At 43.2% G+C, this 46,436-nt stretch carries 41 protein-coding genes and 2 pseudogenes (1 of these 43 only partly in view); 25 read left to right on the top strand and 18 right to left on the bottom strand.

Going from position 1 to position 46,436, the window contains the following annotated elements; translation table 11 throughout:
• A pseudogene (locus tag AZH43_RS07060) lies at window positions 1–275 on the top strand (hypothetical protein); the annotation flags it as partial.
• An 85-nt stretch (window positions 276–360) separates the two neighbouring features.
• On the opposite strand, the gene AZH43_RS07055 reads toward AZH43_RS07060, so the two are convergent.
• On the bottom strand, window positions 361–528 hold the full coding sequence (locus tag AZH43_RS07055) for a hypothetical protein (RefSeq protein ID WP_162492932.1): 168 nt from the start codon (window positions 526–528) through the stop codon (window positions 361–363).
• 380 nt (window positions 529–908) lie between these two features.
• Here AZH43_RS07055 and AZH43_RS07050 point away from each other — a divergent pair, with 380 nt between their 5' ends.
• Window positions 909–1,916 carry an LLM class flavin-dependent oxidoreductase gene (locus tag AZH43_RS07050; protein WP_067668105.1) on the top strand — a complete coding sequence of 336 codons (1,008 nt, stop codon included), beginning with the start codon at window positions 909–911 and terminating at the stop codon, window positions 1,914–1,916.
• 710 nt (window positions 1,917–2,626) lie between these two features.
• A complete protein-coding gene (locus AZH43_RS07045) occupies window positions 2,627–3,193 on the top strand; it encodes an NAD(P)/FAD-dependent oxidoreductase (RefSeq protein ID WP_067668102.1) in 567 nt (188 codons plus the stop codon).
• Window positions 3,194–3,460: 267 nt separating this feature from the next.
• Here AZH43_RS07045 and ppsR read toward each other — a convergent pair whose 3' ends face one another.
• Window positions 3,461–4,297 carry a posphoenolpyruvate synthetase regulatory kinase/phosphorylase PpsR gene (gene ppsR / locus AZH43_RS07040; RefSeq protein ID WP_067668099.1) on the bottom strand — a complete coding sequence of 279 codons (837 nt, stop codon included), beginning with the start codon at window positions 4,295–4,297 and terminating at the stop codon, window positions 3,461–3,463.
• A gap of 153 nt (window positions 4,298–4,450) precedes the next feature.
• Here ppsR and ppsA point away from each other — a divergent pair, with 153 nt between their 5' ends.
• From ppsA to alr, 12 genes are all read left to right on the top strand, one after another.
• The gene (gene ppsA, locus AZH43_RS07035; RefSeq protein WP_067668096.1) at window positions 4,451–6,829 is read left to right on the top strand and encodes a phosphoenolpyruvate synthase; all 2,379 of its coding nucleotides are present in this window, start codon (window positions 4,451–4,453) and stop codon (window positions 6,827–6,829) included.
• Between the two features lie 81 nt (window positions 6,830–6,910).
• On the top strand, window positions 6,911–7,723 hold the full coding sequence (locus tag AZH43_RS07030) for an RDD family protein (RefSeq protein WP_067668093.1): 813 nt from the start codon (window positions 6,911–6,913) through the stop codon (window positions 7,721–7,723).
• A 304-nt stretch (window positions 7,724–8,027) separates the two neighbouring features.
• Complete coding sequence (cyoA, locus tag AZH43_RS07025) at window positions 8,028–9,107, top strand: ubiquinol oxidase subunit II (protein ID WP_067668090.1); 1,080 nt, start codon at window positions 8,028–8,030, stop codon at window positions 9,105–9,107.
• Between the two features lie 3 nt (window positions 9,108–9,110).
• A complete protein-coding gene (gene cyoB / locus AZH43_RS07020; RefSeq protein WP_067668087.1) occupies window positions 9,111–11,099 on the top strand; it encodes a cytochrome o ubiquinol oxidase subunit I in 1,989 nt (662 codons plus the stop codon).
• A gap of 4 nt (window positions 11,100–11,103) precedes the next feature.
• The gene (gene cyoC / locus AZH43_RS07015) at window positions 11,104–11,724 is read left to right on the top strand and encodes a cytochrome o ubiquinol oxidase subunit III (RefSeq protein WP_067668084.1); all 621 of its coding nucleotides are present in this window, start codon (window positions 11,104–11,106) and stop codon (window positions 11,722–11,724) included.
• Window positions 11,721–12,050: a cytochrome o ubiquinol oxidase subunit IV gene (cyoD, locus tag AZH43_RS07010; protein WP_026253413.1), complete on the top strand. Its 330-nt coding sequence runs from the start codon at window positions 11,721–11,723 to the stop codon at window positions 12,048–12,050. Before cyoC ends, cyoD begins: the two co-directional genes overlap by 4 nt.
• Before the next feature lie 10 nt (window positions 12,051–12,060).
• Entirely contained in the window at window positions 12,061–12,939 is an 879-nt protein-coding gene (gene cyoE / locus AZH43_RS07005; protein WP_067668082.1) for a heme o synthase, read from the top strand.
• A gap of 724 nt (window positions 12,940–13,663) precedes the next feature.
• On the top strand, window positions 13,664–14,050 hold the full coding sequence (gene rpsF / locus AZH43_RS07000) for a 30S ribosomal protein S6 (RefSeq protein ID WP_067668080.1): 387 nt from the start codon (window positions 13,664–13,666) through the stop codon (window positions 14,048–14,050).
• A gap of 12 nt (window positions 14,051–14,062) precedes the next feature.
• On the top strand, window positions 14,063–14,290 hold the full coding sequence (gene rpsR / locus AZH43_RS06995; protein ID WP_004278792.1) for a 30S ribosomal protein S18: 228 nt from the start codon (window positions 14,063–14,065) through the stop codon (window positions 14,288–14,290).
• Between the two features lie 9 nt (window positions 14,291–14,299).
• Window positions 14,300–14,746, top strand: coding sequence for a 50S ribosomal protein L9 (gene rplI, locus AZH43_RS06990; RefSeq protein WP_067668078.1), 447 nt, complete (start codon window positions 14,300–14,302; stop codon window positions 14,744–14,746).
• A 246-nt stretch (window positions 14,747–14,992) separates the two neighbouring features.
• On the top strand, window positions 14,993–16,423 hold the full coding sequence (gene dnaB / locus AZH43_RS06985) for a replicative DNA helicase (RefSeq protein WP_067668076.1): 1,431 nt from the start codon (window positions 14,993–14,995) through the stop codon (window positions 16,421–16,423).
• Window positions 16,424–16,473: 50 nt separating this feature from the next.
• The gene (gene alr, locus AZH43_RS06980) at window positions 16,474–17,547 is read left to right on the top strand and encodes an alanine racemase (RefSeq protein ID WP_067668072.1); all 1,074 of its coding nucleotides are present in this window, start codon (window positions 16,474–16,476) and stop codon (window positions 17,545–17,547) included.
• A gap of 69 nt (window positions 17,548–17,616) precedes the next feature.
• Here the strand turns inward: alr and AZH43_RS06975 are convergent, their stop codons facing one another.
• The 4 genes from AZH43_RS06975 to AZH43_RS06960 all read right to left on the bottom strand — a co-directional run bounded on the left by AZH43_RS06975 (window position 17,617) and on the right by AZH43_RS06960 (window position 21,392).
• Entirely contained in the window at window positions 17,617–18,351 is a 735-nt protein-coding gene (locus AZH43_RS06975) for a proteasome-type protease (RefSeq protein WP_067668134.1), read from the bottom strand.
• Window positions 18,352–18,368: 17 nt separating this feature from the next.
• Window positions 18,369–19,148: a transglutaminase family protein gene (locus AZH43_RS06970; RefSeq protein ID WP_067668069.1), complete on the bottom strand. Its 780-nt coding sequence runs from the start codon at window positions 19,146–19,148 to the stop codon at window positions 18,369–18,371.
• Window positions 19,145–19,747, bottom strand: a complete 603-nt coding sequence (locus AZH43_RS06965) for an alpha-E domain-containing protein (RefSeq protein ID WP_067668066.1) — start codon at window positions 19,745–19,747, stop codon at window positions 19,145–19,147. The genes AZH43_RS06970 and AZH43_RS06965 overlap by 4 nt, the downstream gene beginning before the upstream one ends.
• An 82-nt stretch (window positions 19,748–19,829) precedes the next feature.
• The gene (locus tag AZH43_RS06960; protein ID WP_067668063.1) at window positions 19,830–21,392 is read right to left on the bottom strand and encodes a circularly permuted type 2 ATP-grasp protein; all 1,563 of its coding nucleotides are present in this window, start codon (window positions 21,390–21,392) and stop codon (window positions 19,830–19,832) included.
• 237 nt (window positions 21,393–21,629) lie between these two features.
• On the opposite strand from AZH43_RS06960, the gene AZH43_RS06955 reads away from it, so the two are divergent.
• A complete protein-coding gene (locus AZH43_RS06955) occupies window positions 21,630–22,631 on the top strand; it encodes a helix-turn-helix transcriptional regulator (RefSeq protein WP_067668060.1) in 1,002 nt (333 codons plus the stop codon).
• Window positions 22,632–23,196: 565 nt separating this feature from the next.
• Complete coding sequence (locus AZH43_RS06950; RefSeq protein WP_067668057.1) at window positions 23,197–24,867, top strand: FMN-binding glutamate synthase family protein; 1,671 nt, start codon at window positions 23,197–23,199, stop codon at window positions 24,865–24,867.
• Between the two features lie 73 nt (window positions 24,868–24,940).
• On the opposite strand, the gene AZH43_RS06945 is transcribed toward AZH43_RS06950, so the two are convergent.
• The 4 genes from AZH43_RS06945 to AZH43_RS06930 are packed head-to-tail and all read right to left on the bottom strand — an operon-like array spanning window position 24,941 to window position 28,703.
• Window positions 24,941–25,981 (bottom strand): alpha/beta hydrolase, encoded by a 1,041-nt coding sequence (locus tag AZH43_RS06945; RefSeq protein WP_067668054.1) that lies wholly within the window; start codon window positions 25,979–25,981, stop codon window positions 24,941–24,943.
• On the bottom strand, window positions 25,981–27,111 hold the full coding sequence (locus AZH43_RS06940; RefSeq protein ID WP_067668131.1) for a YdcF family protein: 1,131 nt from the start codon (window positions 27,109–27,111) through the stop codon (window positions 25,981–25,983). The genes AZH43_RS06945 and AZH43_RS06940 overlap by 1 nt, the downstream gene beginning before the upstream one ends.
• A gap of 19 nt (window positions 27,112–27,130) precedes the next feature.
• Window positions 27,131–28,159 (bottom strand): UDP-N-acetylmuramate dehydrogenase, encoded by a 1,029-nt coding sequence (murB, locus tag AZH43_RS06935; RefSeq protein WP_067668051.1) that lies wholly within the window; start codon window positions 28,157–28,159, stop codon window positions 27,131–27,133.
• A gap of 10 nt (window positions 28,160–28,169) precedes the next feature.
• A complete protein-coding gene (locus AZH43_RS06930; RefSeq protein WP_067668048.1) occupies window positions 28,170–28,703 on the bottom strand; it encodes a low molecular weight protein-tyrosine-phosphatase in 534 nt (177 codons plus the stop codon).
• A gap of 117 nt (window positions 28,704–28,820) precedes the next feature.
• On the opposite strand from AZH43_RS06930, the gene AZH43_RS06925 reads away from it, so the two are divergent.
• From AZH43_RS06925 to AZH43_RS06915, 3 genes are all read left to right on the top strand, one after another.
• Window positions 28,821–29,981 (top strand): iron-containing alcohol dehydrogenase, encoded by a 1,161-nt coding sequence (locus AZH43_RS06925; RefSeq protein WP_067668045.1) that lies wholly within the window; start codon window positions 28,821–28,823, stop codon window positions 29,979–29,981.
• A gap of 313 nt (window positions 29,982–30,294) precedes the next feature.
• Entirely contained in the window at window positions 30,295–31,122 is an 828-nt protein-coding gene (locus AZH43_RS06920) for an OmpW/AlkL family protein (RefSeq protein WP_067668042.1), read from the top strand.
• 146 nt (window positions 31,123–31,268) lie between these two features.
• Entirely contained in the window at window positions 31,269–31,718 is a 450-nt protein-coding gene (locus AZH43_RS06915) for an acyl-CoA thioesterase (protein ID WP_067668039.1), read from the top strand.
• Here AZH43_RS06915 and dnaX read toward each other — a convergent pair.
• From dnaX to AZH43_RS06885, 6 genes are all read right to left on the bottom strand, one after another.
• Window positions 31,711–33,906 carry a DNA polymerase III subunit gamma/tau gene (dnaX, locus tag AZH43_RS06910; RefSeq protein WP_067668036.1) on the bottom strand — a complete coding sequence of 732 codons (2,196 nt, stop codon included), beginning with the start codon at window positions 33,904–33,906 and terminating at the stop codon, window positions 31,711–31,713. The genes AZH43_RS06915 and dnaX overlap by 8 nt on opposite strands.
• 60 nt (window positions 33,907–33,966) lie before the next feature.
• Window positions 33,967–34,737: a hypothetical protein gene (locus AZH43_RS06905; protein WP_227509793.1), complete on the bottom strand. Its 771-nt coding sequence runs from the start codon at window positions 34,735–34,737 to the stop codon at window positions 33,967–33,969.
• A 58-nt stretch (window positions 34,738–34,795) separates the two neighbouring features.
• Complete coding sequence (locus AZH43_RS06900; RefSeq protein ID WP_067668033.1) at window positions 34,796–35,248, bottom strand: copper resistance protein NlpE N-terminal domain-containing protein; 453 nt, start codon at window positions 35,246–35,248, stop codon at window positions 34,796–34,798.
• Window positions 35,249–35,328: 80 nt separating this feature from the next.
• Window positions 35,329–36,612, bottom strand: a complete 1,284-nt coding sequence (locus tag AZH43_RS06895) for a serine hydrolase domain-containing protein (RefSeq protein WP_067668030.1) — start codon at window positions 36,610–36,612, stop codon at window positions 35,329–35,331.
• A gap of 82 nt (window positions 36,613–36,694) precedes the next feature.
• Complete coding sequence (locus tag AZH43_RS06890) at window positions 36,695–37,549, bottom strand: MaoC family dehydratase (RefSeq protein ID WP_067668027.1); 855 nt, start codon at window positions 37,547–37,549, stop codon at window positions 36,695–36,697.
• 169 nt (window positions 37,550–37,718) lie between these two features.
• Window positions 37,719–39,110 (bottom strand): 3-oxoacyl-ACP reductase, encoded by a 1,392-nt coding sequence (locus AZH43_RS06885; protein ID WP_067668025.1) that lies wholly within the window; start codon window positions 39,108–39,110, stop codon window positions 37,719–37,721.
• Between the two features lie 240 nt (window positions 39,111–39,350).
• Between AZH43_RS06885 and AZH43_RS06880 the strand changes: the two genes are divergently transcribed.
• Entirely contained in the window at window positions 39,351–40,892 is a 1,542-nt protein-coding gene (locus tag AZH43_RS06880; protein WP_067668022.1) for an acetyl-CoA C-acetyltransferase, read from the top strand.
• A gap of 65 nt (window positions 40,893–40,957) precedes the next feature.
• On the opposite strand, the pseudogene AZH43_RS06875 reads toward AZH43_RS06880, so the two are convergent.
• A pseudogene (locus tag AZH43_RS06875) lies at window positions 40,958–42,001 on the bottom strand (OmpW/AlkL family protein); the annotation flags it as partial.
• Window positions 42,002–42,269: 268 nt separating this feature from the next.
• Window positions 42,270–42,692, bottom strand: a complete 423-nt coding sequence (aceI, locus tag AZH43_RS06870; RefSeq protein WP_067668016.1) for a chlorhexidine efflux PACE transporter AceI — start codon at window positions 42,690–42,692, stop codon at window positions 42,270–42,272.
• A 129-nt stretch (window positions 42,693–42,821) separates the two neighbouring features.
• Between aceI and aceR the strand changes: the two genes are divergently transcribed.
• From aceR to AZH43_RS06850, 4 genes are all read left to right on the top strand, one after another.
• Entirely contained in the window at window positions 42,822–43,712 is an 891-nt protein-coding gene (aceR, locus tag AZH43_RS06865; protein ID WP_067668013.1) for an HTH-type transcriptional regulator AceR, read from the top strand.
• Between the two features lie 89 nt (window positions 43,713–43,801).
• A complete protein-coding gene (tal, locus tag AZH43_RS06860; protein ID WP_067668010.1) occupies window positions 43,802–44,791 on the top strand; it encodes a transaldolase in 990 nt (329 codons plus the stop codon).
• A gap of 73 nt (window positions 44,792–44,864) precedes the next feature.
• A complete protein-coding gene (leuE, locus tag AZH43_RS06855; RefSeq protein ID WP_067668007.1) occupies window positions 44,865–45,515 on the top strand; it encodes a leucine efflux protein LeuE in 651 nt (216 codons plus the stop codon).
• Between the two features lie 137 nt (window positions 45,516–45,652).
• A protein-coding gene (locus AZH43_RS06850; protein WP_067668004.1) for a benzoate/H(+) symporter BenE family transporter crosses the window boundary here: on the top strand, window positions 45,653–46,436 show its 5' portion. 383 nt of this gene lie beyond the right edge of the window; 784 of the gene's 1,167 nt are visible here — the first part of the coding sequence; its start codon is at window positions 45,653–45,655; the stop codon falls past the right edge of the window.

The following is a 46,436-nucleotide window of genomic DNA, read 5'->3' as shown; positions in this document are numbered from 1 at the left end:
GGCGCRGYTTTGGGSGGSGCGGGGGGCAATGGCGTAGGAAAAGCRGGGGCGGCAAAACCGGCGGTTATABCGGCGSGGCGGGGGGTTCTGCGGGSGGTGCGGTATTAGGAAAAAAAGTCAGTGAAGACCGCCGTTATGACGATAACGACCGTTATGATCGCCGCTATAACGACCGCGGCTACCGTTCAAACAACTACCGCTACAATGACCGCGGTTACTACAGCAATGATAATGGCCGCCACTTAGGTCATTATAAAAATAGCAAACGCCGTTAATGGCAAGCAAAAGATTGAATTAAAGCGCCTGCGGGCGCTTTTTTTAGGTCTGGACATTATCGTGCTGAAAGCAAAATACAAGCCTTTATTTTTTAACCTTTCGCTTCCCACCGCCATCCTGCTTGTTGACGGTGGCCCAGCCGATGCGTTCCGCATCCTGTTCTGACAGTCCACGCTCCTTCTCAGACTCTATAATATGCTGCGCCTGCCTCTTCTGCTTTGCCGTATATGCAGACTTATCACCTTGCGGCATTTGAATTCCCTCCATTCACTTGATACGCCATATCTTCTTGCTTAACGAATTTCATCTGTTGGATAGCCAGTTCTGCTAGGCAACACATTAAACATGGCGACTTATTCGCAATCGGATCAGCTGTAAAAAATTAATCTAACAAAATATTCCGTCAGATATGCATGATGTGCTCAATTCATACAGAGTTTTCATGCGCTTTAACATTTCAAAACACACCAGTAAAAAGATCACAAACTGAAATATCCTCTCCAATCAGCTTTCTTCTATTCAGTTTCATACACCGTTCATATCATTCAACATCAGCCATATCGAAATATTCCGATATACATTACACCCCTTATATCGTATTATTTCGATATAAACAGCTTATGGGAACAATTATGCGTTCATTGCACGATACCAAATTCTCTATCTTAGAACTTGCGCCAGTTAGAGAAAACAAAAGCATTCAGTCCTCCCTGCACCATGCATTGGAATTAGCTCAACATGCCGAACGATTAGGCTATGAGCGCATTTGGCTGGCAGAACATCATAATATGGCAGGCATTGCCAGTTCAGCAACATCAGTGCTTTTAGGCTATCTGCTTGCCAACACCTCAAGCATTAAAGTTGGCTCTGGCGGAGTGATGCTGCCGAACCATGCTCCTTTAGTTGTTGCAGAACAATTTGGCACACTGGCAACCCTCTACCCGAACCGTGTGGAATTGGGTCTTGGCCGCGCTCCAGGAACAGACCCAGCAACCATGCGTGCACTGCGCCGCGGGCATCAAGAAACTGAAGATCAATTTCCACGTGACGTTGCCGAAATTTTACAATATTTTAAAGACCCAGCCCCCAACCAACGCATTATTGCCACGCCGGGCCAAAGCACACATGTGCCTGTTTGGCTGCTTGGATCGAGCCTGTTCAGCGCGCAGCTGGCAGCGCAACTAGGCTTGCCTTATTCATTTGCATCGCACTTTGCCCCGCGCATGCTGGCCCAAGCTATTCAGCTCTACCGTGAAAACTTTGTCCCTTCTGAATATTTGGATCGTCCTTATGTTTCTATGGGCGTTCCAATCCTTATTGCGGACAGCGATGAGGAAGCAGAATTCCTTGCCTCAACGCCCTATCAGCGCATCTTAGGCATGATCCGCAGCAACCGGACGACCTTAAAGCCGCCCGTAGAAAATATGAATGAACTTTGGTCACCTGCAGAAAAGCAATATATTGATAACTTCTATGCGGTGGCGCAAATAGGCTCGCCAGAAACAGTAAAAGCCGGGCTAGCGAATTTACTGACTCAATATGATGTTGATGAGTTTATTTTCACATGTGATATTTACGATACAGAAAAACGCTTAGATAACTTTACACGTTTGATGAATCTTAAGAATCCAGCCAGTTAATTCATTCACGCAACTTTAATTGCAACGCTATAAATTCCGTCACAGAAGCACTGCATCTTGCAGTGCTTTTAATTTTTAATGGCTTAAGTTATTCACTTGCTTTTTATTCAATCAATTTTTAAATCTTTTTGAGTAGACTATTATCTCAATGTTCAAGCTTTAGAAATTTAGCAATAAAATTCAATTGAATGACATCTGCTGTATGTTTTTTCCAAAAAATGCTGACAATCGGTACATTAAAACAGCATTTCGTCCCTAAGCTGTTCAGCCTAGTTAAACAAAATCACAAAAATCAGCGGCATTGCAAATAGAATCAGCACATGCATCAGCATATTCCCCAGCTTTTATAGCGGCCAGCTCAGTCGCTCTTTTAGCGGCGGCGCGGCCTGCTGTATTTGTTTATGCAACCAAGTAAAAAGGCGATTATTTAATCCTGATGTTATATGGATTATCTGTGGCAACTACCTTCAAAATCATCCGCGATAAACAACCAGACATCTACGTCATTCAAATGCCCAATACGCACAGCACAAAGATGATTAACAAATCTCATTTTTTTACAAAAATGAAAGTTTAGAACAGCTTCAGGCAACACTTTGCAAGGATGACTGTTCAGACGCAATTCTTTACTTTACCTGATGCAGGTTCTTGGCTAAAAATACATCTGCAAATAACACGAATGAAATAAAACGAAAATAGCGGATAATTTTATGGACACATTTAAAATGGATGCCCCTTGCCCAGTCTTCAAAAATGCAGCCGAAGACTATGCCGAATTTCTAGGCGATTTGATTCCATCAGCGGAAATCAAGCAAATCGACTTTAGCGCTAAAAATGTCGCAATTATCAATATTGATCAGCATTCTGCAAACTTACTTTCTGAAATATGCGACCAAGCTAAACAGGTTGCTGTATTTCAAATTCATCCGCATTTTGTATTGCCAAAAACTGAACGCTTTACCCAAAAACTGATACAGCATCCCTTGTTTGCTAAAAACAGGCGCCTATTTAATAACCGCATTAAAAGCCTGCTGGCGTTACGCTTTTTAGAAGACCAAGTCAAAGACACATGGCTAAAGCATCTATTAATGCCCAATACCGCACTTCAAAATAAAGTCTTTTTAAAAGCAGATCACTATTACGCATCTCTGCAGCGGGCAAACTGCACCTTGGTCACTTGGCCAATCGTAAAAATTCACAGCCAAGGCATTCAAGCCGTGAACGGCCACATTTATGCATGTGACTGCATTATTTACAATCACGATGAAAAACTGTAATGACAATAAGATTACAGGCATCAGTTTTAAGCTGGATGGCATAAAATGATTACGCAGAATTAAGCGATACATCACTTAATTTAGAAATATAAATGAATGATGGAGATCAAATCTTCGAAAGGTGCTCAGAAAAAGTAGTATTTAGATATAAAATGAATGTTATATGAGTATTTTTCTAAAACATACTGATACTATTTATATATCAATAGATAGGATATTTTTATAATAAATGAGCCACACAAAGTGGCTCATTATCATTCTTCAGCATCAGCCAATGCGGCGTTTCAAGCCTGTCATCTGCAAAACACGTGTCGAAATTTCTTCAATTGACATCTCAGAAACATTTAAATATTTGATGCCTTCTGAAATATAAATGCCTTCAATGGCGCGCAGCTCCATCTGGCACTGGCTAAAACTGGCATAACGGCTATTCGCTTTGCGCTCGCTTCGGATTGCAACCAAACGCTCAGCATCAATCATCAAGCCAAAAAGCTTATTTTTATGAGGACGAAGCACTGCCGGCAAGCGGTTATCATCCAAATCCTCTTCAGTCAGCGGATAGTTTGCAACACGTATGCCAAATTGTAATGACAAATAAATTGAAGTCGGTGTTTTACCTGAACGGGACACCCCAATCAAAATCAAATCGGCTTTGTCATAATGCCGGGTTCGCGCGCCGTCATCGTTGTCCAAAGCAAAATGAACCGCATCAATCCGCGCCTTATAAGACTCAGAATCGGTCACTGCATGGGTTTGTCCGACTAAAGTAGTAGGAGATGTGCCTAACTCATCGGATAATTTACTAATAAGTCCTTCAAATACATCAAGATTTATTGCATCAGCAGTGTTAATAATATCGCGCACATACTGGTCAACCAATGTATCAAAAACCAATGGCTTTTGACCGTCTTTTTGTGACCGCTGATTGATCTCGACAACCACGTTCATCGCCGCTTCTTCGGTCGTAATATAAGGGATAATATGAATGTCAAAATCAACATGCGGAAACTGCGCCAGCAGCGAGTGTCCGAGGGTTTCAGCGGTAATTGCAGTCCCATCCGAAATGAAAAATACACTGCGCTGAATTTGTTTACCTTCTGACATTAAAATTCTCCTCAATTATTTGTCTAACTGCTATATAATCTTTATAGTAAACCATCTTACATGACTATCTCTTAGTTAGATCAAAAAGCTAAGTTTTTTGTTATAATTTCATGCCAAGATAGTGATTAATACTGCAAAAGTGGAGTAACAACTTTGGAAGCGCGCGTAATTGGTCTAGAAAAATTAGGAAAACACGACGTGGAACTCGTGGGTGGCAAGAATTCATCTCTCGGTGAGATGATCAGCCATTTAGCAAATGCCGGTGTTTCTGTACCGGGCGGCTTTGCTACTACAGCAGAAGCTTACCGTGAATTCCTCGAGAAAAGCGGCCTAAACGCTAAAATCAATGCAGAGCTTGCAGCGCTTAACGTTGATGACGTCAATGCCCTTGCTGAAACCGGCGCTAAAATCCGTCAATGGATCGTAGACTCTCCTCTTACGCCAGAATTGGAAAATGAAGTTCGTGAAGCTTTTGCAGAACTTTCTAACGGCAACCCTGAAATCGCGGTTGCCGTTCGTTCATCTGCAACAGCTGAAGATTTGCCTGACGCATCTTTTGCTGGTCAGCAAGAAACCTTCTTGAACATTCGCGGCATCGACAACGTTCTGATCGCAATCAAAGAAGTTTTCGCTTCACTTTATAATGACCGCGCAATCTCTTACCGTGTACACCAAAACTTTGCTCACGATGTAGTGGCTTTATCTGCCGGCATTCAGCGCATGGTTCGTTCAGAAACTGGTGCAGCGGGTGTTATGTTCACCTTAGATACAGAATCAGGCTTCCGTGATGCTGTGTTTATTACAGCATCATACGGTTTGGGCGAAATGGTTGTTCAGGGCGCAGTAAACCCTGACGAATTCTATATTTCTAAACCGCTTCTTAAAAACGGCAAACACTCGATTTTGCGTCGCAATTTAGGCTCTAAGCACCAAAAAATGATTTACGGTGAAGAAGGCGCTGCTGGCAAATCTGTTGTTGTTGTCGACGTTGAAAAAGCTGACCGTCAGCAATTTGCACTGAATGATCACGAACTTCAAGAACTTGCTAAACAGGCATTGATTATTGAAGAACACTATCAAGCGCCAATGGATATCGAATGGGCGAAAGACGGTGATGACGGTCAAATCTATATCGTTCAAGCACGTCCAGAAACTGTAAAAAGCCGTGAAAATGTCGGCACTATGGAACGCTACCTGCTGAAACAGAAAGGCACTGTTCTATGTGAAGGCCGCTCAATCGGTCAACGTATCGGTTCAGGCCGCGTCCGCATCGTTACATCAATTAAAGAAATGGACAAAGTTCAAGACGGCGATGTGCTTGTATCTGACATGACTGACCCGGACTGGGAACCAGTAATGAAACGCGCAGCGGCTATTGTAACCAACCGCGGCGGCCGTACTTGCCATGCAGCAATTATTGCACGTGAACTTGGTGTTCCAGCTATCGTTGGCTGCGGCAACGCAACTGAAGTACTTGTAGACGGCCAAGAAGTGACTGTTTCATGTGCTGAAGGCGACACTGGCTTTATTTATGAAGGCTCTTTGGATTTTGAAATTCAAAAGAACTCTATCGAATCTATGCCTAAGCTTCCGTTCAAAATTATGATGAACGTCGGCAACCCTGACCGTGCATTTGACTTCGCTCAAATTCCGAACGAAGGTATCGGCCTTGCGCGTTTAGAATTCATCATCAACCGCATGATTGGCGTACATCCTAAAGCGCTTCTTAACATTGACAGCCTTCCGCGTGAAACTCGCGCAGCTGTTATGGCGCGTACTGCTGGCTACTCTTCTCCAATTGAATTCTATGTTGAAAAATTGGTTGAAGGCATTTCTACACTTGCAGCTGCTTTTGCTGACAAACCGGTGATTGTGCGTATGTCTGACTTCAAGTCAAACGAATATGCAAACCTGATTGGCGGCAAGCTTTATGAGCCTGAAGAAGAAAACCCAATGCTGGGCTTCCGTGGCGCTAGCCGCTATGTGTCTGACAACTTCCGTGACTGTTTTGAGCTCGAATGCCGTGCATTGAAAAAAGCGCGTGACGAAATGGGCTTAACCAACATTCAAATCATGATTCCTTTCGTACGTACTGTAAGCGAAGCGAAGCGTGTTATTGAACTATTGGCATTGAACGGCCTTAAGCGCGGTGAAAACGGCCTTAAAGTCATCATGATGTGCGAATTGCCGACTAACGCATTGTTAGCTGAACAGTTCCTTGAGCACTTTGACGGCTTCTCTATCGGCTCTAACGACTTGACTCAGCTGACACTTGGTCTTGACCGTGACTCTGGCATTGTTTCTCACCTATTTGATGAGCGTGATGCTGCGGTAAAAGCGCTTCTTTCAATGGCGATTCACGCATGCCGTAAAGCTGGCAAATATGTCGGCATTTGCGGTCAAGGCCCTTCAGACCATCCTGACCTTGCAAAATGGCTCATGGAGCAAGGTATTGAATCTGTTTCCTTGAACCCAGACTCAGTTTTAGAAACTTGGTTCTTCCTATCAGAAGAAAAAGCTCAACAAGCTTAAGAATCTGTGTTAAAAAAAGACCCACAAGCGGGTCTTTTTTTTCATCTATACTTTACCTATACGTTTTGAGATTTTAGTTTTATGCAAATTTACTTGGCGAGAAATAATCAACAAGCCGGACCATACAGCCTAGAGCAAGTCAATCAAATGCTTGCCGACCAACAAGTGCTGCTGACAGATCTTGCCTGGCACCAAGGCATGGCTGAATGGAAAGCTTTAGGTGAGCTCACCCAGGGAAAACCGACATATCAGCCAGAAGGTTTCAGCGTTTCAGCCAACGCACAGCCTCTCAATACTCAAAGCCCATTGAATCAAGGCGCTGCAAGCCAAAACCCGGCAATTCAGAATTCATCTGCGCAGAACACTGCCAAAACAAGCCAGCAAACTTTAGCCTCCATCCCCAGCCGCGTGCTGGCTAAAATTGCTGACCTGCTGCTTTGGGTGCCTGCCACTTACATTTTAACTGGCTTTTTTTCCAAAGAAGAAGCGCAGCAGTTTAATACCTTAAACATCCAGTTTATGGACGCGGTGTTCGGCACTACCGCAAATCCGGTATTAGCTCAAGAACTGCAGACCAAAATGATTGAAATGTTTTCACAGCAGGCATGGTTCGCCATGGGCGCTTACCTCTTTATTATGCTGGCTGTACAGGCATTTCTGATTGCCAAAACAGGGCAATCTATTGGCAAAAAACTGACTAAAATTAAAATCGTTGATGCTGAAACAGGTGAGAAAACATCATTAATGCGTGCATTCACACTGCGCAGCGTACTGTTTATTTTTTTAAATTTTGTATTTTTATTCATCGCAATCATTGATCTGGCTTTTGGATTTGGCGCGAAACGTCAAACTTTGCACGACAAAATCGCCAAAACCAAGGTCATAAAACAATAATTTAATGAAATTTAAAAAGGGATGATTTTTCATCCCTTTTTTTCCAGCATATTGAAATTAAAATAAAATTCCTACAATAAATCCGCAATTCCGACCAGTAAAATCGGTTTTTATAACAGTGATTTAAAGCATGTTTATGTATAGCTTAGTTGAATGATATGAGGCATAATGCCCTACAACGTAGCGGTGTCTCATGATTGAGAAGGATTTTTCATGTCTAAAAGAAAAGTTCTTAATCATGCGACACTATAATCGCTATCCCATAATTTAATTAGGGAATGGGACTCTTCACCGAGGTTGTAAAATGAGACAAACAATTTTAGCTGTATTGTCTTTATCTGCGATGGCTGCACTCTTAACTGGGTGTGGCGGTGATATGGTACTTCTAAACTCAAAAGGTCCAGTCGCACAAGGTCAATCTGACCTCATGATGACTGCGATCTATTTAATGCTTCTAGTGGTGATTCCATCAGCACTTATGGCAGTTTGGTTTGGCTGGAAATATCGCGCATCGAATAAAGATGCAGACTATAAACCTACATGGGCACACTCTACTGCAATTGAAGTTGTAGTATGGGGCATCCCAGTAATTATTATTGGTATTTTAGCTTGGTTAACTTGGTGGGGTTCCCACAAGTATGACCCATACCGTCCTCTTGAGTCAGACAAGGCTCCTTTAACTGTACAAGTCATTGCTGAACAGTTTAAATGGATCTTCATCTACCCAGAGCAAGGCATTGCGACAGTTAATGAATTACGCTTCCCAGAGCAAACTCCGGTTAGCCTTCGTTTAACGTCTAACTTCACAATGAACTCATTCTTCATCCCTGCATTGTCTGGTCAGATTTATGCAATGGCAGGCATGCAGACTCACCTGAACTTCTTAGCAAACGAAACCAGCCCAGCTGAAGGCTACCGCGGTTTCTCTTCTAACTATTCAGGTTATGGCTTCTCACAAATGCGTTTCCGCGCTCACTCTGTGACAGAAGCTCAATTTGCTGAATGGGTAAATGCAGTTAAAGCTGGTAACGGTAATTCAATTAACCCTGAAGCAGTACAAAAAGCTGTTTTAGACCAAGCTGAATTTGCAACCTTACGTGACGGCAACCGTTCTAAGCATCAAATTGAAGCGATGCTTGCACATGCTGAAACTGAAAAGCAAAAAGCAGCAGCAGCTCTAGCTGAAGCAGAAGGTCCATATCCTACTAAGCCGCATCCTGTGACTTATTACTCTTCAGTAGAACCTAAATTGTTCGAATCCGTGATTAACAAATACATGAGCAACTACCATGGCGCTGATCATTCAGCTGCGGGTACACATGAAGCTGCGGCTTCTGAAGCTCATGCAAATGCAGATCATGCGACTGCTTCTGTAGGGGAATAAGACATGAGCTTATTAGGTAAGTTAGGTCCAGATTCAATTCCACACGATCCAATCGTGCTGGTTACTGTTGCGATGATGGTCCTAGGCGGTATCGCTGTTTTTGCAGGTATCACCTACTTCAAAAAATGGAACTACCTGTGGACTGAATGGTTCACATCTGTAGACCATAAAAAAATCGGTATCATGTATATCTTCGTATCTATTGTCATGCTGGTGCGTGGCTTTGCCGATGCGATCATGATGCGTCTTCAGCTGTTCCTTGCAAAAGGCGGCGGCGAAGGCTATTTACACCCTGAACACTATGACCAAATCTTCACTGCCCATGGCGTGATCATGATTTTCTTCGTAGCGATGGGTCTGGTTGTAGGCTTAATGAACGTTGCTGTACCGCTTCAAATCGGTGCGCGTGACGTAGCCTTCCCATTATTGAACTCTTTGAGCTTCTGGCTGTTTGCCGGCGCTGCAGGTTTGATGATGGCTTCTCTTGCAATTGGTGAATTCGCTGCGACTGGCTGGATGGCTTACCCTCCGCTGTCAGGCATTGAATATTCTCCAGGCGTAGGCGTGGACTACTATATTTGGGCGCTTCAGATTTCTGGCCTAGGTACACTTTTAACTGGTGTTAACTTCTTTGTTACCATCATTAAAATGCGTGCGCCTGGCATGAAACTTATGGACATGCCTATTTTCACTTGGACTGCGCTTTGTACTGCGGTACTGATTATTGCTGCATTCCCAGTGTTGACCGCTACTATTGCAATGCTTTCACTTGACCGTTACTTCGGTTTCCACTTCTTCACAAACGACATGGGCGGAAGTCCAATGCTGTATGTGAACTTGATTTGGACTTGGGGCCACCCAGAAGTATACATTCTTGTGTTGCCTGCGTTCGGTATCTACTCAGAAGTTACATCTACATTTGCACGCAAAACTTTGTTTGGCTACAAATCAATGGTGTACGCAACTATCGCAATCACTGTATTGTCATTCGTTGTATGGGTTCACCACTTCTTTACAATGGGTGCTGGCGCCAACGTTAACGCGTTCTTCGGCATCATGACCATGATCATTGCGATCCCTACTGGTGTGAAAATCTTCTCTTGGTTATTCACTATGTATAAGGGCCGCATCACCTTTACAACTCCAATGCTTTGGACACTTGGTTTCCTTGTGACTTTCGGTATTGGCGGTTTAACAGGCGTGTTGATGGCAGTTCCACCAGCGGACTTCTTGGTACATAACTCTTTATTCCTTATCGCTCACTTCCATAACGTAATTATCGGCGGTGTAGTGTTCGCAATGTTTGCGGGCATCATTTTCTACTGGCCTAAAATGTTTGGCTGGAAGCTCAATGAAGCTTGGGGTAAAGCAGCGTTCTGGTTCTGGTTCTTCGGTTTCTATTTTGCATTCATGCCGCTTTATATCCTTGGTTTCATGGGTATGACGCGCCGTCTGAATACATACGACAACCCTGAATGGGATCCGTACTTGGCAATCGCGTTCTTCGGTTCTGTCCTAGTTGCTATCGGTATCTTCTGTTTTGTTATGCAAATCGTTGTGGGCTTCCTTCAACGCAACAACAACATGGATCTTACTGGCGACCCTTGGGATGGCCGTGTACTTGAATGGTCTACTTCGTCTCCTGCTCCGTTCTACAACTTTGCTTATGTTCCTAAGATCAATGGTATTGATACTTTCTGGACTGACAAAGAAAACGGCATCGCATATGCGAAACCAACCAAGTATGAAGACATTCATATGCCAACAAACCGTGCTGCGGGCTTTGTAATTGCAATGTTTATTACAGTTATGGGCTTTGCTTTAATCTGGCACATTTGGTGGTTAGTGGCGATCACTTTCGTAAGCGCAATCATCAGCTTCATTGTTTCTTCTTTCACTAAGAAAGTAGATTACTATGTTCCTGCTGCTGAAGTTGAACGCATCGAAAATGAGCGCTATGCGATCCTTGAAAAACACTTGAAGAAGGATTAAGACGATGGCTGAAGTACTTCATCACGACAACCACGGACACGATGATCATCACCACCATGATGATACAGACATCACTGTCTTTGGTTTCTGGACTTACTTGATGAGTGACTTGATCCTATTCGGTACACTCTTCATCGCGTTCGCTGTATTAAGCAGCCACGTTCCGATGGGAACTCCAAGTGCAAAAGAATTGTTTGGCGAATCTTTAAGCTTCGTTTTGACTGAAACTTTTGCCCTGTTGATCTCTTCTGTAACGTTCGGCTTTGCTGTTCTAGCTGCATACAAGAAAAACACTAGCCAAGTATTAACTTGGCTGGCAATTACTTGGGTATTCGGTGCTGCCTTCATCGGCATGGAACTTTATGAGTTCAATCACCTTGTACACGAAGGTTATGGTCCAAGCACAAGCGCGTTCCTATCATCGTTCTTTACTCTTGTAGGTACGCATGGTATTCACGTAACTTCTGGTTTGGTCTGGATGCTTGTGTTGATGTTCCAAATCAAGAAAAATGGTTTGACACTTCCAAACACTCGCCGCCTTGCTTGCCTAAGCTTGTTCTGGCACTTCCTTGACATCGTTTGGATCTGTGTATTCAGCGTAGTTTACTTAATGGGAGTTCTATAATGAGTCATGATCATAACTCTGCTGGCGCAGCGCACGGCAACACAAAACAGTACACAATCGGTTTCATCCTGTCAGTTGTTTTAACCATTATCCCTTTCGGTATGGTTATGGCTGGCGGATTCGGCCGCGGTCTGTTAGTGACTGTGATCGCTATTACAGCTGTAGCTCAGATCCTTGTGCAGTTAATTTACTTCCTGCACATGAACTCTTCTTCAGAACAACGCTGGAACGTTATTGCATTCGTGTATACGATTCTAACCGTTGCTATTCTGCTTGTAGGTTCTGTTTGGATTATGAACTACCTGCACTACAACATGATGATCTAAACTGGTCATCATGCTGAAAAAGTATTTATTCCTGACAAAACCAGGAATTCTCTTTGGTAACTTCGTTACCACTCTGGGCGGCTTCTTTTTAGCCGCTCAGGGATCTGTAGATTTCCTCCTTCTTTTTCTCACTCTGCTCGGTACAACATTGGTTGTCGCTTCTGGCTGTGTCGTCAATAACGTCATTGATCAAGATATTGATCAAAAGATGGAACGGACGATGAACCGCGCATTGGTCAAAAAAACCATCAGCCCTTCTATTGCTTTGGCATTTTCAGCCATTCTTGGAATTTTAGGTTTTGCCCTGCTGTGGTTCTTTGTCAATGCCTATGCTTTTGGCTTCGCTGTACTTGGTTTTGTGGTTTATGTAATTTTTTATAGTCTTTGGAGCAAACGTACTTCTATTCACCAAACCGTGATTGGCAGTATTTCCGGCGCAAGCCCTCCAGTGATTGGCTACACTGCTGTTTCAAATGAATTTGACGTTGCCGCTTTGCTGATTTTTTTAGCATATGCACTTTGGCAAATGCCGCATTCATGGGGAATTGCTGTTTACCGTTTCAATGACTACAAAAATGCCGGCATTCCTATCTTGCCAGTGGCGCGCTCAATTTTCCGTACGAAAGTTGAAAGCTTGATTTATGTCCTGCTGTTCGCTGCTGTATTAAATGGTTTGTATTGTTTTGGCTATACCAATATGTTTTTCTTAATCACCTTTAACGCTTTATGCGCATATTGGGTGTATTTGTCTATTATTGGATTTAAAGCTGAAAATGATCAGGTTTGGGCGAAAAACTATTTCTTATATTCAGTCATTTTAATTACTGCATTGAGTTTCAGTTTCAGTTTCAGTTACGTCTCACCTGCACCGCATTTGCCGCTGTTTTAAAAAAGATAGAGTTCTCTCTATCTTTTTTTATTCCGCTCCCTAAATTACTTCTCTCATACACGTAGCTTAATATCACTGCACTGACAATGATAAAGATTCACAGACTAAAATTTCCTTGCTTGTTAAAAACTATCAGCTTCATCTGACTGCCCGCTAATATTCTGCCTCACTAACCCTCCCAATCACCCTATTACTCAATCCAATGCCTACGTACATAAAGCATTCAAATTGCTTTTTGACACCATAAAACTAAAGCCCCTTCTTTTAAGAAAACCCGAACAGCAGTCAGCTGTTAAATATCAATAAAACAAACTCAGTTTAGTCCATTGGGCAATGTTCAAAATGAATGCATTTTTTGACCACCTTTCAAAATAGCAGTGCTGTATTATTTAAGATGAACGGCAATCTTCAATGACAGGCCCTATCCACATAGAATCCCAATGATGAATCTGCTCTATAAAAACAATTACGCGCGGTAAGGAAAGTTGGATTCTCAACAGAATTTCAATAATGATTCAAATCGAAAAATGGTATCTGTTTATCTTCTTCCTTCATTTGCATCATCAATGCTTTAAAAAATGGGGGCTTTTTGAATGAATACCTTGTATTTCACGCCCAAACGCTCTAAAATTCACGCTTCGCAAATATTGCGGCATAGCCTCGGCTGTGACTCCTTGCCCTTAATAATTACGTTATGGGCTGTATAATCCGTAAGGAGCTGACAATGCGTCATTACGAAATCGTACTTTTAGTACACCCAGATCAAAGCGATCAAGTGGTCGGTATGGTAGAACGCTATATCTCTCACATCAAAGATGCTGAAGGTCAAATTCACCGTTTAGAAGATTGGGGCCGCCGTCAATTGGCTTACCCAATTAACAAAATTCATAAAGCGCACTACATTTTAATGAATGTTGAATGTGGTCAAACTACGCTTGATGAGCTTGAAGAATTGTTCCGTTACAACGATGCAATCATTCGCAGCCTTATCATCCGTCGTGAAAACGCTATCACTGAAGAGTCACTATTGGCTAAGAGTGCTGAAGAAAAACGTGCGCGTAAAGCTCAACGTGAAGAAGCACAACAAGCTAACGACTCTGCTGAAGCATAAGGAGAACATTACATGGCACGTTTCTACCGTCGTCGCAAGTTCTGCCGCTTTACAGCTGAGAACGTTACATATATCGACTACAAAGATATCGACACTTTAAAACAGTACATTACTGAAAACGGCAAAATTGTTCCTAGCCGTATTACAGGTACTAAAGCTCGTTACCAACGTCAATTAGCGCTTGCTATTAAACAAGCTCGCTACTTGTCTTTGATCCCTTACACTGACAATCATAAGTGAGGTTGAGCTGTGGATATTATCTTATTACAACGCATTAAAAACCTTGGTAAATTAGGCGATAAAGTTTCAGTTAAAGCTGGTTACGGCCGTAACTTCCTTATCCCTCAAGGTAAAGCAGTTGCTGCTACTGAAGCTAACACTTCTGCTTTTGAAGCTCGCCGCGCAGAACTTGAGAAGCAAGAAGCTGATATTTTAGCTGCTGCTCAAGCACGTGCTGACCAATTGAACGAAGTTAACATCGTAATCACTGCGAAAGCTGGTGACGAAGGTAAACTGTTCGGTTCAATCGGTACTCGTGATATCGCTGACGCGTTAACGAATGCTGGTCTTGTTGTAGACCGTGCAGAAGTTCGATTACCAAATGGTGCGCTTCGCAACACTGGTGAATTCAACATCGCAATCCAATTGCATCATGATGTTGCTGCTGAAGTTCTCGTTACTATCGTAGCTGAGTAATTTTCTGCAAAGAAAAGAGCATGCTTTTGCATGCTCTTTTTTTATCTTTAAAATTTGTATATTTTTTCATTTGAAGCTGTTGAGCTTTATGCTGCGTCTAATCATCTATTTCTGCTTGAGCGAAAATATCTATTCGCATTTGAACCGCAATAGCGGGTATCATTTGCCTTGCAATGATGGTTGAAATTACGTTTCTATACCCCATTTTCATTTAAGCATTGACTGTATTAAAAATCAGGGATTTATATGTCACAGGCGATTGCCAGCACAAAAGCAGAACCCAAAAACAGCGAATCCGGCCAACTGAAAGAATTCCGTACGCCGCCGCACAACCTAGCCATTGAACAAGCTGTTTTAGCCGCTTTAATGACCGTTGCTGAATCATTTGAGCAAGTGGGCGATGTACTGACAGAAAATGACTTCTATGCCACACGCCATAAATATATTTTCCGTGCAATTGATCAGCTTTCTAAAGAAAGCTCTCCTTATGATGCGGTTTTGGTACACGACTGGCTGACCAAGCAAAATCTGCTGGATGCCATTGGCGGTGAGGAATACCTCATGCAGCTGATGTCGGACTCCCCTTCAAGTTTCTATAATTTAGAAACCTATGCCAATAAAATTAAAGAATTTTCTACATTAAGAAGCATGATTAAAATCAGCTCGGAAATTCTGCAAAATGCCTATGACACAAAGGGCCGTACAGTCAGTGAAATTTTAGATCTTGCTGAAACCAATATTTTCTCTATTGCAGAACAGCACAACAATAACGCCAAAGCTCAAGGCCCCAAGCCAATTAACAGCGTTGTCGCTGATGTATTTGATAAATTAAATGAACTGTCTCAAATGGAAGGCAGTATTACTGGCTTAACCACAGGCTTTTTGGAGCTCGATAACAAAACCTCTGGAATGCAAGCTGGCGACCTGATTATTGTAGCTGCCCGCCCATCCATGGGTAAAACCACTTTTGCGATGAACTTGGTCGAAAGCGTGCTGTTTAACAACAATTTGCCTGCACTGGTTTACTCCATGGAAATGCCGGCTGACTCCATTGCCATGCGTTTGATCTCTTCTTTTGGACGGGTACACCAAGGGCATTTACGCGCCGGTAAAATGGATGCAGATGAATGGTCAAAAGTGACCAGCACCATTGTGCATTTGCAGGAAAAAAACCTCTATATTGACGATTCATCCGCCCTGCCGCCTACAGAATTACGTTCACGCGCGCGCCGGATTGCTAAAATGCATGGCGGGAAATTGGGCTGCATCATGGTCGATTATCTTCAGCTGATGAAAGTGCCTGGCATGGGCGATAACCGTGTTGGTGAAATTTCCGAAATTTCTCGAAGCTTAAAAGCCTTGGCGAAGGAAATGCAGTGCCCTGTGATTGCATTGTCTCAGCTTAACCGTGCACTGGAAAACCGTCCAAACAAACGACCGGTTATGTCGGATTTGCGTGAATCCGGCGCTATTGAGCAGGATGCCGATTTGATCATGTTTATTTACCGTGATGAGGTTTATAACAAAGAGTCAAAAGAAGCCGGTACTGCAGAAATTATTATCGGCAAACAGCGTAACGGCCCGATTGGTACCGTACGCCTGGCATTCGAAGGCCAGTACACCAAATTCAGCAACCTTTCACCAGAGTTTTATGCTCAATACGATGATGAAGAATAAGTCTTCTTTTTCACCGCTCTTTCTTTCATGACCCTGCAGGAGTAATTAGGGTGCGCCAAGCAACAGTTTATATTGACAGCAATGCGCTGCAATATAATTTAAACCGTGTCAAACAACTTGCCCCAACCGCTCAAATCGTAAGCATGGTGAAAGCCAATGCTTATGGACATGGAGTTAAAGACTGCTTAGCAGCCTTAGCCGATTCCGACGCCTTTGGTGTCGCCTGCCTTGAAGAAGCCCTTGAAATTCGCGCGTTGGGCTATCAGCAGCCCATCACCTTAATCGAAGGCATTTTTTCCAGTGATGAAATGCAAATCGCTGTCGACAATAAAATTGAAGTGATTGTGCACCAGCAGCAGCAGCTGGATTGGCTGCGTGCGCATAAAGATGCATATCTTGCGAATGACTTAAAAGTTTGGGTGAAGCTGAATAGCGGCATGAACCGTTTAGGCTTTAAAGTTCCTGAGATTATTGATGTAATTAACAGCTTAAAAGCTGAAGGCTTTAGCTGTGTGCTAGCCATGCATTTTGCCAATGCCGATGCTGACAATCATCCATTAAATGACCAGCAGCGTGTACAATTCCTGCAGGTTAAAGAAGCCTGTGCACCGGTTATGGGCTCTTGCTGCAATTCAGCCGCGATTTATAAATGGCCTGAACTGAATTTCGACTTTGTCCGTCCCGGCATTATGCTGTATGGCGCATCACCATTTGCCGATAAAACTGTTCATGATTTAGACTTAAAGCCAGTGATGACATTCACTGCTGAAATCATTGCCTTAAATTCCATTCAGGCAGGCGAATCTGTCGGTTACGGCTCAACCTTTGTAGCTGACAAAGCGATGGATCTCGCCATTGTGTCTACTGGCTATGGTGACGGTTACCCTCGCGCTTTCCCTAAGCAAAACTATGTAGTGGTCAATGGCCAGCCAACCCGCGTAATTGGCCGTGTAGCAATGGATATGATCGCAATTGATGCAACCGGACTAGACTTGAAATTGGGCACTGAGGTAGAACTTTGGGGCCAAAACCGGCTGGTCGATGATGTTGCTGAAGCGAATGGCACGATTGGCTATGAATTGCTTTGCCGCCTGAGTGCACGCCCTTCGCGTAAAACAAAATAATTCATGCGTTCCATAAAAGAAGCCCAATCATTGGGCTTTTTTTATGCTTAAAATTTTATCGCCAATCCATTATTCAAAATAATCAATTGTAGGAACCGGAAGCTCTTGCAAACCACGCTTCAGCAAGGCAGACCATTGCTTACTGATATTTGAAAAATAAGGATCTTCTTCATAAATCCGCTTTCCAATTGGCACTTGCAAACTGTCTTTATGATAAACCAATGCGTCCAACGGCAAGCCAACCGAGACATTGGAACGCAAAGTCGAGTCAAATGAAATCAAAGCGCAGCGCAAGGCTTCATCCATCGGCATATCATAATGAAGCGCCCGGTCTAAAATCGGTTTGCCGTATTTACTTTCACCAATTTGGAAGAAAGGTGTATCTGAGGTTGCCGCAATAAAATTTCCTTGCGGATATACATTATATAACTGCATATCAGCACCTTGAATTTGACCGCCAACCAGTAGACTGCAGTAATAATTGCTCTGTTCCACGGTATCCGACGTGACATCAGCAATCACTTTACGCAAGGTATGCCCAACCAATTCAGCAACCTCAAACATGGTATTTAAACTAAACAGATTCGGTTCCTGTTTAGTTTCCAATTGATTCTGCAAATGTCCGATGACCGCCTGTGTCGTAGCCAAATTGCCTGAAGTCTGAATCACAATCAAACGCTCCCCGTCTATCCCGAAGGTATACAGTTTGCGGAAAACGGAAATATGGTCTACTCCAGCATTGGTTCGGGTGTCACTGATAAACACCATTCCTTCTTTTAAGCGCAATGCACAGCAATAAGTCATTTCCAATCCTTTCATTTCTAACAGCCGAGTACCTGAACAATAGAGTTCATTGACTCAAGGCCTCCTTTTTCACGCACGCCGCGAACTGGCGCGACATCCCAGTAATCCCTTCCTACCGCGACATAAATATGCGAGTTAGGTGTAAAAAGCTGATTACTGACATCAAAACAATACCATGCATCTTCTAAAAATACTTCAGCCCAAGCATGACTTGCCAGATGCATCGTCTGAGGCACAAACAAGTAGCCAGAAACATAACGCGCAGGCAAGCCTAAATACTTGCACATAGCGATAAAAACATGGCTGTGGTCTTGGCAAACCCCTTGCCGGCAATTAAAGGCATCAATCGCTGAAGTGTGAACAGAGGTCTGATGCGGCGTATAAGGAATATAATCCAAAACGGCTTCTGCCAGCCGAATGAGCTGCTCATGGTCTGCCCGCGGCGCATAGGTCAGCGCAAACTGCTTCATTTCTTCGCTGCATACTGTACTTAAAGTCGGCTGCAAAAACAGATTTGGATTCAGCTGATCCATTGCGCCATAACGGCTTTTAGGATTCATCTCTACAACACCTTGCGCCATAATCGTCATTTGACTATAAGGCTCACGCTGAGAACTGGTCAGCCAAATATTGCTGAAGGCATCCTTTTTGGTTTCTTTTTCACCCGGAACGCTGACATCCCAATAATGCACCTGCTGATGAGAATTCGTCGATGGAATCATCTTGATATACTGAATGCTGTTTTGCACAGGCGCACTATAAGAATAGTGCGTTTGATGGTTCACCATTAATTTCATGCATCCGCCTCAAACAATGTTTGAATATGATCACTAAAATGATAAAACTGCATGCTGCAAGGCGCGGATTGCAATTCTTTTAATGCCTCAATCACGCCCTGCCAGCCCAGTGCGCTTAAAGCGGCGGCAATTTGCTCAAGCTGCGCCATGGTCTGCTGATTATCCTGATTCAAACGGAATTGGCGGTCTAAATTTTCTACACACTGCCCCAAACTGAAAAATAAAAATATTGCATCGGATTCCGCTTCAATCACATCCTGACAATCTGCGGCAACATCGCAAATATAGCCTGCATTTTCACTGGCATTGCGGATCAGTTTATTTAATTCTGCATAAGCGCGGGCAGACAGCACACCGCGCAAATCCATAATATTATCCTGCGCATACTGAAATTGTGAAATAAATGAAATTGGGTGCTGTGCATCAAGTGTCAGTTCATTCAGCGAACTGGCATCAAATGCAGGCAGGCAAAAGGCATGCGCATAATCACGGGCCTCATTATCATCCAAAAACGGATAAACACTGCACAGATACTGCGTGCGCATTAAATAGCGCCCTAACCAAAAAATATTTTCAGCATTGCTGTTTAATAAAATCATTACTGCTCCTTATGTGGAGTACTAAATTTATATGGAGTACAAATTTAAAGTACCCTTTTGAAGTACTCAGTCACTTGAAGTACTAGGAATGCAGATTGTCGACAATCCAAGTGTCCTTAATGCCGCCACCTTGAGAGGAGTTCACCACCAGCGAGCCGGGCTGCATAGCCACGCGCGTCAGCCCGCCTGGAACAATTTCAGTGCGGTATGGCGAACTCAGTACAAATGGACGCAAATCAATGTGGCGTTCTGCTGCGCCAAAATGAGTCAATGTCGGACAAACCGATAAATCCAAAGTCGGCTGTGCAATATAAAGGTGCGGCGCCGCCAGTACTTTTTGCTTAAATAACGCAATCTGCTGCGGTGACGCTTGCGGGCCAATCAGCATGCCGTAACCGCCTGAACCCTGTGCCTCTTTCACTACGAGCTGATCCAAATGGGCAATGACATAGTCAAGATCTTGCTGCTCGCGGCATTGATAGGTCGGAACATTCTTTAAAATAGGCTGCTCACCCAAATAAAAGCGGATCATCTTATCTACATAAGGGTAGATAGATTTGTCATCCGCGACACCTGTTCCCGGTGCATTGGCCAGCACAACATTACGGTTTAAATACGCTGACATTAACCCAGCAACGCCTAAGGTGCTGTCTGGCTTAAAGCACAGCGGGTCTAAAAAGGCATCATCTACCCGCCTATAAATTACATCAACCTGCTGCCGTCCTTTGATCGTTTTCACATAAACTTTATCGTTTTCTACAAAAAGGTCACGTGATGTCACCAAGGGCACATCCATCTCCCTTGCTAAAAAAGCGTGTTCATAATATGCACTGTTGTAGCGGCCGGGTGTTAAAACCACAATAAAGGGATGATCACAGTACGCATTTTCAGCCAGCATTTCTTTTAATAATTGAGGGTACTGCTCAATGCCTAAAATATTGCTCTGCCTGCATAAATCCGGCATTAATTTTTGGCTGATTTTGCGGCTTTCCAGCATGTAGGAAACCCCGGACGGCGTTCTTAAATTATCCTCCAGCACATAAAACTCGCCTTTGTTGTCACGAATAATATCAATTCCGCTGATTTGACTGTAAATTTTGCCTTTTAAGGAGTGCTGATACATGTGCGGCTGATAGGCTTCATGGGTCAAGACTTGCAGCTCTGGCACAATGCCTGACTTTAAAATATTTTGCTGATGATAGATATCATGTAAGAACAGATTTAAAGCCTGAACGCGCTGAGCGCTGCCCGAAGCAATGGTGTTCCATTGTTTCTTGGCGATAATACGGGGAATCAAATCATAAGGGATCGTGCGTGCAGTGCCCTGTTCATCTCCGTAAACCGTAAAGGTGATCCCCTCGTATAAAAAATGCTCTTTTGCCCGCTGATTCAATGCATTTAATTCATCAATATTATATTGAGACAGCCACTGCTCTATTCGGCCGCAGGCATCGCCTGAAATCGCCTGATCATCTCGCATCTCATTAAAAAAATTTGATTTTAAGTGTTCAAACAGCGCATAGGATTTCGCCAGCGCCGGCTCTTTCATTAATGCCGCATCCGCACCTGCAGTGCTTGCCGCCACATCGCCTGCATAGCTGTCCAATGCAGGGCTGGAAGTTGTATCTTGATTTTCTTTCAGCATACAAACCTCGTTCATTGTTATCTATTGTAATCAAAACAAAGCAAATAGCATGCCATTCAACGCAATCAGCTATTTTCTTATTTACTCACCAAAACAATCTGTACTTCAAGTGCATTGCTGTACCAACATGTTTCAAAATATAGATGCAAAATTCGGTGAAACACTTGCGCTTGATTTATAGATTTCATATTGTGTATATCGATTATTTTTTAAATTACCCAAGCACTTTCATTGATTATGTCCTCACAAGAAAAAGAAACATCGAATAGCCTCTACCGGCAGTGGCAAATTCTTTCACGGCTCTCCGCTGGCAAGTGGATGGGTACGCGTGAGCTGCAGGAAATTTTAATTCGTGAGGGCATCGACATCAGCCTGCGCACCATTCAGCGTGATTTGAATCAAATCTCGCAGCGCTTTCCGATTGAAAGCAGTAAAACATCCCCTCAAGGCTGGCGCTGGCGTTCTGATGCTCCTATTCAAAGCTTGCCGCATATGACCAGCTCGCAGGCCGTCACGTTCATGATGGTGGAAGAGCATCTGAAACATTTGCTGCCGCCCAGCCTGATTGAAGAAATGAATCCTTGGTTTGATTTAGCCAGACACAGCCTTTCAACCCAAAATAATGTACGCCAATGGATTAACCGTGTACGCATTGTTCCGGCTACACAGCCCTTAATTCCGCCATTGGTTGAGAAACCTGCTCAGCAAGCGATTTACGAAGGCTTGCTGCAGGACAAGCAATTAGAATGCATTTATCAAGGCCGCGGCCCAGCAAGCGAAGAAAAAACCTATATTTTGAACCCGCTAGCACTGGTGCAAAAGGGCGCAATCATTTATCTGGTCTGCACGCGCCATGATAAAACCGATATTCAGACCTTTGCCCTGCACCGCTTTAAATTTGCCTCTGTGCTTAATTCCCGTGCACTGCATCCAGTCAATTTTGATATTGATGCCTATATTGAATCAGGCGCGCTCGGCTTCCGTGTTGACTTCAGCAAGCCAACTGAGAATGTCCATCTCAAACTGCTCATGAAAGATCAGGAAGCTTACTATTTTGAGGAAACACAACTCAGCAAAGACCAAACCATTGAAAAACTGGAAGACGGTTTCAGCCTCGTATCCGCAGATGTACCTTATACTTCGCAGCTGGTCTGGTGGCTCCGCAGCTTTGGCAAGCGCATTGTTAAGATTGAACCTGCCGAAGTTTCCAATGCTGTCAATCAAATAGAGCCTGCATAAAGACAGGCTATATTCAGCCAAATGCCTACAGCAAATTTTGAGATGCATCCATCTATAAAAATCATGCGCTTTAAAACTAAGCATGAATTGCAAAAAGAAAAGTCCCAACAATACGGGACTATAATTTTTTAGAATATTTTTGTGATTTTTTTGCTAGGTGCCCTGTAATATGCAGCATGCAATGCCTGTGCCCGCACTAAATGCTGCATGCCTATCTCAGCCGCCATACTCAGCGCATACATCGGCAAGCCAATTCTGCATGATTATAGCGTATGGATTTTTTAGTCATCATTTAACCCTCTTGCTGTGAATGTCCTTTTAATTTAGGACTTTTCTTTCGAGATGTGAAATCATAAGATTTGCATTCTATATCTCTTATTATTTTTAGCTGATTCTCTCATTTACTTATACAGGTTGAACACAAAATTGGCCGAATCTGCCCTTATTAACAGCCTCAATACTTTGAGAATTGCTGCAATGCGTTAACAAGTGAATGCTTCTGCTTCATTTTTTATCTTGACACATTTATAGTCTGATCATCAGCATTCAGGAAGAACACAGCATAATGCCAGATAACTCACAAGCCATACGCCATAAATTGCTGAATACTTTTTTTTCACGCCATTCTATTTGGTTTGCCTGCATATTTATTGCCTTGCTCATTACCCTTTTTCATATTGGCTATGAACCGCGCTACATTCATTATTTCATCCCTGAAACATTGCTGAACAGCATTTGGCTGATTACGGCACTGCTCAGCCTTTTGGGTTTATATGATTTACTGCAAAACAAACATTCCATCTTAAAAAACTATCCGATCATGGGGCATTTCCGCTTTATCTTTGAAGAATTCCGCCCTGAAATCCGTCAATATTTCATAGAATCCGATCAGGATGCCCTGCCATTTTCACGTATGCAGCGCAGTCTGGTTTATCAGCGTGCAAAGAATGAAAATGCAGATAAGCCTTTTGGTTCTATTATTGATGTGTATCAGGAAGATTACCGCTTCATGACCCATTCAATTACCCCTTGCCCGCCTGCAAATACGGACACATTCCGCATCACCATTGGGAACGCTCAATGCAGTCAGCCATACAGCGCATCTATTTTCAATATTTCCGCAATGAGTTTTGGCAGTTTAAGCGCCAATGCAATCCGCGCTTTAAACAAAGGCGCCAAACTGGGAAATTTTTATCATGATACCGGCGAAGGCAGCATCAGCCCATACCATTTAGAACATGGCGGAGATATTGTTTGGGAATTGGGCAGCGGCTATTTCGGCTGCCGCACCCTCGATGGCCAATTTGACCCTGTACGTTTCGCTGAACAAGCAAAACTGCCGCAGGTTAAAATGATTGAAATTAAAATGTCGCAAGGTGCAAAACCGGGCCATGGCGGCATTTTGCCTAAAAATAAGATTTCTGCAGAAATAGCACAGATCCGCGGTGTCAGCCGTGAACATGACTGTATTTCACCTTCCAGCCATTCCGCTTTCAGCAATCCGATTGAAATGATGCATTTCATTCAGCAGCTGCGCGAACTGTCCTTAGGAAAACCTGTCGGGTTTAAACTTTGCATCGGTCAGCCTTGGCAATTTATGAGCATTGTAAAAGCCATGCTTATCACCAAAATTGTACCTGATTTTATTGTGGTTGACGGATCTGAAGGCGGCACTGGCGCAGCACCCATTGAATTGATCAATCATGTCGGCACACCGTTGCGTGAAGGTCTGCTGTTTGTACACAACACCCTAGTTGGAGCAGGCTTGCGCGACCAGATAAAAGTCGGCGCCAGCGGCAAGATCATCAGCGCTTTTGATATTGCCAGCACCATGGCAATTGGTGCAGACTGGGTAAACTCTGCGCGCGGCTTTATGTTCGCTGTCGGCTGCATTCAAGCGCAGAGCTGCCATACCAATCAATGCCCTGTCGGTGTCGCCACGCAAGATAAAGACCGGCAAAAAGCAATTGATATCCCGTCAAAGTCAATGCGCGTATTCAACTTCCACCGCAATACCATGCACGGTTTGTCTGAGCTCATCGCCTCTGCTGGCTTACTGCACCCTGCCGACATTAAAGCGCATCATTTGGCGCAGCGGATCAATGACCGCGAGATCAAAAACTATGCTCAGCTGCATTTTTGGCTGAATCCCGGTGAACTGCTGCATTGCGAAAATAAAGATGAAGAAAACTTTTATTTCCGCATGTGGAATTTAGCCTCTGCCGATAAATTTTAATCCAGCAATAAAAAAGCAGCCAATAGGCTGCTTTTTTATTGAAAGTCATTTCATTTCTTGAATCGGCAGACCATCAATAATAGCCTTTCCCGCTCTGTGCATGCAGAAACGCTGGAATTAGTCCCGTCAATGCCGCTCGGATGTCTGCCCGCTCATTAATCAGCTGATGAGAGCCTTCTTCAAGCATCAATAAGGTCTGCAGGCGAAATTTCCTGCGGATAAATTCAATATTATAACGCCAGTCTACAGTCTGGTCTTGCGCTCCTTGCGCCAGCCACACAGGTATACGGCAAGCTGGCCGTTCTTCCATTTCCTGCATCCACTTAGACATGGCCAAAATCCAGTCCATCCCCATCATTCTCGGCTGCAGCGGATCTTTTAAACGCACAAAGCGTAAAAACTCCGGATTATGATTATTGCGTCTAAAATGCCGCGGCACTTCACGCTTGATTCTACGGATGATGCCCAAGCCAACAGAATTATGCCACCATGCCGACTTGGCTGGACGGATTAATGGTGAGAGCAATAGTACGCGATTCACATATGGATTTTCACGGCGTTCTGCAAACTCCAGCAAATGATGCAGCCAAATAGCCCCGCCTGTACTTTGGCCAATGCCCAGCCAAGGCTGAGGCAGCTGATCTGCAAGATGTACATATTGATAAACTGCATGCAGCACTTGCTGATAATGATCAAAATTTTGAATACTGGCAGGCGAACCATTGCTCAGGCCATGCCCCGGCAAATCATAGGTCAGGACACTGAAGCCCTGCTCTAAAATTTCACGGATAATCGGCTGATAGATACCGCTATGCTCTAAATAGCCATGCAGTAAAAATACAGTGCCCCTTACTTTATCTTGAGGGGAATTCAATTTAGGTTGAAAAATCTGCACATGCAGTTTGAACAATGGCATTTCGATATAGCCTTGCCAATGCTCGCAGTTCAAGCTGTCCAAAGCATACAGCCGCCGGTAAGACTGAATTTCCAGAGACGGCGCATAAGGCTGATTAAGATTCAGCTGCTCTAACAGCAAAGGCGTGGTTTCCCGGCTAGGAACAGGAAGATCCAGCTGTTTTAAAATTGTCGGATTCAAAAAAGGAATATCAGCCATTAAGGCACCTCTCGGCATTCAGTGCCAAACCACATATCACGCATGGTTGCCAGCATTTCATAATTCGCGCGGCGGCTATGGTCATAATTTTTTTCACTTGGCTGCCAGCTTGTCATTACAGACGGCATTGGCGCTTCTATAGGAATAGTCTCAATACCATTCAAAGCAAACAGACGGCGCGTACGCGGCATATGGTAACGGTCAGTAATTAAAATAACTGTTGGCGCACCGCCTTTTTTCTGCAAAAGCAATGAACTGAACCGCGTGTTTTCACATGTGTTCATGCTTCGGTCTTCCAATAATTTTGCATCCACATTATGCTGCTTTAACCAGCTCTGCATATACGGCGCTTCTACCCCGCTCAGCACAATAGGCAGCTGGTATTGCTTTTCTACCGCCAGCGTGGTTTCCAAACGCAACCGCGTATAATTATTTACAATAATGTCTTTGCCATTTTTATCTAAAGTTAAACCGCCGCCCAGCACAATAATGGCATAAGGTTCTGATTTAGTATCTTTTTTCTGCTTATTTTGATCCTGTATTAAAGCAATGTCTTTAAAAATTTGCTCATCAACCGGTTCTGATGCCGCCTGTTCAATCTTATGGGTTTTGAGAAAATCTATATATTGCGCCATCAGTTCTTTATTTTCAGAACTGTTCAGCTCCAAAAGATCTTTCACTTTTTGCGCTGGATTCGGCGCATCTTCCATGCTGGCTTCAGAGGCCGCAGGGCCCGCCAGCAAAGGCACAGCTGGAATCTCTTTTTCATCCGCTTCCCTTTGCTGATCTTCTTCAATGATCTTCTGAAGCTCTTTGTAGCGCGCTTGAATCAAAGTCAGATTTTGAGAGTTATCTGACTGAATTGCCTCTTCCATTACTTTTAAATACGCTTGACGTGCAATCCACATATCAGAACCCGGTTCATAACTGTCCTGATCGCTCAGCGACGCCTGTTTCTGACTTTTGGCAGCCACTTCATTCACCTCTACAGGAACAAAATAGTTCAGCCCTTTGACAATCAGCTGCGAATAAAACGGCGTATAGATAAAAACCATCAGACAGGCCAATAGCGCAAACAGCACAGCGGCTATTTGCACCAATCGAACCATCCAATACGTTTTTTTCTTCATGTTTTGTCCTGACGCCATTTTAATGTGAGCAAATCAACCCATCCTGATCAAACTGTACAGGTTCTGGCTCCAAAGCAATATTAAATTTTGCAAACACAGCCTGCTGCACCGCTTGATAAGCTGCACGCACATGATGCAATGCCGCATTATCATAGTTCACCAAAACCAGCGCCTGCTTATGGAACATGCCTACCATCTCCAATTTTTTGCCCTTCCAGCCCGCCTGATCAATCAGCCAGCCCGCCGCAATTTTAACCTGATGATTTGGCTGAGGATAATGGGGCAAATTCGGAAATTTAAGCGCAATTTGGTCATATTCATTTTGACTGATAAGCGGGTTTTTAAAGAAGCTGCCGACATTCGGATATTCTTTCGGGTCCGGCAATTTACTTTGCCGAATCTGGATAACTTGATTCTGTAAGTTTTCCGCCGTCAAGTTATCTCCCACAGCTGTTTTCAGATCGCCATAATTCAGTTTTAAATCCGCAGATTTCAGCAATTTAAAAGTGACATGCGTAATGATATAGCGGTTAGGATCATCTTTAAAAATGCTGTGGCGGTAACTGAATTTACAATCTGATGCATCGATATCTGCAAAGCATTTTTCATAACGGTCATACACATGCACCGACTGAATAAATTCACCTGCTTCTACGCCGTAAGCGCCAATATTCTGCACCGGAGATGCACCGACCAAGCCTGGAATTAACGCTAGATTTTGCAGGCCAAACAGACTTTGCGCTGTTGTCCACAAAACAAAATCATGCCAAATCTGACCAGCGCCAATACGGACTGCAGCATCTACAGCATCTTCTGCCGTGACCTCAATGCCCTGAATATCCATATGTAAAACAAGCGCATGTATCTGTTCAGGCAAAAGCATATTGCTGCCGCCAGATAAAATCAGCAGGTTCAGACCCTGCTTTTTAGCGTAATCAATCGCTTTGGGCAAATCATCCGCGCTTTGAATTTTGACGTAATGTGATGCGACTGAATCTAAACTGAGCGTATTAAAAGGCTTAAGCTGTACTTGCGTTTGAATATTCATGACTTAAACCTTATTGCTCCGCTTGCTGATTAAACTGAGGTGAAAATTGTTTCTGAAATATCTCAACCCAAGCCTGACTGCTGGATTCACATTGATTCAGCACATGCTCAAATCCATCTTGACCGCCATAATATGGGTCTGGCACTTCCTGCTGCAGATAATTTGGATCGTGCTGGCTCATCAAAGAAACCGCGGCGCGAATTTGTGACGCGCCAAACTCTTTCTGCGCATCCCCCATCATCTGCTGAATATTGTCCAAGTTTTCATAATCCATCGCTAGAATTAAATCAAATTCGATAAAGTCATGAAGTATAAGCTGACGGGCGCGCAAGGCTGATAAATCATAGCCGCGTTGTTTTGCATGCAGCTGACTGCGGCTGTCAGGCGCTTTATCCGGATGATAATTGCTGGTTCCAGCAGAATCGATGACAACATTCAGGTTCGCTTCATCACAAAAATGTCTGAGTAAAATCTCCGCGGTCGGAGAACGGCAAATATTGCCTAAACACACACACAACACCTTATAGGGCGTTTGGGATGACATAACAACCTCAATGCTACTTCTATTTCAAGCATCTTATGTTAAGTTATTTAGCAGATGAATCCTATATCAAGTCTCAAGAATAATGTTCATTTAGGTATAAAAAATAAGGATAAGGCCATGAGTAATTTTCAGTTTCAAACCGTCAGCAGCATTATTTCCGGACTTGGTTCAATTCTTGAACTGAAAACTCTGCTCAATGAATTTCAGCCTAAACGGGTGCTGCTGGTAACTGACCCCGGCATGATCCAGCATCAGCTGCATTTGCCAATTTTAGAAATTCTGGAATCACAGCGTCAGCCCTATGTTATTTATTCCAATGTGCAGGCAGACCCTGCAGAACATATAGTCTTGGATGCCGTACAGTTTGCCAAAGATGAAAAAATTGATTTAGTGCTCGGTTTTGGCGGCGGCAGTTCGCTGGATGTAGCCAAAGTCATTGCAGTTTTAGGCCATTCTGAACAAACACAGCAGCTGCAGGATTTATACGGCGTCGGCAATGCAAAACGGCCAAGACTGCCATTAATATTAATCCCAACAACTGCGGGAACGGGCTCAGAAGTTACTCCAATCTCAATAGTCACGACTGGCGAAACAACCAAAACCGGTATAGTTTCCCCCGTACTGTATGCCGATGCAGCCATTTTAGATGCCAGTTTTACCAAAAATTTGCCGCTGCAGATTACGGCTGCAACAGGCATTGATGCCATGGTACATGCCATAGAAGCCTATACATCTAAAATCAAGAAGAATCCCTATGCCGATATGCTTGCTAAACAGGCATTGCGTCTGCTGAATAAAAATTTACCTTTAGTGCTCAAAGATGGAGCCGATTTGCAAGCCCGGCAAAATATGCTGGAAGGATCTATGCTGGCTGGTCAAGCCTTTGCCAATGCGCCTGTAGGCGCTGTACATGCTTTAGCTTACCCTTTGGGCGGTCATTTTCATCTGTCGCATGGCCATACCAATGCGCTGGTGCTGACAGAAGTCATGAAATTCAATGCGCCTGCAGCTAAGCAGCATTACGCAGAACTGATGCAATGGCTGGACCCCTACAGTAACGGCTGCACAGATGGCCTATGTGATTTATTTATTGATCATATGCAAAACCATTTGGACCACAGTGGGTTAACCTTGAAACTGAGTCAATTAAATGTGCCTAAAAATAAGCTTGAACAGCTTGCAGACGATGCAATGCTGCAAACCCGCCTGCTGCAAAACAACCCTAAAATTTTAGCTAAAGCTGATGCATTGCATATTTATTCATCAATATATGAATAGTTTGTAATTTCAAGAGTTTAATAATGTGATTATTATCACATTATTAAATCAATAATGATTATTTTTTAAACAATTGATTATCCAGAATTATTCTTTAAAAAATCAAACAATTATAGAAACATTAGAATAAACATAAAATATAAAGCACTAATTTATTTAAAAAATAGTTTTAATACGCTTTAAAAAAATCATACTTACAATGTAATTTTTCTATATTTAATGATTATTTTGTGTGAAAAAACACCTAAACTTATTGCAGAGGGTTTCCAGTGGAATTCAGGAAATCCCAAAATAATAAACAGGGAACCATGAGATGAATACAATTTTCAAAACAATTTTACCTTTCACTGCGTTGATTTGTGCTGTGCCTGCAGTACAGGCAGCAACCACTGATGGCAAAACATGGGGCGTGTCAGCCGGCTGGCTGCACATCATGCCGCAAGGTGAAAAACAAGGTGTCAGCGGCAATACCACTGCCCTAACTCCTGTTTTAGGCGCACAGCAAGCTTCTTCTCCTGGTGCAGGTTTTGAAGTTCAAGATGCTGATACAGCTGGCTTAATGCTGGATTATTTTGTCAATGATCATGTTTCACTTGAATTAGTATTAGGCGCTCCTCCTGAAATGGAACTGTCAGGCAAAGGAGATATTTCACTTCCTGTGGTGGGAACAGTAGCCCAGCTCGATCAATTTAATAAAATTGCGACCACCGATGCTTATACTCCGACAGTTACTGCACGCTATCATTTTGGTTCAATTGAAAACCGCATTCGCCCTTATTTAGGCGGCGGCGTTATGTATGCGCATTTCAGCAATGTTGAAGCAGATCCTGCAGTGAATAATGAATTAAAAAATCGCAACCCTCTCGTTGGTGCTTTACTGAACCCCGAGTTAGGCAAAATTAAAGTCGATGATGCTTTTGCGCCAGTTGTTACAGCTGGTTTAGATGTAAATATCACCAAAAACTGGTTTGGAACAGCATCTGTCAGCTATGCGCATCTATCTACAACAGCAAAACTAAATGTCATCGGCAATACTCAAATCATTGGCGCAAACATTCCACGTGACACAATTCTTGAAGGCCGCAGTAAAATCGAAATCAATCCGGTTGTGACTTATCTCGGTATTGGCTACCGTTTTTAATTAATACTTTAACCTTTTGCTTCTTAAAGTCATTCAATATATTTGAATGGCTTTTTTATATTCGCACTGAAGATCTTTTTATTTTCTATTGAATGCCCAGCTAAAATTCAGTACAACAGAATGCACAATTATTTGCAGTTAAAACAATGAAGCATCAAGCAAAACAAAGACAGCACTTTAAATTCACTTTTCCCATTCAAACCCGCTGGTCAGACAATGATATGTACGGCCATGTCAATAACGTCATGTATTACAGCTTCTTTGATACCGCCGCAAATGCGCTGCTTATTCAAAAAGCTGGATTTCATTTAAAAGATTCACCCATCATTGGCTTGGTGGTGAATTCTTCATGCAATTTTATGCAGGAATTGAGCTACCCGGAAATGATTGAAGTGGGTGTCAGCATCGCTAAAATTGGTAATTCATCCTTGACTTATGACCTTGCCATTTTTAAACAAGGACAAAATGATCCTGCGGCGCAGGGGAATTTTGTACATGTTTTTGTAGACCGCCAAACACGGAAAAGCACCCCGATTCCAGCTGAAATGCGGGATGCTTTAAATCACTACTTAACACCCAAAACTGAACTTATTTAAGCTGAATATTTTCCAGCTTACCGTCAAAAGCCGTTAATAAGGATTTTACGACGGGTTCACTATGCAGAAGCTCAGAAGCGCGCTGAAAAGCTTTTCCCTTTCGTTCATGCTGCAATGCATAGGGCGTAAGCTCTTCCAGCGCTTCATATTTCACATCAAAGTGTGTTGAAGGCCATTGCAAGTGCAGCGCTTGTTCAAGCAAATGCTGCATTTGTGTCACTAGGCGCTCATATTTTTGCGGAATATGAAACGTTGACTTGCCGTCAATTTCACCCATCATTAGGCCATGCTGCGCGAGTTCCTGTAAAGCAGGAGATAATTCACTGCTTCTGAACCAATACTCCCACTTATCTACTGTCCACTCACCTTCCAATTGCTGCGGCTGGAGCTTCAAAATATCCTGCGGCATAAGGTTTGAAGCAGCTGGTGCACTCAATGATTCAGCAGGAATGACAGGCTGCTCAGCCACAGCTTGAGCTGATTGAGGTTTTTCATGGTTTAAATTTGATGAAACAGCAGTATCCTGCACATCCGTTAAATCCGATTCAGGCATATCAGCTGGAGTTGATTCAGCTGTTTGCTGCGCAGAAGAATCTGTAACCTGCAGTGTAAAATCATCTAAGGGCGCAATCGCTTCAAATAGTGAGTCATCCGTACTTGCCTGCGCTATTGTCTGATCAGCTTGAGCATCCTGATCTAATCCAAATAGCGCATCATCACCGCTGGCATCAAAAACAATTTGGTCTTTCGATGTCTGCGCAGCAATTCCCGATACTTGATCTTGCTCCGGCTCATCCAAGAAATCATCTGAAGAAGGCTCATCTGGCTGCTGAGCATATCTGTCGGCATCCTCTTCATCCGCATATTCGTCATCAAGATAAGCATCTGATGAGTCAATGGCGGTAAGAGCAGATTGCATTTCGGGCGATGGACTATCTTTTTGAATGTCCTGCAGCTGTATATTCTGCGCTTGCCCGCCATTCTCTGATTCTGCAGATTGAGGCGCTTCTTGAACAGGCCGCTGTGCTGAAGCAGGAAGACTCTGTGAATCAAAAGCAGGCTGCACTTGCTGCGGCGCGGCTGAAACCAAGCGTTCATTGGGCTGCATCGGACGGAATGCCAGCAAGCGCAGCACGCACATTTCAAAACCTTGCTCTTGCGTCACCGCAATTTGCAGTTCTGCACGGCCTTTGCAGGCAATTTGATAATACAGCTGTAAATCTTGCGCAGAGACCAATTGCGAAAGCTGCATAATTTTGGCATTAATTTCTGCACTATATTTTAAGCTTAGATTCGGCAAGTACTGCAGCATAGCCAATTCATGCAATGTCGAAATCAGCTGATCCAGCACCAAGGATACATCTAAGGCCTGCTGTCTGAACTGTATGAGCAATTCACTGATTCGCATTTGCTGATTTTGATGAATAGCCGCGATTAAGTCATAAATAATGGTACGGTCAATTAAACCCAGCATTTCTTTGACATCTTGATGATGCACTTCGCCTTGGCCGTAGGCAATCGCCTGATCGGTTAAAGACAATGCATCACGCAAAGAGCCTTGCGCAGATTCAGCAATCTGCCAAATTGCATCTTGATCGGACTGAATACTTTCTTGATTTAGAATATGAGTCAAATGCTCGGTAATTTCATCTACCGCCAAGGGCCGCAAAGTAAACTGCAGGCAGCGCGAAATAACGGTAATCGGGAGTTTTTGCGGATCAGTTGTCGCAAATAAGAACTTCACATGTTCCGGCGGCTCTTCCAAAGTTTTCAATAAAGCATTGAAAGAGTGCGTAGAAAGCATGTGCACTTCATCGATCAAATAGACTTTAAAGCGGCCTTGAGTCGGCGCATACGGAACGTTATCTAAAAGTTCGCGGGTATCTTCAACTTTGGTGCGCGACGCCGCATCAATTTCAATTAAATCGATGAAGCGGCCTTCATTGACGGCTTTACATGTTGCGCACACTTCACACGGTGTAGAGGTTACCCCTGTTTCACAATTCAAGCACTTCGCCAAAATACGCGCAATCGTGGTTTTGCCGACACCGCGTGTACCCGTAAATAAATAGGCATGGTGCAGACGGCCGCGTTCCAACGCGCTCGTTAAGGCACGGGAAACATGGTTTTGACCAACCAATTCATTAAAATTGCGGGGACGGTATTTTCGCGCAAGTACTTGATACATGTATGCTCCTTTTCACATGCATAAGGATACTGTTTTTTTAGCCAAGAGTGAATGAAGATCTCAGTTGATGGGACTAATTCGATCAATTTCGTCAAATTTAACCACTTTAATATTTGATTTGTTTTCGGCCTGACTTAAAAGAATGACTTTGTCCTGAAATCCATCTAAAACGTACCATGTATTTTTGTCTGGAGACTTCAAAAAGGCTACGGGCGAATTTTGAATCCCATTGAGTTTTAGTTGCGCTGAGTAACAAGTGGCAAAAAGTGCGATTATTGTAAAAACAATGATTTTTAAACTTTGATCTTTATGTATCTTATGGTCTGTGAGAAAGGCTAGGATGCTTCCAACCAATACAGCACACCATAAAACAGAAGTATAGCCGATCCATTTAAAATGAAATAAAGTGACTGCGCCAATTGTTGTAACTATCGTAATAAAAACAATTTGGCCTACTTCAAATCTTTTTTCACTCGACTTTACACTTTGCTTCAACTCTAAATTATCACCATGTATATTTAGCCTATATCTAGCCTTGGGCTTCAAAATCTGCCATTTTTTTAATAAAAATTTATATAAAGCTATTAATCCGCCGACAACCGCAATTGCAGCAAACAAAATGACTGTAACTTTGATAATTTCAAAAATATAAAACGTGGGTGATAATATAGACATCACCCATAGCGCATCTAAAGAATAATAAAAAAAGGCATTTGAAAGCACCGAAATACTTAACGCAACTACAGATAAAACGGCAAACAGTTCAGTTATTGATAATTCTTTTTTAATCATTGCTTTATATGGTTTTGAATATAGATATCTTTCTACCATGGCCAAGTGCAATGGTAAAGACGACTCAATTCAAAATTATATAAGCAGCTTAAAATGATTAAGCTGTCGCCAATTCAAGCAAAAAATCATCTTGCGCGGCATACGGCTGCGCGGTTTGATCCTCTCTGATTTCCAGCATTTGATGATCTAAATCGACATAAATTAAATTACGGCTTTTTACATTCAGCAATTCCAACTGGGTTTGCTCAGCATTTTTAAAAAGTAGTCGGCCTTTTAGCACTTCCACCTCATTATGACCGCTTAAGCTTTCACGGCGCAGCTCATAAGTCTGATCTTGATTTAAAACCAAGTCGACTGCCATGCCGGGACATTCTTCGCAGCGTGAGTGACAGCCCATACATGGTGTCGTTCCGCTGTAAGCTCCTGCCCATAAAGGCTGCTGCACTTTTTGTTCGATCGCAGATGTATCTTTGCCTTGTGACTGATTCGCTTCCTGACAGCCGAATAATGCGCCCGTGGCTATTAACGGGATCAAAACGGTTTTTTTCATAACACAGCTGCATTCAAATTTCTGGCGCAACAATATCACAAATTTCAAAGTTTACGTCTGCCGCATATCCTATTGAAATCTTAAAACCAGCCTTTATGCCCTGTTAAAATCTTATCGGCACATCTTAGTGTTTCTTGGGTTAATGCCCACAAACGATAATCTCCGGTAAGTGAGCCTGTTGGAAAATTATGCGTATAAGCAAAACTTAACTGACGCTCTGGATCGCACCATGCGCCTGAGCCATTAAAGCCAATATGGCCAAAGCCTTTGGATGATTTTCCTAAGCTTAACACCCGGTGATAGCCTAAACGCCAATGCATAGGAATAGGCATAATTCGGTCACGCTTGCGGCTTTGCACTTCACATAGTTTGGCAAAAGTTTCTGCATTAATCAGCTGCTGATCGTTCCATGCTCCCCGATTAGCCAGCATGGCGTAAATCTTCGCTAAGCTATTTGCTGTAAAAGCGCCATTCGCTGCAGGAATCACCGCCTGCATGCCTTCATCACTAAAAAAGCTGAAGGCCTTCATCCCTTTTGGAATCATAGCATCCTGAAAATCCTGCGGGTTTTGACCGCTCCATTGAATTAATCTATCTACCGGTGATGCTTTGCGTGGAGCCTGTTTCTGTACTTTTTTTGGCCCTGCCTGTCCCTGCTCTGCTTGCTGTAAAGCTTCAGGTAAAAGCCTTGGCAATGGCCGCGCAACGCGGGGCAATTGATCGCTAGGCACACCAAAATACGCGCCGTCCAATTCAAGCGGTTCAATCAGATACATCTGCATTAAGTGCGCCAAAGACTGATTGGACGCTTTTTCCAGCACTCCGCCCACCAGCCAGCCAAAAGTTAAGGGCTGATAGGCAAAATCTTCACCAAAGCTGAAGCGAGGCTTGGCCTTGGCCATAACATTCAGCATGTGGCGCCAGTCCTTCATTTCAGCGGCTTCTGCAATATTATTGCGCACATCATATAAACCGCTTTGATGACTGAGAATATGGCGCAAGGTGATTTGTGCTTTGCCATTTTGTGCAAATTCAGGCCAGTAATGCGCTATCGGCTGGTCATATTCTACAATTCCCTGACTCACCATAATATGCGCCAAAGCAGCCAAGACGCCTTTACCTGTGGAATAGCAGATTGATAATGTATCCGCCTGCCATTTTTCATCTGCAGATTTTTGGCCTGTAAAAATATCAACAACTTTTTGACCTTGAAAATACACAGCTAAAGCCGCTCCGCCATAGGCCGCCTGATTATCCTGTAAGCGGCTGAAGAGCTGTGCGAGATCGATAAATCGCTCATCCGCTATACCGTTAAAATTATGGGGATTTGCTGAAAAGAACTGTTTGATTTGATTGATGTCCATATCTTTTTTCCTCTTCTGCGTCCATCAGCGTCTTTATTAAAAAAGCCTAAATTATTGCTAATTTAGGCTTTGGATTAGGCGATTAAAGCGCTTTGACAGTGCCGGTCACATGCGGCTTTTGATTCTTGGCGCTGCGAATCAAAAATTCAGTGTTTTGCCCCTGTTCCGCAGTGAGGAATTCCACCTGCGACGGCAAATATATAGGCAATTTAAACCCAACATCTGCTTCATAAGCATCTGGCAAATTCAAATTAGATAGAGCTCTTGCCTTACTCCACATCCCGTGGGCAATGGCCTGTTTAAAGCCGAACGCTTTAGCCGTCACCGCATGAATATGGATTAAGTTAAAATCGCCAGAAGTCAATGCATAACGGCGGCCTGTATTTTCAGACACATCCCACTGCGCAGCCAGCTTGTATTCAGGTGTTTGGGTTTCTGCCGATTTAGCGCCTGCGCCGCCTGCTGTTTTCTGGCGCGCTAAATAAGTGGTTAATGACTCCACAACTACGTCATTGCCCACTTTGGCTGTAGTGATATAATCAAATTGCACGCCTTTATCATGCGGCTTCAATTCACCGAATTTGCATGACAGGCTCAGCTGCTCATTCACGCCCACTTTACGGTACTGCTTCACTTGGTTGCGGATATGCACTAAACCAAGGATTGCAAATGGAAATGCTTCCTGAGTCATCATGTGCATTTGCAGGCTTTGTGAAAGTACCGCTAAATAAATTGCAGGAATATAGCCATTGTTTTTAAAACCGCAAACTTCGTTATAGGCTTTTAAATGTTTTGGATCGACCTGAAATGAATCCACCACATATTCAACTTGCGGCAAAACTTTTTCACCTTTCGGTTTCTTAAAAATCAAGCCCTGAATGACTTTTGGATAAGCCAAATAAGGTTTCGGCAGCTGACTGAAATGGCGGATATTCATAATAAATCCTTGAAAGTTTTATCTTTATAAAGTTCCCTCTCCATTAAGGAGCGGGTTAGGGAAAGGTAAATTAAAAAATCTCCCTAATCAACTAATCCCTTCTGGCCTCCCTTTAGTAAAGGAAAGCGAAATCCCTCTTTATGAAAGAGGGATTTAGGTGAATTCTGTCTTAAGCACCTAATAAGCTTTGACCGCAAACACGTACGACGTTGCCGTTAAGCCCTGTAGAAGCAGATGATGCAAACATTGCAATTGTTTCTGCAACATCTTCCGGCAAACCGCCTTGGCTCATAGAGTTCATACGGCGGCCCGCTTCACGGATTGCGAACGGAATCGCCGCTGTCATTTGCGTTTCAATAAAACCAGGCGCTACCGCGTTTATTGTCACGCCATTTTTCAATAGTGGCGCAGTAAATTTAACTACACCAATTACACCTGCTTTAGAAGCCGCGTAATTGGTTTGCCCCAAATTGCCGGCAATACCGGAAATTGAAGATACGCAGACAATACGGCCATTGGCATTGAAGCCGTCGTTACTGAGCAAATAATCGTTGACACGCTCAATGGCAGACAAATTGATGTTGATCACCAAATCCCAAAGTTCAGGCTTCATATTGGCTAAAGTTTTGTCACGGGTAATACCCGCATTGTGCACAATAATATCCAAACCGCCCTGCGCTGCCGCAGCTTCTTTAATTTTTTCACCAGCGTCTGCAGCTGTAATATCAATCGCCAGTGTCGAACCGCCAATTTCACCAGCAACACGGTCAAGATCAGCCTGCTGCTGCGGCACATCCAAGCAGATGACATGCGCGCCGTCACGTGAAAGCACATGAGCAATGGCTTCGCCAATACCGCGGCTTGCGCCGGTCACAACAGCCGTTTTGCCTGCTAGCGGTTTTGCCCAATCAATTTCCACTGCATCAGCCTTAGATACGCGGATGACCTGACCCGAAACATAAGCTGACCGCGGTGAAATGGCAAAACGCAGTGCAGATTCAAGATTTGCCTCAGCACCTGCATCAACATAAATTAAATTCGCAGCAATACCTTTTTTGAATTCTTTGCCGACAGATTTAACAAAGCCTTCTAATGCCCGCTGCGCAATCGCTTGTTTTACAGTAGGGGCAGTTTCAGGGGTTGTGCCAATAACCACAACACGGCCAGAAGCTTGAATTTGACGCGCGATCGGATTGAAGAATGCATACAGTTCATGCAGCTGTTCTGAATTTTCAATGCCCGATGCATCAAAAACAACGACTTTAAATTTTGACTCTTTATCGCCTTCGTTAAATGCGCCAAGATTTAAACCTGCTTGCGCCGCAGCCTGCTGAAGTTCCGGATTGTTGCCAGCATAGCTGTTTGCATGAATATTTGCCAATACTTGCGCAATGGAAGCTGACAATACGCAGTTGGATGCCGCCCCTACAAGTACTGCACCTTTCACTACAGGAGTAGCAGACTCAAAACGCTCTAGGAAAGTCGGTGCGGGCAAACCTAAATTTTTGATGACAAATTTACCAATTGGAGATTTTGCGAATGCTTGGTATTGGTCAGTCATGTTTGTATCTCTCGAATAAATTAATTTTTTGATGGCTTTGAAGATATCCTTTTAACTTCAATATGATGTCATTGACTTATATTTCAATAGCCCCATCAGTCTGGTTAGAATAATACTTGAGTTAAAGTTTTGATGACTTGACCTGAAAGCATTCTGCAATGTCATTCCAGTCAATTCAGCCCCCCATTGAATATGTTAATGTACGCCTTAGGAATACTTTTACATGCTTGGAAAAGCCTTATGAGCAAAACAACTCAAGAAAATCCAGCAGTCGAAAATTCTGCTGAACCTGCTGTGTCAAAACCATCAAAAACCACAGCAGCCCGCACGGCAAAAAAAACAGCGCCAGCGGTTAAATCAGCAGCTGCTGCAGCCAAACCGGCCCGTACCCGCACCGCGTCTTCGCGCAGCGGCAATAAAAGCCCTGCTTCGACAGCTGCAGCTACATCAAATACAGCTTTAAAACAAACAACTCAAACTTCTGTTCAACAGGATAAAACCATGAGCCAAAACTCTGTTCGCCGCGTTGCTATTATTGGCGGTAACCGCATTCCATTCGCCCGCTCTAATGGCGCTTATTTCACTGCATCTAATACAGACATGTTTACTGCCGCTTTAAATGGTTTGGTAGAGCGCTTTAACCTGCAAGGTCAGCGTTTGGGTGAAGTAGTTGCTGGCGCAGTTTTAAAGCATAGCCGTGACTTTAACATGACTCGTGAGTGTGTGCTGAATACAGAACTTGCTCCTGAAACACCTGCTTACGATATTCAGCAAGCTTGCGGTACTGGCTTGCAGGCGGCATTTCTTGTAGCAAACAAAATTGCATTGGGTCAAATTGAAGTGGGTGTTGCCGGCGGTGTAGATACTACCTCTGATGCGCCTATCGCCTTTGGTGATGGCCTGCGTAAAGCATTGCTTGAATTGAACATTGCAAAAACAGGTAAAGACCGCTTAAAAGCATTAACCAAAATCAATTTAAAAGATTTAATGGATGCGCCTAAAAACGGTGAACCGCGTACTGGTCTTTCTATGGGTGACCATCAGGCCATTACTGCGCTTGAATGGGGTATTGCACGTGAAGCGCAAGATGAACTTGCTGCTGCGTCTCACCAAAAAATGGCTAAAGCATACGAAGAAGGTTTCTTTGATGACTTAATTACGCCTTTCCTTGGTTTAGAGCGTGATAACAATCTTCGCCCAGAATCTTCTGTAGATAAACTGGCAAAATTAAAGCCTGCTTTCGGTAAAGGCGATGGCCGCACGATGACTGCCGGCAACTCTACGCCATTAACTGACGGCGCATCTTGCGTACTGCTAGCCTCTGAAGAATGGGCTAAAGCAAACGGCCATGAAGTACTGGCTTATTTAACATTCCAGGAAACTGCGGCTGTAGACTTTGTAGAGAAAAAAGAAGGCTTATTGATGGCGCCTGCCTATGCAGTACCGCGTATGCTTGACCGCGCTGGCATCAAACTTCAAGATTTTGATTACTACGAAATTCATGAAGCATTTGCATCGCAAGTATTGTCTACACTTAAAGCTTGGGAAGATCCAAAATTCTGTAAAGACCGTTTGGGCTTAGAAGCGCCATTGGGTTCAATTGACCGTGCTAAATTGAACGTGAAAGGTTCTTCTTTAGCTGCAGGCCACCCATTTGCTGCTACTGGCGGCCGTATTATTGCTACCGCTGCTAAACTGCTAAATGAAAAAGGTTCAGGCCGCGTGTTAATTTCTATCTGCGCAGCTGGCGGTCAAGGCGTGACTGCAATTGTAGAGAAATAATTTTTAATTCCCCCTAATAAAAAAACCGCTCTATTGAGCGGTTTTTTAATCAACAAAACAAAAACTTAAAAACGGTATCCCACACCCAAATAGGTAATAAGCGGATCAATATCAATTTTAGTTGTGGCATGAATTAACTGCTGGCCTGTAGATTCATTCACGACATTAATTGTGGTTTTATTATTGAGCTTGGCATAAGAAACTGAAGCCACACCATACCAGTTGTCATTCAAATCATAAGTAAAACCTGCGGTAACAATAGGTGCAATGGCATCATCTGCATCAACATCTACCCGCATAACGCCTGATGATATTTTACCATCTAGCGCGGCTCCAGCTTTATTATCCAAAACATTTTGAATCATATGGCCCGCTGCTTCCAAATCAGATCGAATTTCTGAGTTGAGCTTAATATCATTAAAATACGCATACATTAAACCAGCGCCAATATAAGGTCTGAATTTGTTAACACCAGATTTACCAAATTGATACTGTACTTCCAATGCAGGTGTCCAAGCGCGCACCGTCGCAGCTTTAGATTTATTGTCAAGATTTGTAATAGGAATATCTTGCTTCAAATCTAAACCATCTGGAAATATAAGATCACCTGATTGACCAGTTGGGGTAGCGTGTCCTGACAAAGGTGCTGTAATGTTGCCTTTCCCTTTAATATCAACCTTGGGAGGGATACCTCCAATGAATTGCAAAGATACATTATCATTAAGGTAATAATTGAACGTTAAACCGAGAGTATCGACATCGTCCGCTTCAAGACCAGTGCCACCTGACTGCCAAGAGTCTAAGCCATTAATTACCGCACTGCCAGATTCACTAGCTAAAACATTTCTATCAGCATCAGATATACCAAACATTCTTAAAGCATCTGCATCAATGAGATCTTGTAGGAGTGTTTTGGTATTAAAAGGAGTATTTGTTCCATAATCTATATTAGTAGCATTCGGATCTATAGAATTTACGAAAGCGCCTTCACTAATTGATCCAACTGTAGCTACAGTGCCATTTTTTACCGCTGTATTAATATTAAACGGATTGGCTTTTCCTTGCGGCATCACATGCAGCCAGCCAGCAGAAACCGAAAAGCGTTTAAAGTTCCCCTGTGTGGCTGCGACCCCTGCCTGTGTTACACCCATTAAAATCAATGGCACAGCAATTAAGCCTAATTTCATTGTCTCATTCCTTTTTCGACATGATGAATTCATAAACAAATTTTTTTTAATCAGCTATTACACTAAATTAATAATTATGTTTATTTTTTTGTTTATTTTTTTATCATACGTTAAAAATTAATATTTCTTATATCAGCAAAGGCCTGAACTTGTCTTTTCAGGCCTTTATAGATTTTTTACATGAAATTTATCAATATTTAGGCTGATAACCTAAGTGTGCTTCTAAATGGTCATAACACCATTGAAAAATGAACGTATAAACTAAAATACACATGGTCATGCTGAAATCCAGCAGAATAGCCTGCCAAATGCTCATTTCCATGGCATATGCCACCATCGGAATGGTCGCCAGCATTAAGCCGCCTTCAAACCCGATAGCATGCAGAATACGTACGCCAACGGTTCTTTTTAACTTTCTTTTTGCTTCAAATTTTTCAAAAAAATGATTGAAAATCATGTTCCAAATCACAGAAGTAACCGCCATGGCAATTCCCAATGTACCCGTCACTTCCATTGGCACTTCAAAAATAAAACTCAGCGCGATAGCAATGATCACCAACAGGATGATCTCATAGCTTAGCGCATGAATAATCCTTCTCTTGGAAATCAACATTTTAAACTCTCATTCAATAATTAGGATGAATGCATTTTATTTTTATTAAATTGATTAATCGAGTAAGATTCTTTCAATATATTTGATGGATCAGATACACTATTCATTCACCGCAACTGCAGAGCGTACATGAATATCAATCAAGAACAGCTCATTATTTTCCAGACAGTCATGCAGACAGGGTCATTTTCAGCCGCTGCGCGCAAACTCGGAAAAGTTCCTTCTGCTGTCAGCATGTCAATCGCCAATTTAGAAATTGACTTAAACCTGATCCTTTTTAATCGCGTTGGGCGTGAACCTGTTCCAACCGCGCAAGCCGTGACATTGTTTGAAAAGACTGAACAGTTATTGATTGAAATGAATCAATGGAAGCAACATGCTTTGGCGCTTAGTTCCGGACTTGAATCTGCTTTAAACATTGTGGTGGTTTCTGAATTGCTGCACACCCATTGGACAGATTATATTTCTGCACTGGAAAAAGAGTTTCCGGAACTGCAAATCAATATTTTCACCGCGCCGCAAGAAGATGCGCAAAATATGTTGGTTAACGGTACAGCCCAGTTTGCCCTGATGTTTGAACGCGAACAGCTGGAAAGCAATGAACAATTTATAGAGCTGAAACGCCAAGCGCTTGTTCCTGTTTCATCTAAAGATTATTTATTGGCCCAGTTTCCAAAAAACAGCTTTGAACAAATTCTGCAAAGCCGCCAAATTGTAGTGGCAAGCCGTGACCGCAGCATCAAACCTGAATTGCTTTATTCAAAAAACTACTGGCGCACCGATAATCATCATTCTGCCTGCGCCATGATTTTGCAAAACTTAGGCTGGGGCGTACTGCCGGTAGAAATGTTGAATGAAAATCCCCTGCTTAAGCAGCAGCTGAAAATTTTAAATTTCGCAGACTTCACTCCAAAGTTTGAATATTTTGTTGATTTGGTCTGGAATCGTGAAAACCAGCAAGGCGCAGCTGCTCGTTTTTTGATTAATCACGTCAGAAATCTGCGAAAAAATACATTTTAGCAGCCATAGCCCTACGCAAGGCCATTGGGTTAAATCGAGTTTGTGATATAAAAGTATGTACAGGCAATAACTTTAAGAATTAGATATCAATGACACAATCTGCGCTAAACCAATTAAAAAGCATGACAACTATTGTTGCAGACAGCAGTGACTTATCTGCAATCGAAAAATTCCGTCCCTTAGATGCAACCACCAACCCATCGCTTATTACGGCGGCAGCCAATCAGGCAGAAAACAAAGAACTGATTGAAAATGCTTTTGATCAAGCCAAACAAGAAGGCTATGCCGGTGATGAATTAGTTGAACGCACGATTGATATTTTGACTGTTAAATTTGGTGTTGAAATTTTAAAACTCATAGAAGGCCGCGTTTCTACAGAGGTAGATGCCGCTCTTTCTTATGACACCGATGCCACAATTGCCAAAGCCAAAGAATTGCTGGCGCTGTATCAGCAGTACGGCGTAGAACAAGACCGCATTTTGATTAAGATTGCTTCGACATGGGAAGGCATTCAGGCGGCCAAAGCGCTGCAGGCTGAAGGCATTAACTGCAATTTAACGCTGCTGTTCGGCCTGCATCAGGCGCAGGCCTGTGCCGAAGCCAATGTAACGCTGATTTCACCTTTTGTTGGACGCATCTTAGACTGGTATAAAAAAGCTGAAAATGTTGACAGCTACCCAATTGAAAAAGACCCGGGTGTCCTTTCAGTCAAACAGATTTACCATTACTACAAACAGAACAGCATTAAAACTGAAATTATGGGTGCAAGCTTCCGCAGTACAGCGCAGGTTCTTGGGCTGGCGGGATGCGACCTGCTAACCGTATCGCCCGGACTGCTGGCAGAGCTTGAACAGGATCAGCAAGAAGTGATTCCTCAGCTTTCTGAAGGTCATGCGCATCCGCATACAGAACACCCTATCGCATCTTTAGATAAAGCTTCTTTCAAAACTCAGCTGGAACATGACCTGATGTCATTCCAGCTTCTTCAAAGCGGTATTGATGGCTTCATTAAAGCGCGTGAGCAGCTCAGTATTCTGTTGCGCCAATCTTTTGGCTTAGATGCTGATATTCAAGCTTAATTAGAAACTTTCATCTTTTTCTAACAGCTGGTGCGGCTATAATGCCTCATCAGCTTTTTTATGTGAGTGTGACGTGTTCGGTATCACAGACTTAACAACCTATATTATTGGGACCATTTTGATTGTGCTGCTGCCAGGCCCAAATTCTATTTATGTTATGACTGTCGCCTCACGCTATGGCATTAAAGCCGGTTATATTAGCGCCTTCGGTGTCTATACCGGCGATATGATTTTAATTATTTTGACCGCGCTGGGCGCCGCTTCTTTACTGCACGCCTTTCCTTGGCTCTTTATTCTGCTTAAAATTATTGGCGCTGCCTATTTAAGCTATTTAGGCATTAAATTACTGTTGGCAGCCTATAACACGTGGAATGCAACAGCTGCGCCTGAACAGCTCCAGCAAAAACAGGAATCCCTCGAACACTTGCACCCGTTCCGCACTGCGCTCACAATCAGTATTTTAAATCCAAAAGCGATTTTATTTTATCTGTCTTTCTTTGTGCAGTTTGTCGACCCGGCCTATCCATATCCGGCCTTAACGTTCACCGCCTTGGCTGTCGTGCTGCAAATCATCAGCATGAGCTATTTAACCGTGCTTATTTTTTCTGGGGCAAATCTCGCATCGTATTTTGCGAACCGCTTTAAACTGACAGCATGCTGTGTCGCTTCTGTAGGCCTGCTGTTTTGCGGTTTTGGATTAAAGCTCGCAACATCTTCCCTATAAATCAATCACTCTATCTTTATAGAAATACTCAATAAATATAACCGCCGCTTCGGGCTTTTTACCTTTCAGCAAAAATATGAATCGCGTATGATTATTACGCTTTTCAACTATTAAACGCTCTATAGCGGCAATGGATTATGCAAAAATTTCTGAATGACTTTTCTATTCCTGCAGTCTTTGCAGGTTTTATTACGTTTCTTGTCGGCATCAGCGTTTCTGCAGTCTTAGTAATTCAGGCTGCACAGACTTTAGGCGCATCCACTGAACAAATCACCTCCTGGTTTTGGGCGCTGGGCTTAGCCATTGGCTTAAGCGGCCTATTGCTATCTTGGAAATTCAAATATCCTGTAGCGACCTCTTGGTCAACCGCTGGCCTAGCATTAATTTTAGCAACCGGCAGCGGATACAGCCTGAATGAAGCGATTGGCGCCTTTTTAGTCTGCGGTGTCTTAACTGCAGCGCTAGGTTTTTTAGGCATTTTCCAAAGAGTTCTGTCTTACATCCCGCAAAGCTTAACCAGCGCCATGCTGGCGGGTGTCTTGCTTAAATTCGGCATCTCACTTTTTGCCAGCATGCAAAATGAATGGGCGTTTATTTTATCGCTACTGGCGGCCTATATTTTGTCAAAACGCTTTTGGCCACGCTACAGCATTGTCATTACAGTAATTGCAGGCATTGGGCTGTGCCCGCTGTTTTTAAATTTCAGCATGCCGTCTATTGATATCGCCTTGGCAAAACCGGTTTGGGTTAGCCCAAGCTTCAGCAGCGCAGCAATTCTAGGTCTGGCGCTGCCTTTATTTGTCATCAATATGGCATCACAATATCTGCCTGGCCTTGCGATGATTAAAAGCTACGGTTACCAGCCGAATGTCAATCAGCTGATTGGCTGGACTGGCACGGCGCAAGCCATTTTTTCGCCGT

Origin of the sequence: Acinetobacter pragensis, assembly GCF_001605895.1 — a bacterium.
GTDB classification, from domain to species: domain Bacteria; phylum Pseudomonadota; class Gammaproteobacteria; order Pseudomonadales; family Moraxellaceae; genus Acinetobacter; species Acinetobacter pragensis.
The sequence above is the reverse complement of the archived record's forward strand: the minus strand, read 5'-3'. Positions and strand labels throughout refer to the sequence as shown.

Bases quoted from the DNA above. Each gene is read 5' to 3' on its own strand.
- AZH43_RS07055 (WP_162492932.1), bottom strand. From the start codon at position 528: ATGCCGCAAGGTGATAAGTCTGCATATACGGCAAAGCAGAAGAGGCAG.
- AZH43_RS07050 (WP_067668105.1), top strand. From the start codon at position 909: ATGCGTTCATTGCACGATACCAAATTCTCTATCTTAGAACTTGCGCCA.
- AZH43_RS07045 (WP_067668102.1), top strand. From the start codon at position 2,627: ATGGACACATTTAAAATGGATGCCCCTTGCCCAGTCTTCAAAAATGCA.
- ppsR (WP_067668099.1), bottom strand. From the start codon at position 4,297: ATGTCAGAAGGTAAACAAATTCAGCGCAGTGTATTTTTCATTTCGGAT.
- AZH43_RS07030 (WP_067668093.1), top strand. From the start codon at position 6,911: ATGCAAATTTACTTGGCGAGAAATAATCAACAAGCCGGACCATACAGC.
- cyoA (WP_067668090.1), top strand. From the start codon at position 8,028: ATGAGACAAACAATTTTAGCTGTATTGTCTTTATCTGCGATGGCTGCA.
- cyoB (WP_067668087.1), top strand. From the start codon at position 9,111: ATGAGCTTATTAGGTAAGTTAGGTCCAGATTCAATTCCACACGATCCA.
- cyoC (WP_067668084.1), top strand. From the start codon at position 11,104: ATGGCTGAAGTACTTCATCACGACAACCACGGACACGATGATCATCAC.
- cyoE (WP_067668082.1), top strand. From the start codon at position 12,061: ATGCTGAAAAAGTATTTATTCCTGACAAAACCAGGAATTCTCTTTGGT.
- rpsF (WP_067668080.1), top strand. From the start codon at position 13,664: ATGCGTCATTACGAAATCGTACTTTTAGTACACCCAGATCAAAGCGAT.
- rpsR (WP_004278792.1), top strand. From the start codon at position 14,063: ATGGCACGTTTCTACCGTCGTCGCAAGTTCTGCCGCTTTACAGCTGAG.
- dnaB (WP_067668076.1), top strand. From the start codon at position 14,993: ATGTCACAGGCGATTGCCAGCACAAAAGCAGAACCCAAAAACAGCGAA.
- AZH43_RS06975 (WP_067668134.1), bottom strand. From the start codon at position 18,351: ATGACTTATTGCTGTGCATTGCGCTTAAAAGAAGGAATGGTGTTTATC.
- AZH43_RS06970 (WP_067668069.1), bottom strand. From the start codon at position 19,148: ATGAAATTAATGGTGAACCATCAAACGCACTATTCTTATAGTGCGCCT.
- AZH43_RS06965 (WP_067668066.1), bottom strand. From the start codon at position 19,747: ATGATTTTATTAAACAGCAATGCTGAAAATATTTTTTGGTTAGGGCGC.
- AZH43_RS06960 (WP_067668063.1), bottom strand. From the start codon at position 21,392: ATGCTGAAAGAAAATCAAGATACAACTTCCAGCCCTGCATTGGACAGC.
- AZH43_RS06955 (WP_067668060.1), top strand. From the start codon at position 21,630: ATGTCCTCACAAGAAAAAGAAACATCGAATAGCCTCTACCGGCAGTGG.
- AZH43_RS06950 (WP_067668057.1), top strand. From the start codon at position 23,197: ATGCCAGATAACTCACAAGCCATACGCCATAAATTGCTGAATACTTTT.
- AZH43_RS06945 (WP_067668054.1), bottom strand. From the start codon at position 25,981: ATGGCTGATATTCCTTTTTTGAATCCGACAATTTTAAAACAGCTGGAT.
- AZH43_RS06940 (WP_067668131.1), bottom strand. From the start codon at position 27,111: ATGAAGAAAAAAACGTATTGGATGGTTCGATTGGTGCAAATAGCCGCT.
- murB (WP_067668051.1), bottom strand. From the start codon at position 28,159: ATGAATATTCAAACGCAAGTACAGCTTAAGCCTTTTAATACGCTCAGT.
- AZH43_RS06930 (WP_067668048.1), bottom strand. From the start codon at position 28,703: ATGTCATCCCAAACGCCCTATAAGGTGTTGTGTGTGTGTTTAGGCAAT.
- AZH43_RS06925 (WP_067668045.1), top strand. From the start codon at position 28,821: ATGAGTAATTTTCAGTTTCAAACCGTCAGCAGCATTATTTCCGGACTT.
- AZH43_RS06920 (WP_067668042.1), top strand. From the start codon at position 30,295: ATGAATACAATTTTCAAAACAATTTTACCTTTCACTGCGTTGATTTGT.
- AZH43_RS06915 (WP_067668039.1), top strand. From the start codon at position 31,269: ATGAAGCATCAAGCAAAACAAAGACAGCACTTTAAATTCACTTTTCCC.
- dnaX (WP_067668036.1), bottom strand. From the start codon at position 33,906: ATGTATCAAGTACTTGCGCGAAAATACCGTCCCCGCAATTTTAATGAA.
- AZH43_RS06905 (WP_227509793.1), bottom strand. From the start codon at position 34,737: ATGGTAGAAAGATATCTATATTCAAAACCATATAAAGCAATGATTAAA.
- AZH43_RS06900 (WP_067668033.1), bottom strand. From the start codon at position 35,248: ATGAAAAAAACCGTTTTGATCCCGTTAATAGCCACGGGCGCATTATTC.
- AZH43_RS06895 (WP_067668030.1), bottom strand. From the start codon at position 36,612: ATGGACATCAATCAAATCAAACAGTTCTTTTCAGCAAATCCCCATAAT.
- AZH43_RS06890 (WP_067668027.1), bottom strand. From the start codon at position 37,549: ATGAATATCCGCCATTTCAGTCAGCTGCCGAAACCTTATTTGGCTTAT.
- AZH43_RS06885 (WP_067668025.1), bottom strand. From the start codon at position 39,110: ATGACTGACCAATACCAAGCATTCGCAAAATCTCCAATTGGTAAATTT.
- AZH43_RS06880 (WP_067668022.1), top strand. From the start codon at position 39,351: ATGAGCAAAACAACTCAAGAAAATCCAGCAGTCGAAAATTCTGCTGAA.
- aceI (WP_067668016.1), bottom strand. From the start codon at position 42,692: ATGTTGATTTCCAAGAGAAGGATTATTCATGCGCTAAGCTATGAGATC.
- aceR (WP_067668013.1), top strand. From the start codon at position 42,822: ATGAATATCAATCAAGAACAGCTCATTATTTTCCAGACAGTCATGCAG.
- tal (WP_067668010.1), top strand. From the start codon at position 43,802: ATGACACAATCTGCGCTAAACCAATTAAAAAGCATGACAACTATTGTT.